Origin of the sequence: Mycobacterium sp. IEC1808, assembly GCF_002101935.1 — a bacterium.
Lineage (GTDB): Bacteria > Actinomycetota > Actinomycetes > Mycobacteriales > Mycobacteriaceae > Mycobacterium.
Genome location: NZ_LQPV01000028.1, coordinates 1 through 57,671, shown reverse-complemented (window position 1 = coordinate 57,671; position 57,671 = coordinate 1). Strand labels below are relative to the sequence as shown.

Genomic DNA, 57,671 nt, shown 5'->3' with positions numbered 1-57,671 from the left:
AACCCGAAGGGGCAGCCGAGGACCAGCCGCTGGTCCCCGTCGACCCCGAGACCGAGACCGTGGTGATCAACAAGGGCGATCAGGACAGCGATGCCGAGGCCTCGGAGAACGTTGCAGGCCAGCAGCGCGAGCGTCGTTTCACGGCCCCCGGCTTCGACGCGAAGGAGACCCAGGTCATCGCGACGTCGTCCGCGGAGCCCGCCACGGAGGTCATCGCGTCGCCGCCGCCCGGCGAGGCCGCGACGACACAGCTGGGTGTTCCCCCCAAAGCCGCTGTGCCGCAAGCGATTCCGCCGCGACTCGGGGCGAAGCTGCGCACCACCCGGCAGTTCAATTGGGGCTGGGTGCTGGCGCTGGTGGTGGTCGTGCTGGCGCTGGCGGCGATCGCGATCCTGGGCACCGTGCTGCTGACCCGCGGCAAACACTCGAAAGTGTCTGAGGAAGACCAGGTTCGGCACACCATCCAGCTGTACGACATCGCGGTGCAGCGGGGCGACCTGACCGCGTTGCGCACCGTCACATGCGGGACCGTCCGCGACGGATACGTGGATTACGACGAACACGCGTGGCAGGAGACCTATCAGCGGGTCTCGGCGGCCAAGCAGTACCCGGTGATCGCCAGCATCGACCAGGTCGTCGTCAACGGCCAGCACGCGGAGGCGAACATCACCACGTTCATGGCATACGACCCGTCGTTGCGTTCGACCCGCAGCCTCGACCTGCAGTACCGCGACGATCAGTGGAAAATCTGCCAATCCCCCAGCGGCTAACGCCCCCGGTTCGTGCCGAGTGCCCGGCCAGCCGCACGTTCGGTGCCGAGTGCCCGGCTGGCCGGGCGCTCGCGGCGGAACGGTCAGCTTGAGCTCAGCGACTTCCCCGCGCAGTGCAGGTCGTTGCAGGCCTCCACGACCCGCTCGCTCATGCCGGCCTCCGCCTTCTTGAGGTAGCTGCGCGGGTCGTAGGCCTTCTTGACGCCCACCTCGCCGTCGACCTTGAGCACGCCGTCGTAGTTGGCGAACATGTGGCCGGCGATCGGGCGGGTGAACGCGTATTGGGTATCGGTGTCGACGTTCATCTTCACGACGCCGTAGCGCAGCGCCTCCTCGATCTCCGACTTCAGCGACCCCGAACCGCCGTGGAACACGAAGTCGAACGGCTTGGCGTCGGCGGCCAGGCCGAGTTTCGCCGCGGCCACCTGCTGGCCCAGCGCCAGCACGTCGGGGCGCAGCTTGACATTGCCGGGCTTGTAGACGCCGTGCACGTTGCCGAACGTCGCGGCCAGCAGGTACTTGCCGTGCTCGCCGTGGCCCAGCGCGTCGACGGTCCGCTCGAAATCCTCCGGAGTGGAGTAGAGCTTGTCGTTGATCTCGTGGGCGACGCCGTCCTCCTCGCCGCCCACCACGCCGATCTCCACCTCGAGGATGATCTTGGCGGCCGCGGCCTCCTTGAGCAGTTCCTGCGCGATGGCGAGGTTTTCCTCGACCGGCACCGCCGACCCGTCCCACATGTGGGACTGGAACAGCGGGTCCTGGCCGGCGGCCACCCGCTCGGCCGAGATCGCCAGCAGCGGCCGCACGTAGCTGTCCAGCTTGTCCTTGGGGCAGTGGTCGGTGTGCAGCGCGACGTTGATCGGGTATCTGGCCGCGATGCTGCGGGTGAATTCGGCAAGCGCGACGGCGCCGGCCACCATGTCCTTGACCCCCAGGCCGGAGGCGAACTCCGCACCGCCCGTTGAGAACTGGATGATGCCGTCGCTGCCGGCGTCCGCGAAGCCCTTGATCGCGGCGTTGACGGTCTCCGACGAGGTGCAGTTGATGGCCGGGAAGGCGTAGGAATTTTCCTTGGCGCGTCCGAGCATCTCGGCGTACACCTCGGGCGTGGCGATGGGCATGGGCTCCTCCTGGCGGCTGGGTCCGTCCAGTATCGCAAGACCGGTATGTTGAAGCATCGTGAGCACCGTGGTGACGGCCCTGCCGAACATCCTCGACCCGATGTACTGGCTGGGCTCGGGCGGCGTCTTCGGGAAAGCGGTGCTGCCCGGGATCCTGGTCATCGTCTTCATCGAGACCGGGCTGCTGTTTCCGCTGTTGCCGGGCGAATCGCTGTTGTTCACCGGCGGGCTGCTGACCGCGCACCCGAACCCACCGACGAGCATCTGGGTGCTGGCGCCGTCCGTCGCGCTGGTCGCGATACTGGGCGACCAATGCGGATACTTCATCGGGCGCCGGATCGGGCCGGCGCTGTTCCGGAAGGAAGATTCCCGGTTCTTCAAGAAGCACTACGTGACGGAGTCGCACGCGTTCTTCGAGAAGTACGGGCCCTGGGCGGTCATCCTCGCCCGCTTCGCGCCGTTCGTGCGCACGTTCGTCCCGGTGATCGCCGGAGTGTCGTACATGCGCTACCCGGTGTACCTCGGGTTCGACATCGTGGGCGGCATCGCATGGGGCGGCGGCGTGACCCTGGCGGGCTACTTTTTGGGCACCGTGCCGTTCGTGCACCAGAACCTGGAAAAGATCATCCTCGGCATCCTGTTCGTGTCGCTGATCCCCGCGTTCATCGCCGCCTGGCGCGGCTACCGGGGCCGGCGGCGCGGGACTGCCGCGACGGACGACTCAGGACACCCGACTTCTGCGGTACGCAACGAAAGCCTCTAGCAGTTCGGGCCTGTCGATCGAGCTCTGCTGCACGGCCTGGTCCGGCGCGGTCCCGAGCAGGATCCGCTTGATCGGGATCTCCAGCCGCTTGCCGGTCAGCGTCCGCGGAATGCCCGGCACGTCCAGGATGTCGTCGGGCACGTGGCGCGGCGAGGCGTGCTGACGGATCTCCGCGACGATCTTCGAGCGCAGCCCCTCGTCGAGCTCGACGCCGTCGGCCAGGGCCACGAACAACGGCATCCAGTAGCCGCCGTCGTCCTGCTCGACGCCGACCACCAGGCAGTCCTGCACCTCGGGCATGCGCTCGACCGCCGTGTAGATCTCGGCGCTGCCCATCCGCACGCCCATCCGGTTCAGGGTGGCGTCCGAACGGCCGTGCACCACAACGGATCCGCGTTCGCTGATGGTGATCCAGTCGCCGTGGCACCAAACCCCCGGGTACTTCTCGAAGTAGGCGCCGCGGTACCGGCTGCCGTCCGCGTCGTTCCAGAAGAACACCGGCATCGAGGGCATCGGCTTGGTCACCACCAGCTCGCCCTCTTCCCCGATGACGGGATTTCCCTGGCCATTCCACGCTTCGATGGCCGCGCCCAGGCACAGCGACGACAGCTCGCCCGCCTTGACCGGCACGATCGGGCAACCGCCGATGAAGGCGGTGCAGACGTCGGTACCGCCGCTCATCGAGACCACCGGGACGGGCCGGCCGAGCCCCTCCTGCACCCAGCGGAAGCCGGACGCGGGCAACGGGGAGCCGGTGGATCCCACCGCGCGCACGGCGTCCAGCGGATGCGCCTCGCCGGGCCTCAATTCCTGCTTGGCGCAAGCCAATAGGTAGCCCGCGCCCGCGCCGAGGAACGTGACGCCGGCGTCGGCGGCGACCTTCCAGAGCCCGTCGGTGCCGGGATGCGTCGGGCTGCCGTCGTACAGCACGATCGTCGTGTCGACCAGCAGCCCGGACACCAGGAAGTTCCACATCATCCAGCTGGTCGACGAGTACCACAGGAAGCGGTCGTCCGGCCGCAGATCCAGTTGCAGGGTCAGGTATTTCAGGTGTTCGAGCACCACGCCGCCGTGGCCGTGCACGATGCCCTTCGGCTTGCCCGTCGTCCCCGACGAGAACATCACCCACAGCGGTTGGGCGAACGGAACCGGCGTGATGTCCAGGGGCGCATCCGCTTCGACCGCCTTGGCCCACGGCACGGCGTCGTCGTCGATCGACAGCCCGAGGCGCGGCACCACCACGGTGGCCCGCAGCGTCGGCATCGCGCCGCGGATCGTGGCCAGCTCGGCGCGCCGGTCGATGCGCTTGCCGCCGTACACCGACCCGTCGGTGGCCACCAGCACGGCGGGCTCGACCTGGCCCAGTCGGGCGATCACGCCGTCGACGGCCACGTCCTGGTTGCACACCGCCCAGATCGCGCCGACGCTGGCGGCGGCCAGGGCGGCGACGACGGCCTCGGGGACGTTGGGCAGGTAGCCCACGACGGCGTCGCCGGGCTGGACGCCGAGGTTGCGCAGGTATGCGGCGAACGCCGCCGTCTCCCGCTGCAGCCGCGCCCACGGCCACTCGGTCGAGCCGTCCTCGCCGACGACGATCATGGCCGGACGCGCGTCGGTGGCGTGCCGGAACACCTCGGTGGCGTAGTTGATCGTGGCGCCGGGAAACCACTCGGCGCCCGGCATGGACCGGTTGCCCAGCACGGCACTCGGTGGGCTGTCCGCCTGGATGTCGAAGAAATGCCAGACGGCGTCCCAGAACCATTCGATGTCGTCGACCGACTTGCGCAGGAGCTCGGGGTAATCGTCGTACTCGCCGCGCCCGGTCTCGGCGAGCCAGGCCATGAAGCGCGTCAGGTTGGCCTCGGCAAGCGTTGCCTCGTCCGGGTTCCAGTCGCCGTTGAGGTTGCTCATTTCGCGCTCACGGCGGTGACGTTACCTGCGGCCTCCATCAGCATCCAGCCCGATAGCTGAACCGACAGATCGCGCTCGGCGATCTCCGAGGAGTTGACGGCGCCCGCGACGAATTCCGCTTCCTGGCCGGCCTCGGACCGTTCGGGCGGCAGCTCGGCGTCGCGGTCCCAGAACGGGCCGAACAGCGGCAGCCCGTCCACGGTTTGCCGGTAGTCCCAGGCCGATTTCGCCGACGACTGCACGATGGTGCGCGCGGCGTCGCGGGCCATCGCGTCGTCGGCCGAGTCGCCGGGCAGCGTGGTGGCGACCAGCGCGAGGTAGCGGGCGGTGATGCCGGCGAACAGGCCGCCGTCGCCGCCGCCGGCGCCCCGCAGCACGCCGGAGGGCGCCATGTGCTCGCCGATCGCCGCGACCAGTCGATGCACCCGCGCCTGATGGCGGGCGCGGGCCTCCGCGCCGGTGCGTGCGGCGAGCTCCGTCTCCAGGCCCAGCACCACGCCCTGGCAGTAGGTGTACTGGGCGCGGACCAACGAACCGTCCTTGATGCCGTCGAACACCAGGTGCGTCTCGGGGTCGATCAGCGTGCGGTCGATCCAGTCGCTCATCTGGTCGGCCCGCTGCAGGTGGTCGCCATAGCGGGCGAGGAAGATGCCGGCCGGGCCGTTGGCCGGGGCGTTGAAGAACTTGTCCTGCTTGCGCCACGGGATGCCGCCGCCGTCCTGGGGCGCCCAGGCCCCGACGAACTGGCCGGCCAGCTTCGGCAGGGCGCGGCGGCGCGTGACGCCGGCGATCCGGGCGGCACGTTCCAGCGCCAAGGCCAGCCAGGCCATGTCGTCGTAGTAGCTGTTGGTCCACTTGATGTTGCGTATGTGATGCCCGCGGACCTGGCGGTTGATCAGGGTGCGCCGGTGCGGTTGCGGGTCGCGCAACTGCGCGTCGACCAGGCAGTCCAGCAGGTGCGCCTGCCACCAGTAGTGCCAGGTGCCGAACAGCAGGTCTTTGCGGGCCGCGGGCCAGGCCACCACCCCCAGCTGCGTCGCCGGCAGCGCCCACAACCGTTTCAGGTGGCGTTGCGCGACAGCCGCTTCGGAGCTGGCCGCCCGGTTGGCCCAGAGCTGATCCATAATTGTCGATCCTGCCCTAGCGCCGCGGCGGAGGATGCTGGAGTCCATGCGAAGACTGACGGTTAACGGGCGGCGCCACGAGGTCGACGCCGACGACGACACACCGCTGCTGTACGTGCTGCGCAACCACCTGGGTTTGAAGGGGACGCGGTTCGGGTGCGGGGTCGGCCTGTGCGGCGCCTGTTTTGTCCTGGCCGACGGCCGCCCCATCTACTCGTGCGACACCCCGCTGTGGTCGGTGGGCGACAAGTCGATCCGCACCGTGGAGGGGCTCGGCGACGACGGCGGGCCGCACCCGATTTCGCGCGCCTTGATCGCGCGACAGGCGGCGCAGTGCGGGTATTGCATGTCGGGCATCGTGGTGGCGGCCGCGGCGCTGCTGGCCGACAACCCCGATCCGACGGAGGCCGAGGTGCGCGCGGCGCTGGACCCCAACCTGTGTCGCTGCGGCTCGCACAACCGGGTGGTGGCGGCGGTGCTTATTGCGGCGGCCGAGATGCGGGGGTCGGTGGATGCCTGACCTGCCGGAGTCGCTGGCGGCCAATCCCGTTCTGGGCGAATGGGTTCGGATCGGGCCGGACGGCGTCGTCGAGGTGCGTTCCGGCAAGGTCGAACTGGGTCAGGGGGTGTTGACCGCGCTGGCGCAGATCGCCGCCGAGGAGCTCGACGTCGACATCGCCCGCGTGCGGATGACCGCCGCGGCGACCGATCGCAGCCCCGACGAGGGCTTCACCGCCGGCAGCCGCTCGATCCAGCAGTCGGGCGCGGCGCTGCGCCAGGCGTGCGCCGAGGCGCGGACGATCTACCTCGACGTCGCGGCGGCCAAGCTCGCCGTGGCGCCCGACGAGCTGGACGTCGACGACGGCGAGATCACCGGCCCCGAAGGGGTATTCACCAGCTACTGGGAGCTCGCCGACGATTCGCTGCTGGATCGTGCGGCCACCGGCGCGGCGACGCCCAAGCCGGAGTCGGCGTACGCCGTCGTCGGCACCGACGTCGCGCGACTCGACTTGCCCGACAAGTTGACCGGGCGCCCGCGCTACCTGCACGACCTCGTTTTGGACGGTCAGCTCTACGGCCGCGTGGTTCGGCCGCCGTCGCGCGGGGCGCGGTTGCGTGATCTCGACACCGGCCCCGCCCTGGCGCTGCCGGGCGTGATCAGCGTCGTGCGGGACCGCGAGTTCCTCGGCGTGGTGGCCGAACGCGAGGAGGTCGCGGTGCGCGCGGCCGAACGGCTGCGCGGCGATGCGGAGTGGGACGAGCGCCCGACGCTGCCCGACGAGGACGACCTGCCGTCGTTCCTGGTGTCGGCGCCGGCCGAGACATCGGTGTTAGCCTCTAAAGAGGCTGCGCCGCAAGTGAATTCGGCGCGGTCGCATTCGGCGCGCTATCACCGGCCGTACCTGGCCCACGGGTCGATCGGCCCGTCGGCCGCGGCGGCGCTGTCGCACCCGGATGGCCGCCTGGAGGTCTGGTCGCACAGCCAGGGTGTGCACGTGTTGCGGCGGGAATTGGCTGCCGCGCTTGGCCTTTCAGTGGATCGCGTGGTGGTGCGCCACGTCGAGGGGGCCGGGTGCTACGGGCACAACGGCGCCGACGACGCGGCCATGGACGCCGCGCTGCTGGCCCGAGCCGTCCCCGGACGCCCGGTGCACCTGGTGTGGTCGCGCGCCGACGAATTGGCCTGGGCGCCTTTCGGTCCCGCGGCCGTCGTGGAGATCGCCGCCGAGTGCGGCGACGACGGCGGGGTGGTCGACTGGCGCCACGAGATCTGGAGCGGCAGCTACATGGGCCGTCCGGGCACGACGCCGACGTCGGCGTTACTGGCGGCCAGCGAACGCGCCGGCGGCGAGCCGATCCGGGCCGGCGGGGAGCCGCCGGTCGGGTGGGGCGGCGGCACCGGCCGCAATTCGGTTCCGGGGTATGACTTTCCGTCCTACCGGGTGATCAACCACCTGTTGACCGAGATGCCGCTGCGCACCTCGGCGCTGCGTTCGCTGGGCGCCTTCGTCAATGTCTTTGCCGCGGAGTCGTTCATGGACGAACTGGCCGCGGCCGCGGGGCGCGATCCCGTCGAATTCCGGTTGGCGCACCTCTCGGACCCCCGTGGTCGGGCGGTGCTGCGGGCAGCGGCGGCGCGGGCCGGGTGGGACGAGTGGGAACCCCGGGAGGCGCTCGGCCGCGGCATCGGGTATGCGCGGTACAAGAACACCGCCGCGTACTGCGCGGTGGTGGCCGAGGTCGAGGCGGTTGAGGAGGTCCGGGTGCGCCGGCTGGTCATCGCGGTGGATGCCGGCCTGGTCATCAATCCCGACGGCGCGGAAAACCAGATCGAGGGCGGCGCGATCCAGGCCGCCAGCTGGACGCTGAAGGAGCGGGTGCGCTTCGACGAGTTCAACGTCACCAGCGACACCTGGGAGACCTACCCCATCCTGCGGTTCTCCGAGGTGCCATCGGTCGACGTGGAATTGATTGCCGGACGGGGCAATCCACCGTTGGGGATCGGCGAGTGCGCCCAGGGTCCGACGGCCGCCGCGATCGCCAACGCGGTGTACGACGCGCTCGGGGTCCGGGTGCGCTCGCTGCCGCTGACGCCCGAGCAACTCATCGCGGCGATCGACGAGCGTTAGGCGTGGCCTCGGCGGGGTAGCCAACGGGAATGCCCGTTTTGAATCATCACATCGTGGCCGCCCGCGACAAAGAAGCGACGGCCCGCTATTTCACCGAAGTCCTCGGACTCGGCCCGGCGGTACGACTGGGCGAGTTCGCGGTGTTGCAGGTCGGCCCGGATACGACCCTGGACTTCGTTGACAGCGAAGGGGATTTCGATCGGCTGCACTACGCGTTTCTGGTCACCGAAGCCGAATTCGACGAAATCTTTTCACGCATCAGGGAGCGCCGGATTCCCTACTGGTCCGACCCCATGCATGACGACCCCGGGGCCATCAACACCTGGGACGACGGGCGCGGGGTGTACTTCGATGACCCCGACGGACACCGCCTGGAAATACTCACCCGGCCCTACGGGAGCGGCGGGACCGAGGCCAAGCGTCCGCATCCGCTCGTGGCTCCGGTGATCGATTGAGCTAACGCGCGTTGACGGACTCGCAGTCGCGCATGTTGGCCAGTTCGTTGAGGCCGCCGGGCCGGTAATGCTCAACCTGTGGTTTTGTGCTCGCGACGCAGCTCCGGACGACATCGCCGCGAGATTGCGATCCATGCAACGCCGTCGCCGTAAGGACGACGGCAACAAGCGCAATGGCGACCGACGCCCCTAACGCCACGGCGGCGTACGATCCCGGCGCCGGACCGGAAAGCTTCGATTGCGCCGCGCGATGGTGCCTTTCGGGGCCGCCTGCAGACCCGCCGCGCAGCAGCAGCGCGGTGACCGCCGCGCCGGCCAGAAACAGCGCGCAGCTGACGCTAAAAGCGACGCCGTAGCCATGGATCGCGGCGGCAGGTCGCAGAGCCGGACCCGGCGGCCGATGGCCGGTCATGTAGCGCGTCAGGGCTGACGCGAAAATTGTTGACAGCGCGGCGGTTCCGATGGCGCCGCCGATCTGTTGGGTGGTGTTTACCATCGCCGAGGCGACGCCGGCGTCCTTGCCGGTGATGCCCGCGGTGGCGGTCGCGATCGCCGGCGCGAACGTCAGGCCCGTGCCGGCACCCAAGAGGAAAAGGGGTCCCAGCACACCGCCCGCATAGGTGGAATGAATATCCAGCTGCGCCAGCCAAAACATGCCGCCGGCGGCGATCAGCATGCCGGGCGGGATCACCCGGCGGGGGCCCAACTGCGGAATCAAGCGGGCGTTGGCCACACCGGCCGAGACCGCGATGCCGACGCTCAGCGGCAAGAACGCGACACCGGTCTTGAGCGGGCTGTAGCCCAAGTTCTGTTGCGCATAGTAGGTGAGAAACAGGAAGACGCTGAACATGCTGCAGAACGCCACCATGATGGCTAGGTACGCACCAACGCGGTTGCGGTCCATGACAATCCACGGCGGCAGCAAGGGCGCGGCGGCCCGTGCCTCGATGACCGCGAAGGCGACCAGCAGCAGGCCGCTTGCGACAAACATCCATACGGTCAACGGTGCGCCCCAGCGGTCGGTTTCCGCGTTCGACAGGCCATAAACCAGGCAGAACAGGCCTCCCGACGCGGCGATGATGCCGGGCCAGTCGAGCCGGGCCATGCTGCCGCGCTCGTCTCTGGCGGGGACGAGCGCCAACACCCCCCCGGCGGCGACGACCGCGAAGGCCAAGTTCACGTACAGGCACCAACGCCACGACAGCCATTCGGTGAGCGCGCCCCCGAGCAACAGCCCTACGACCGCGCCCCCGCCGGCGATTGCGCCGTACACGCCCAACGCCCTGCCGCGCTGTTTGGCGTCGGTGAACGTGACGTTGAGGGTGGACAGGGCCGCCGGGGCGAGCACCGCGGCGAAGACACCCTGGGCCGCCCGGGCGGCGACCAGCATGGCGAAGCCCGTCGCCGCACCTCCAATCGCCGACGAGACGGCGAATCCCGCCAGGCCGATCAGCAACGTGCGCCGGCGCCCGACCAGGTCGGACAGTCGGCCGCCCAGCAACAGCAGGCTGCCGAAGGCCAGCGAGTAGGCGGTGATGATCCATTGCCGGCTTTCAGTGCCGAAGTGCAGGGCCCCCTGCGCGGAGGGCAGCGCGATGTTGACGATCGTGGTGTCGAGCACCACCATCAGCTGCGCAATCCCGATGACTCCGAGTATCAGCCATTGGCGCTGTGCACGGGGTTCTGTGCTGGCTCCCATGAACTCTCTGGTACCCGTTACGGCGCGATTGATAGCCGCGGGCGCGTCAACGCCACGAGCAACTCGCGCAGACCGGTCAGCGAGTGCGCCGGCAGGAACAGGTCGCAGTAGGGCAGGGCCGCGGCCATCGAACCGGCCAGCGGCTGGAAATCGCCTTGCGCCGCACGGGGATTGAGCCACACCAGCATCGCGGCGCGGCGGCGCAGCCGGGCCATCGCGTGGGCGAGCACGTCGGGCGGATCGCTGTCCCAGCCGTCGGAGGCGATGATCACCACGGCGCCGCGCAGCGCGTTTCCGTGCGGTGCGGTTAGCAGGGCGGCGACGCTGCGCCCGATGAACGTGCCGCCGTAACGGTCGGTGACCTTCGCGTTGGCCTTCTGCAGCGCCACCTCGGCCGAGCGGTGCGACAGCACCGGCGTGAGCCGGGTCAGCGACGTCGAGAACGCGAACACCTCGGGGCGGGCGCGGGCCTGGCGCAGCGCGGCGGCGCGCATCAGGTGCAGATAGACCGCGGCGTACGGCTGCATCGACCGACTCACGTCGCAGGCCAGGACCACCCGCCGCGGCCGGCGGCGGGGCCGCGTTCGCGCCAGGATCACGGACTCCCAGCCGGTGGCGCGCGACGCGTTCATGGTGGCCCGCAGGTCGATCCGCTTGCCGCCCGCGCTGGGCTCGAAGCGCATGCTGCGGCGCCGCGGCCAGCGCGCGACCGTCGCCTCGAGCCAGGAGCCGAGCAGGCGAAGGTCTTGCGCGTCGAAGCGATCGAACGGTTCGTCGGCGCGCGCGGCGATGCGGCTGGGCAGCGGATCCGGAAGCACGACGCTCGTCGGGGTTGCGTCCCGATCGGCGGTGGCGCGGGTGGCCCAGGGCAGCTGGTGCGCGCCGGCCTGCGACGGACCGCCGGCGGGTCGCACCGTGCCGGCCGCGGGTGTCTTGGGGCCGGGCAGGGGCAGGACGGGCTCGGTTGCGCCCTCGGGGCGCGCGGCGCCGACCGCCCCGAAGACCGAAGTGAACACGGCGTCGAAGGCCACCAGGTCTTCCATCCGGTTCACCAGCGTCAGCCTGGCCGCCCAATAGAGCGCCGACGTGGTGTCCGGCACCAACCGCCGCATCGCCTGCACGAAGTCGGCCGGGCCGTTGGCCGACACCAGCACCCCCGCGCCGCGCAGGCGCGCCACCAGGGCGGCCGCGAACGCGGCCAGGTCGACGCCCCGCAACAGCAGTGGGGTGGGCACGACGCGCTAACGCCTCCGGCCGAGCAGCCAACCGAGCACCAGCGCGGCCAGCACGGCCAGCGCCACGGGCGCGTACTTCTTGAGCTGGTCGCCACCGGCGAGCTCGAGCAGGTCGATGGGCTCGGGCTCGGGGGCGGGGGGCTGGCGCGTCCCCGGGACCGGGTTCGCCGGCCACGCCGGAATCGGCTCCTCCTGCGCCGCGTCGGGCGCCGGGGCGCCGGTGTTCTTGGCGGCCAGTTCTGCCTCCAGCGACTCCACGAACTGGCCCAGCAGCTTCTCCGAAACCTGCTGCAGCATGCCGCTGCCGAACTGGGCCAGCTTGCCGACGATCTTCAGATCGGTGTCGACGGTGACGCTGGTGCGTTCCCCGTCCTCGTGCAACTGGGCGGTGACCGTGGCGGCGGCGTTGCCGGTGCCCCGCGCCTCCTTGCCCTTGCCGTCGATGACCGCGCGGTGCTGTTCGCGGTCCAGCTCGACGAAGCGCACCTTGCCACTGAACTCGCTGGTGACCGGGCCGACCTTGACCTTGACCTTGCCCAGGTAGTCGTCGCCCTCGTGGCCGGTGAGCTGCGCGCCAGGCATCAGCGGGATCACCTGCTCCAGGTCGCACAGCACGTCCCAGGCCTGCTCGATGGGTGCGCTGACGGTGAACTGGTTGGCGATCTTCATGCTGTGGGTCCTCTCAGGTGCGGCTGTGCTCAGCGAAGGTGTGGTACTCGTCGCGAATCAGAGTACGGTCGTCCGGGGTCTTGGCCAGCGCCCCCAGGGTGGTCACGGTTGCCTCGTCAACCAGGTCGGCGACACCGAGCGCCACCAGGGCGGAGACCCAGTCGATGGTCTCGGCCACCCCGGGCGGCTTGTCCAGGTCGAGATCGCGCGTGCGCCCGACGAATTGGGTGGCATGCTCGATCAACGGCGCCGTCGCCCCCGGTACCGTCCGCCGGACGATGGCGGCGGCCCGGGCCGGTTCCGGGTAGTCGATCCAGTGGTACAGGCAGCGGCGGCGCAGCGCGTCGTGCAGGTCGCGGCTGCGGTTGGAGGTCAGCACCGCGATCGGCGGGCGCTCGGCGACGAAGGTGCCCAGCTCGGGCACGGTGACCGCGGATTCACCGAGGAATTCCAGCAGCAGCGCCTCGAATTCGTCGTCGGCGCGGTCGATTTCGTCGATCAGCAGCACCGGCGGCGTCGGGCCGCGGTGCCGCACGCACCGCAGGATGGGCCGGTCGACGAGGTAGTTCTCGGTGTAGAGGTCGGCCTCATCGATACTCGCGCCGCGCGCCTCCGCCAGCCGGATGGACAGCAGTTGCCGTTGGTAGTTCCAGTCGTAGAGCGCCTCGCTGGCGGTGAGTCCCTCGTAGCACTGCAGCCGCACCAGCGGTGTATCTAGCACGGCCGCAAGGGTTTTCGCGGCCGTGGTTTTGCCGACGCCCGGTTCGCCCTCCAGCAGCAGCGGGCGGCCGAGCGTGACCGCCAGGTAGATCGCCGACGCCGTTCCCGTGTCGAGCAGGTAGTCGTGCGCATCGAACCGGGCGATCACGTCCTGCACGCCGTCAAACATCAGGACGTCACCAGCCGGCGGTAGTCGTCCCAGGTGTCGACGTCGAGCGGAACGGGACCGTCGACCACGAGTTCGCGCACCTGGTACCGGCCCGACTCGATGAGCTTCCACACCCCCTTGTCGCCGTGCAGTTCGCGGAGTTCGCCGAACAGCGCACGGCCGAGCCAGAACGGGTGGCCGATCCCGTCGTCGTAGCGGCACACGGCGATGTCGGCGGTCGCGCCTTCGGCGGCCACGCGCCGCGGTGTCAGCGGATCGATCCGGGGTTGATCGCCGAGCATCAGCACGATGCCGGCGGCGCGGGGGTCCACCCGCTCGAGAGCGGCGCGCAGCGAGGCCGCACATCCGGTCCCGAAGTCGTCGACCTGCACCACGTCGACCCCGGCCATCGGCACCGCATCGCGCACCGCCGCCGCGGCGCCGCCGAGGGTGACGATGAGCTGGTCGAACCCGGCGCCACGGGCCGCCTCCAGGGTGGCCCCGAGCAGGGTCGTATCCCGGTACGGCAGAAGCTGTTTGGGCGTGCCCAGCCTGCGCGAACCACCGGCCGCCAGCACGACGCCGGTGACGGGCGGCCCGGTCATGCGCCGGCTGGCCGGTCGGCGAACGCGGCGCGGCATCGCGGGCCGCAGAACCAATGGTCGGCGCCGCCCACCCGCAGGTGTTCGGTGGCGGGCCCGATCGTCACGGTCATGCCGCACACCGGATCGACCGCCTCGCGCGCGACGGCCTCCGGCGCGACGGCGCGGCGCAGGCCGGCGCGGATGCCGGCGATCAGTTCGGCCGCGATCGAGACCGCGATCTCGGCGGGGGTCTTTGCGCCGATGGCCAGGCCGACCGGGGTGTGCACCCGCGCCCGCTCCTCCGGCGAGAGGTCGAGCGAGTCCAGGATCGCGGCGCCGCGCACCTTGCTGGCGACCAGGCCGATGTAGCCGACGCCGTGATCCAGTGCCGCGCGGATGGTTTCGGCTTCCGGCCCGCCGTGGCTGGCGATGACGACGGCGGTCGCGTCGGAGAGGTCGCCGTCGCTGCGGGCGTCGTAGCCGAGGACGCCGCACACCCGGGTCAGCGCCTCGGCGATCGGCGTGGTCCCGTAGACCCGGATCAGCGGGGCCGGCAGCTGCGGGGCCAGGAAGATCTCCAGCGACCCGCCGGACAGGCACGGGTTCACGACGACGCAGGCGCCGGGAGCCTCGGGGAAGTGCACGTCGCCGTCGGGAAGCACTCGCAGGAGCACGCTTTCGCCGGCCTGCAGCGCGCCCATCGCCGCCTTGCGGACCGAGTTCTGGGCGCACTGGCCGCCGACGAAGCCCTCGATTGTGCCGTCCGCCAACAGGATTGCCTCGTCACCCGGATAGGACGAGGTGGGCGGCTGGGCGCGCACGACGGTCGCGTGGACGAACGGTGTCCGTGCCGCCAACAGCTCCTGAACGCGCTCACTGATCATCATCTAGATCGGCGGCCTCGCTCTGCCCTGCATGGCCTCCCACACCCGCGACGGCGTCAGCGGCATGTCGGCGTGCCGAACCCCGTACGGCGCCAACGCATCCACCACGGCGTTGACCACCGCCGGGGGCGATCCGACGGTGGCCGATTCGCCGATGCCCTTCGCGCCGATCGGGTGGTGCGGCGATGGCGTCACCGTGAAGCCGGTCTCCAGGTGCGGCACCTCGGCCGCGGTCGGGATCAGGTAGTCCATCAGCGATCCGCCGAGGCAGTTGCCCTCCTCGTCGAACGCGATCATCTCCATCAACGCCATCCCGATGCCGTCGACGATGCCGCCGTGCACCTGCCCCTCGATGATCATCGGATTGATGCGGGTGCCGCAGTCGTCCACGGCGAGGAAGCGGCGCACCTTGACCACCGCGGTGCCCGGGTCGACGTCCACCACACAGAAATACGCGCCGTAGGGGTACGTCAGGTTCTCCGGGTTGTAGCAGACTTCGGCGTCCAGGCCGCCCTCGATGCCGTCGGGCAGGTCGCCGGCCCCGTGCGCGCGCATCGCGATGTCCTGGATGGTCACCGACGCCGACGGATCACCCTTGACGTGGAACGAGCCCTTCTCCCACTCCAAGTCGGCGACCGAGACCTCGAGCATGCCCGACGCGATGATTCTCGCCTTGTCACGCACCTTGCGCGCGACCAACGCCGCGGCGCCGCCTGACACCGGCGTCGAGCGGCTGCCGTAGGTGCCCAGCCCGAACGGGGTCTGGTCGGTGTCGCCGTGCACCACCTCGATGTCGTCGGGCGGGATGCCGAGCTCCTCGGCGACGATCTGCGCGAACGTCGTCTCGTGCCCCTGCCCCTGGCTCTGAACCGACAGCCGCACAACGGCTTTGCCGGTCGGGTGCACGCGCAGCTCACACCCGTCAGCCATGCCCAGGCCGAGGATGTCCATGTCCTTGCGCGGGCCGGCGCCGACGGCCTCGGTGAAGAACGACATCCCGATGCCCATCAGCTCGCCGCGCGCCCGCCGCTCCTGCTGCTCGGCCCGCAGCGCGTCGTAGCCGATCATGTCCATGGCCTTGCGCATGGTGGCCTCGTAGTCGCCCGAGTCGTACGTCCAGCCGGTCTTGCTCTGGTACGGAAACTGGTCGGGCCGCAGCAGGTTTCGCAGCCGCAGCTCGGCCGGGTCCATCTTCAGCTCGAACGCCAGGCAGTCCACCAGCCGTTCGACGAAGTACACCGCCTCGGTGATGCGGAACGAGCACGCGTAGGCCACCCCGCCGGGCGCCTTGTTGGTGTACACGGCGGTCATGTGGCAGTAGGCGGCCTCGAGGTCGTAGCTGCCGGTGAACACCCCGAAGAAGCCGGCCGGATACTTCGTCGGCGCCGCCTGGCCGTTGAACGCGCCGTGATCGGCCAGCACGTTGGACCGGATCGCGAGGATTTTGCCGTCGTTGGTCGCGGCGATCTCGCCGACCATGATGTAGTCGCGGGCGAAGCTGGTGGACGTCAGGTTCTCGCTGCGGTCCTCCATCCACTTCACCGGCTTGCCCAGCAGCAGCGAGCCGACGATCGCGCACACGTAGCCGGGGTAGATCGGCACCTTGTTGCCGAAGCCGCCGCCGATGTCGGGCGAGATCACCCGGATCTTGTGTTCGGGCAGGCCCGCGACCAACGCGTACAGCGTGCGGTGTGCGTGCGGGGCCTGCGAGGTGGTCCACAGCGTCAGCTTGCCGGTCACCGGGTCCAAATCGGCCACCGCGCCGCAGGTTTCCATCGGCGCGGGGTGCACCCGCGGGTACACGATCTCCTGCTTGACGACGACGTCGGCCTTGGCGAACGCCGCGTCGGTGGCGGCGGCGTCGCCGGTCTCCCAGTCGAAGATGTGGTTGTCGTTCTTGCCGTCGAGATCGGTGCGGATCACCGGCGCGGACGAGTCGAGCGCCTTGCGCACGTCGACGACGGGATCCAGCGGGTCGTAGTCGACGTCGATCAGCTCGAGCGCGTCGCGGGCCGAGTAGCGATCCTCGGCGACGACGAAGGCCACCTCCTGGCCCTGGAAGCGCACCTTGTCGGTGGCCAGGACGGCCTGGGTGTCGTTGGACAGCGTCGGCATCCAGGCCAGGCCCTTCTCGGCCAGGTCCGCGCCCGTCACCACCGCCTTGACCTTCGGATGTGCTTGCGCCGCAGTGGTATCGATGCCGACGATGCGGGCGTGCGCGTACGGCGAGCGCAGGATTGCCAGGTGCAGCATGCCCGGCAGCGCGACGTCGTCGACGTAGGTGCCGCGCCCGCGGATGAAGCGCGGGTCCTCCTTGCGCAGCATCCGGCCGTGGCCGCACGGCTTTTGGTCGTTGTCTGCGGTGTCTTCGGGCGGGCGGGATTCGATGGTGGTCATGACTGTGCCTCCGCCTCTATTTTTGCGGCGTGCTTCGCCGAAGCCCACTGGATGGAGCGCACGATCGTCGTGTATCCGGTGCAGCGGCAGATCTGCCCGGAGATGGCCTCCCGGATGGTCTCCTCGTCGGGATTGGGATCGCGGTCCAGCAGGGCGCGGGCGGTGATCATCATGCCCGGTGTGCAGAAGCCGCATTGCAGCCCGTGGCAGCGCATGAACCCTTCCTGGATCGGGTCGAGCTGGCCGTCCACGGCCAGCCCCTCGACGGTCCGCACGCTGTGGCCGGACGCCATCACGGCCAGCATGGTGCAGGACTTCACCGGCACGCCGTCGACGTCGACGACGCACGTTCCGCAGTTGCTGGTGTCGCATCCCCAGTGGGTCCCGGTGAGCCGCAACTGATCCCGCAGGAAGTGCACCAGCAGCATCCGCGGCTCGACGTCGGCAGTGACCTGCTCGCCGTTGACGGTCATGGTGACTTGCATCGCTATTGGCTCCTTTGTTCGCCAACCCGCCGCGCCGCGGTGCGCAACGTGCGGATAGTGAGTTCCGAGGCGAGGTGGCGCTTGTAGTCGGCGGTGCCGCGGATGTCGGTCACCGGCTCGCAGGCGGCGGCGGCCAGGCGACCGGCCTCGTCGAAGGTCTCGTCGGTGGCCGGCCGGCCGACCAGCGCCGCCGAGATCTCGGCCAGCGCGCCCGGGTCGGGGTTGACGGCAGTCAGGCCTACGCGGGCGGCGGCGATCGAGTCGTCGTCGAGGGTGACGGCCGCGCCCGCTGCGGTAACGGCCCAGTCACCCACGCGCCGTTCCACTTTCGCGTATGCACTGGACGTGTTGAGCCGCACGGGGATTCGCACCTCGATCAGGATTTCGTTCGGGGCGACCGCCGTCTCGTACGGGCCGACGATGAAGTCGTCCATCGCGATCTCGCGTTCCCCCGACGGTCCACGCACCAGGCACACCGCGCCCAGCACTGTGCACACCGTTGAGAGATCCTCGGCCGGATCCGCCTGGCACAGCGAGCCGCCCAGGGTGCCGCGGTTGCGGACCACCGGGTCGGCGATCACCCGTTCGGCGTCACGGAAGATCGGGCACACGGCGGCCAGGGTGTCGGACTCCAGGATCTCGCGATGCCGGGTCATGGTGCCGACGCGCACCAGGGTGGGATCGGTGATCACGTACCCGAGCTCAGGCGCCAGGTCATTGATGTCGACGAGGTATTCGGGGTTGGCGATGCGCAGCTTCATCATCGGCAGCAGGCTGTGCCCGCCGGCGATCACGCGCGCCCCCTCCCCCAGCCGGTCCAGCAGGCCGACGGCGTGGTCGACGCTGGTCGCACGTTCGTATTCGAAGGGCCCAGGTACTTGCATGGGAGCAGTGTGGGCCGCGTCACACTGGGCGTCAACGGCGAGTTAAGTGATCGCTGAACTCGCCCGCTACCTGCGGCTCCGGTGCGTCGTGGTGGATGCGTCCGACGGTCTCACTCAGCGGGCGGCCGCCCCCGCCCCAGCGCTTGGCGATGATGTCGGCGGCGATCGACACCGCCGTCTCCTCCGGCGTGCGCGCGCCGAGGTCCAGGCCGATCGGGCTGGACAGCCGGCCCAGCTCGGCGTCCGTCAGCCCCGCCGCCCGCAGCCGGTTCATCCGGTCGTCGTGGGTGCGCCGCGACCCCATCGCGCCCACGTAGCCCACTTGGGGCAGCCGCAGCGCCACCTCGAGCACCGGGACGTCGAACTTGGGGTCGTGGGTGAGCACGCAGATCACCGTGCTCGCGTCGACGGCGCCCGCCTCCGCCTGGGCGGCGAGGTAGCGGTGCGGCCAATCGACGACGACATGGTCGGCGGTGGGGAAGCGCACCGCCGTGGCGAACAGCTCGCGGGCGTCGCACACGGTGACCCGGTAGCCGAGGAACGATCCCTGCTGCGCCAGGGCCGCGGCGAAGTCGATGGCGCCGAACACCAGCATCCGGGGACGCGGCGCGAAGCAGGAGACGAACACCTCCATGCCCTCGCCGAGGCGTTGCCCGTCGGGCCCGTACTTGAGGACGTCGCTGCGGCCCACCGCCAGGAGGCCGCGGGCGTCGTCGGCGACCGCGGCGTCGGCGCGCGCCGAACCCAGCGATCCGGCCAGCGCGTCGGGCCGGACGACGACGCGGCGCCCGACCCAGCGCGCGTCGGGATGCGCGATGACGGTCGCGACCGCCACGGGGCGGTGCTCACCGATGTCGTCGGCCACCGCGCCGAGTTCGGGGAAGGTCGATCGCGACACCGACTCGACGAAGACGTCGATGATGCCGCCGCACGTCAGCCCGACCGCGAACGCGTCGTCGTCGCTGACCCCGTAGCGCTCCAGCCGCGGGGTTCCGGTCTTGGCGACCTCGCTGGCGAGTTCGTAGACCGCGCCCTCCACGCAGCCGCCGGACACCGACCCCGTCACCGAGCCGTCCGGCGCCACCATCATCGACGCCCCCGGCGGGCGCGGCGCGGACCGGAAGGTGCGCACCACCGTGCCCAATCCCGCGGTTTCGCCGGCGCGCCAGATCGCCATCAGCTCGGCAAGGACGTCACGCACGCTTTAAACGTAAGCTCATGGCGTGACTCCGGCTCAACTTCGGGCCTATTCGGCGGTGGTGCGGTTGGGTTCGGTGCGCGCGGCCGCGGCCGAGTTGGGCGTTTCCGACGCGGGCGTGTCGATGCTGGTGGCGGCGCTGCGCAAGGAGCTCGACGACCCGTTGTTCACCCGGACGGGCGCGGGCCTGGCGTTCACGCCGGGTGGGCTGCGGTTGGCCAGCCGCGCGGTCGAAATCCTGGGGCTGCAGCAACAAACCGCGATCGAGGTGACCGAGGCCGCTCACGGGCGCCGGCTGCTGCGGATCGCCGCTTCGACCGCGTTCGCCGAGCACGCGGCTCCCGGGCTGATCGAGCTGTTCTCATCGCGGGCCGACGACCTGTCGGTGGAGCTGAGCGTGCACCCGACGAGCCGGTTCCGCGACTTGATCTGCTCGCGCGCCGTCGACATCGCGATCGGTCCCTCTGGCGAGGGTTCGCTCGGTCCGGACGACGGGATCTTCGTGCGGCCGTTCCTGAAATACCAGATCATTACCGTCGCGCCGCCGAACAGCCCACTGGCGGCGGGCATTCCGACGCCGGCGCTGCTGCGCCAACAGCAGTGGATGCTCGGCCCGGCCGCCGGTGGCGTGGACGGCGAGATCGCAAAGATGTTGGCGGACTTGGCGATTCCGGAGTCGAACCAGCGGATCTTTCAGAGCGACGCCGCCGCGCTGGAAGAGGTGCAGCGGGTCGGCGGTGTGTCGCTGACGATCGGTTTCGCCGTCGCCAAGGACCTCGCGGCCGGGCGGTTGACCCGCCTGAGCGGGCCCGGCATGGAAAGGTCGGGCGAGTGGTGCGCGGCCACGCTGGGGCCGTCGGTGCGGCAACCGGCCGTGTCTGAGCTCGTCCGCTTCATCACCACGCCGCGGTGCACCCAGGCGATGATCCGCGGCAGCGGCGTCGGCGTGACCCGCTTCCGCCCGAAAGTGCATGTGACGCTGTGGAGCTGAGTGTGCGCCCAGGGCGATGACACGCCGGCGAACTTCACACTGAAGGCGGCTACCAGGCGCGCGACAGGTCCGCGTGCTGCCGCACCCACGCGTGCATCGCGATGCCGGCGGCGACGCCGGCGTTGATGCTGCGCGTCGAGCCGAACTGGGCGATCGACACGGTGAGCGCCGCGCCGGCCCGGATGTCGTCGGTGATGCCCGGGCCTTCCTCGCCGAACACCATCAGGCACTCCCGCGGCAGCGCCGTTTCCTCCAACCGCTGTGCGCCTGGGACGTTGTCGACGGCCACCACCGTCAGCCCGGCGCCCACCGCGAACTCGAGCAGCGCGGCGGTGCTGTCGTGGTGGCACAGCCGCTGATAGCGGTCGGTCACCATGGCGCCGCGGCGATTCCAGCGCCGCCGCCCGACGATGTGCACGGTGTCGACGGCGAAGGCGTTGGCGGTGCGCACCACCGAGCCGATGTTGGCGTCGTAGCCGAAGTTCTCGATCGCCACGTGCAGCGGGTGACGGCGCAGGTCGATGTCGGCGATGATCGCCTCGCGGGTCCAGTACCGATAGGAGTCCACGACGTTGCGAGTATCGCCGTCGCGCAATAGGTTTGGGTCGTACCGGGGGTCGTCGGGCGGCTCGCCCGGCCACGGCCCGACGCCGCCGCCCGTCGTTCCCCATTCGGTGGGCCCCGGGTCGCTCATCGCTGCGTCCACACGCCGGCGTGGGTGCCGTCGACCGCCACCGTGGCGTACAGCAGCGCCTCGTTGATCTCGCCCTGGGTGCACAGCGACGCGTTGACGCGCACCGAATCCTGTGACGCGTCGGGCAGGATCAGCACCGACGACCCGTACGTCGCGCACGCCGGGTTGAGGCCCCGGCCGGGCAGGGTGGGCGACGCCAGCAGCATCAGCGGCCCGCCGCGCTTGGCGGAGTCGTCGCGGTAGCGGTCCGCGAGGGCGGTGGCTTCCAGACCCAGCAGCATGTAGCCGTTGCCGACAAACGCGGCGGGGTCGCCGAGCTGGGCCTTGGTCATCGGGGCGCCGTCGGCGCGCCAGGCCGACAGGCTGACGGTCTTGACGCTCAGGCCGGTGTCGTTCGCGTTGGTCGGCGGCAGCCCCACCGGAAACGCCGCCGGGTAGGCCGCCGAGGTGTTCGGGATCCGGTCGCGCGGCGAGTAGGCGTACACCCCGCGCACCTGGCTCCGATCCTTAAGCGGCCCAAGGCAAATGCTGCCCGTGAGCCGGCCGGGCGGCGCCGACAGCGGGTGTTGGATGTCGTGCACGGTCGTCGCCGCATCGTCGCAGCTGCCCAGCGCGGCCGACTCCATCGGGTGGGCCAGCGCGCCGTACAGCCCGAAGCGAAGGTCCTCGGGCTTGGCGTGCGGCGCCTTCGGGTCGGCCGGCGACGCGTCGAGGTCGACCAGCACGTAGTCGCCGTCCCAGCGCAGGTTCGACACCGACATGTTCCAGCCCAGCAGCGCCAGCGATTCGCCGATCCGGGCCCCCTGCGCGCCGTACGGCCGCACCGGGCCGTTGGAGCCCGAACAGCCCAGGGCACTCGCCGCCGTGAAGACGACAACGCACGCGACGCCGGCCAGGCGCTCGAATCTAGTTGACATCATTCACGTTTGCCACAGGAGCCGGTCGGGGAACGGATCGACGACTTGCCCGCCTCAGAGCGACAACTGGGCGGCGGCTGGGCGACTTGTTCTGTCGCTGTGAGGCGGGCACAACGAGAGTCGCCCGGACGAGAGGCTGCTGTGGCACATGTGACAGCGCATGCATGAAACGTGGCCTAGCCCAGCCCCAGATCGGCCAGGCCCAGCACGCTGCGGTAGGGAATTCCTTCTGCTTCGATGGCCTCGGCGGCGCCGGTGGCGCGGTCCACCACGGTGGCCACCCCGATCACCTGGCCGCCCGCGTCCTGCACGGCATGCACCGCGGTGAGCGCCGAGTTGCCGGTGGTGCTGGTGTCCTCGACCACCAGGGCCCGCCGGCCGGAGACCTCGGATCCCTCGATAAGGCGTTGCAGCCCATGGGTTTTCGCCGACTTGCGCACGACAAACGCGTCGATGGGCCGCCCGGGCGCGTGCATGATGGCGGTCGCGACGGGGTCGGCGCCGAGCGTCAGTCCACCGACGACGGCGTAGTCCCAGTCGGCGGTGAGCTCGCGCATCAGCGTGCCGATCAGCGCGGAGGCGCGGTGGTGCAGGGTGGCCCTGCGCAGGTCGACGTAGTAGTCGGCCTCCTTGCCCGACGACAGGGTCACCCGCCCGTGCACCACCGACAGCCGGCGCACCAAATCGGAAAGCTCCTCGCGGGCGTCAGCTGCGGTCACGACCGCCCACTCGTTTCGCGGCGCTGCGCACCAGGCCGCGGGGCAGCAGCCGCCCGGCGGTGACGATCGCCTTGTACTGCAGGCCCGGCACGCTGACCACCTTGCCGGCGGCGACGTCGGCCAGGCTTGCGGCGACCACGTCGTCGACCTCGAGCCACAGGAACGGCGGCAGCTTGGCCATGTCCATCCCGGCCCGAGCGTGAAATTCGGTGTGCACGAAGCCCGGGCACACGGCGTGCACGCCGACGCCCGTCCCGTCCAGCGCGCCGGCCAGGCCCTCGCTGAACGAGATCACCCACGCCTTGGACGCCGAATAGGTCGACGACCGGCCGTTCACCATTCCGGCGACGCTGGCGACGTTGATGACGGTCCCGGCGCCGGCCGCGACCATGGCGGGCACCGCGGCCCGGGTCAGCTGCAGCACCGCGGTCACGTTGACGTCGAGCTGCGCCTGCAGCAGCGCGGGATCCGTCGTCCAGAATTCGCCGGACGTGCCGAAGCCGGCGTTGTTGACCAGGACCCGCACCCCCGCGGCAAGCCGCTCGGCCACCTTGTCGCGGCCGGCCGCGTCGGCCAAGTCCGCAGGCAGGATCTCGATGTTGCCGCCCTGGCCCTCGAGCTCGGCCGCCAGTTTGGTCAGCCGGTCGACGTCGCGGGCGACCAGGACCAGGTCGTAGCCGTCGCGCGCGTAGCGCCGTGCGTAGCCCCCGCCGATCCCGGACGTCGGCCCGGTGATCAGGGCTACGGGGCGAGGCATGAGCGACAGTGTAATGACGCGGGCCCGGCCGGCCTCAGCGCTGGTAGTTACTGGCCCCGTGGCCGTTGCGCCCGGTCGGCGGCTGGCGGCCCTGGTCCCGGCGCAGCGGCTCGGTGGCGCGTCGGCCGGCCTGAACGTCCGAGCCCAGCAACCCCGACACGTCCTGCTGCGGCCGCCGCGACGGCAACTCCAGGCGACCGGCGGGCGCCAGGGGACGGCTCGGTGCGGCGTTGCGCGGCAACGCGGGCGCCCCCGCCTCCTGCGGGGTCTCCTGCGGCACCGGCGGCAACACGCGCAGCAGGTCGTTGAACTGGCGCACGGTGCGCAGGCCCTCGTCCCATTGCGCGCGCGTGCTGGAGATCGGCATGGCGACCAACGTCCAGTTCTGCTCGTTCCACATGATCTCGGCGCAGTCGGGGGCGGTGTGCGCGAAGGTGACCATGCGCCGGTCGCAGGCCCGCCGGGCGGCGTCCAGATTGGTCGAGTACACCATCCGCGGCCCGATCGCGCCCAGCAGCCAAATGTCGCTCTCCCGAGGCTCTTTCAGACCCTTGAGGCGCAGATCGACGACGACGTTGGTGCCGACCTTGCGGTGCAGCGCGATCACCGTGGCGACTTCCTCGACGTCGAAGATGTAGACGGCCTCACCGCGGATCTGACCGAGCACGACGTTGTGGGCGGGGACGTCGCCCACCGTGGAGATCACCCCGCGCTTCCAGCGCTTGAGGATGTCGGTCGATTCGCGCTCGTAGTCGAAGCCATGCGACCGCGCCCACGATTTGCGGCGCCTGCTACGCCCCCGCTGCCGATCGATGTCGACGTACACCAGCACGCCCGCGCCGACAAAGCACAGCGCGGACAGCGTGAACCAAAGGGGGACCATCCCACACAGGGTATCCGCTGTCGGCCCGGAATAGACAATGCGACCTGGTCACAAGCAAATTAAGGTTTGCCAGGGCGCGCCGACTGGGTCGGCATCGCGGCATTGAGTGTGAGCCGACGGCTTTGGGTGTGAGCTGGCGGCGGGATTCTGGGGATTTTCCCGCCGCCCATGCCCACGCAAAGCCGACGATTCACACTCGAGCCGACTAGCCCAGGACCAGCGAGTCGCCGTCCGGGCTGACGTTGACCGGCACCACGTCGCCGTCGTGCACGTCGCCCGCCAGCAGCATCTTGGCCAGCTGGTCGCCGATCGCCTGCTGGACCAGCCGGCGCAACGGCCGCGCCCCGTAGACCGGGTCGAACCCGCGCTGCGCCAGCCAGCGCTTGGCCGGCAGCGACACCTCCAGCTGCAGCCGCCGTTGCGCCAACCGCTTACCCAGCTGCTGAAGCTGGATGTCGACGATCTGCACCAGCTCCTCGGGGTTGAGCCCGTCGAAGATCAGCACGTCGTCGAGCCGGTTGATGAACTCCGGCTTGAACGCCGAGCGCACCGCGGCCATCACCTGCTCCTCGCTGCCGCCCGACCCAAGGTTGGACGTCAGGATGAGGATGGTGTTGCGGAAGTCGACCGTGCGGCCCTGCCCGTCGGTGAGCCGGCCCTCGTCGAGGACCTGCAGCAGCACGTCGAACACGTCCGGGTGCGCCTTTTCGATCTCGTCGAACAGCACCACGGTGTACGGGCGCCGGCGCACCGCCTCGGTCAGCTGACCGCCCTGGTCGTAACCGATGTAGCCGGGGGGCGCACCCACCAGCCGGGCGACGGAATGCTTCTCGCCGTACTCGCTCATGTCGATGCGGACCATGGCCCGGTCGTCGTCGAACAGGAAGTCGGCCAGCGCCTTGGCCAGCTCGGTCTTGCCGACACCGGTGGGGCCCAGGAACATGAACGAACCCGTCGGCCGGTTGGGGTCGGCGACCCCGGCGCGGCTGCGCCGCACCGCGTCGGACACGGCCTGCACGGCCTTGCGCTGCCCGACGACCCGCTTGCCCAGCTCGTCTTCCATCCGCAGCAACTTGGCGGTCTCGCCCTCGAGCATCCGCCCGGCGGGAATGCCGGTCCACGCCGACACCACGTCGGCGATGTCGTCGGGCCCGACCTCCTCCTTGAGCATCACGTTCTCGCGGGCCTCGGCCTGCGGCAACGCGGCGTCGAGCTTCTTCTCCACCTCGGGGATGCGCCCGTAGCGCAGCTCGGCGGCCTTGGCCAGGTCGCCGTCGCGCTCGGCACGCTCCGACTCCCCACGCAACGCCTCCAGCTGTTCTTTCAGCTCGCGGACGGCGTCGATCGCGTTCTTCTCGTTCTGCCACCGGGTGGTCAGCTCGGCCAGCTTCTCCTTCTGGTCGGCCAGCTCGGCGCGCAGCTTCTCCAGCCGCTCCTTGGAGGCCTCGTCTTCCTCTTTCTCCAGCGCCATCTCCTCGATCTCGAGGCGGCGCACCAGGCGCTCGACCTCGTCGATCTCGACGGGCCGCGAGTCGATCTCCATCTTCAGCCGGCTGGCGGCCTCGTCGACGAGGTCGATGGCCTTGTCCGGCAGGAACCGCGCGGTGATGTAGCGGTCACTCAACGTGGCCGCGGCCACCAGCGCGGAGTCGGTGATGCGCACCCCGTGGTGCACCTCGTAGCGGTCCTTCAGGCCGCGCAGGATGCCCACGGTGTCCTCCACCGACGGCTCACCGACGAACACCTGCTGGAAGCGGCGCTCCAGCGCGGCGTCCTTCTCGATGTACTTGCGGTACTCGTCGAGCGTGGTGGCGCCGACCAGGCGCAGCTCGCCGCGGGCCAGCATCGGCTTGATCATGTTGCCGGCGTCCATCGCGCCCTCGCCGGTCGCGCCGGCACCCACGATGGTGTGGAGCTCGTCGATGAACGTGATGATCTGCCCGGCGGAGTTCTTGATGTCGTCGAGCACGGCCTTGAGCCGCTCCTCGAACTCGCCGCGGTACTTGGCGCCGGCCACCATCGACCCGAGGTCCAGGGCGATGACGGTCTTGTCGCGCAGGCTCTCCGGCACGTCGCCGGCCACGATGCGCTGGGCCAGGCCCTCGACGATCGCGGTCTTGCCGACGCCGGGCTCGCCGATGAGCACCGGGTTGTTCTTGGTGCGACGGCTCAAAACTTGGACGACGCGGCGGATCTCGTTGTCGCGCCCGATGACCGGGTCGAGCTTGCCCTCACGGGCCCGGGCGGTCAGGTCGGTCGAGTACTTCTCCAGCGCCTGGTAGGTGGCCTCGGGATCGGCGCTGGTGACCCGCGCGCTGCCACGGACCTTGACGAACGCCTCCCGCAACGCCTGCGGGGACGCGCCGTGGCCGGTCAGCAGCTTGGCGACGTCGGAGTCGCCGGTGGCCAGCCCCACCATCAGGTGCTCGGTCGAGACGAACTCGTCGTCCATCTCGGTGGCGAGCTGCTGCGCGGTGGTGATGGCGGCCAGCGATTCGCGCGACAGCTGCGGCTGCGAGCTGGCGCCGCTGGCCTGGGGCAGCTGGTCTAAGAGCCGCTGCGCCTCGGCGCGGATGGTGGCGGGCTCGACGCCGACGGCCTCCAGCAGGGGCGCGGCGATCCCGTCGTTCTGCGTCAGCAGCGCCAACAGCAGGTGGGCGGGCCGGATCTCCGGGTTGCCGGCGGCCGAGGCCGCCTGCAGGGCCGAGGTCAGGGCCGCCTGCGTCTTGGTGGTCGGGTTAAAAGAGTCCACGACTATCTCCGTTTGAGGTCAGAAAGGGCTGCATGAAAATGCTTGTCGTGATGTTCAACGCCGTCAAGGTTGAGTGTGTTCCGCTCAAGTCTACAAAATTTCCTTGACGCCTAGAATCGGGGCCCGTGAGCCTGGAGGACCGCGACGCGTTGCGGGTGCTGCGCGACGCCTTCGAGGATGAGCTCGTCCGCAGGTTCTATACCCACTGGTTCGCCCTCGACGTCTCGGTGCGCGACCTTTTCCCGCCCGAGATGGACGTCCAGCGGGCCGCGTTTGCCCACGCCATGCACTGGGTGTACGGGGAGCTGGTGGAGCAGCGCGCGACCGAGCCGGTGGCCTTCCTCGCCCAGCTCGGCCGGGATCACCGCAAATTCGGCGTGCTGCCGGCGCATTACGACACGCTGCGTCGCGCGCTGCACGCGACGCTTCGCGACCACCTCGGCGACGCGTGGACCGACTCCGTCGCGGCGACCGCCGATCAGTCGCTCAACCTGATCACCGGGGTGATGAGCGGTGCCGCCGACGCCGACGAGGCACCCGCCTGGATGGACGGCACGGTCATCGAGCACATCCGGGTCTCGCGCGACCTGGCCGTCGTGCGCCTGCAACTCGACCGCCCGTTGGACTACTTCGCGGGGCAATACGTCGACGTTCAGGTCCCGCAGTGCCCGCGCCGGTGGCGCTACCTGAGCCCCGCGATCCCGGCCGACCCGGGTGGCGGCATCGAGTTCCACGTCCGACAGGTCCCCGGCGGCCTAGTCAGCACCGCGGTGGTCAACGAAACGCGGCCCGGCGACCGGTGGCGGCTGTCCAGTCCGCACGGCGGCCTGCGGGTCGACCGGGACGGCGAAGACGTGCTGATGGTGGCCGGCAGCACCGGGCTGGCGCCGCTGCGCGCGCTGATCATGGACCTGTCCCGCTACGCGGTGAACCCGCGGGTGCACCTCTTCTTCGGCGCCCGCTACCGCTGCGAGCTCTACGACCTGCCCACGCTGTGGCAGGTCGCCCAGCACAATCCGTGGCTGTCCGTCTCGCCGGTCTCGGAGTACAGCCGCGACCCGTCGTGGGCGGCCGACTACCCCGACGTCACGCCGCCGCGCGGGCTGCACGTGCACCAGACCGGTCGCCTGCCCGACGTGGTGACCAAATACGGCGGCTGGGGCGACCGGCAGATCCTGATCTGCGGCGGACCGGATATGGTTCGTGCGACCAAGGCCGCCCTGATCGCCAAAGGCGCGCCGCCCGAACACATTCAGCACGACCCACTGTCCCGGTGAACCGAGGTAAGCCATGCGCATCGTGACCCTGACCGACCCGTCATCGCCGGTGGCGGCGCAGTTCGTGCCGGAGGCCGGCATGATCGGCACGTCGCTGACCGACGCGGGCACCGAGCTGCTCGGCCAACGGCGCGGCCTGCAGGCCTACGTCGAGGCGGGCAAGACGATGGGCATCCCGATCCTGTATCCGTGGGCAAATCGCTTGGGTGCCAACACCTACACGGCCGAGGACGTGACGGTGGCGCTGACGCCCGGGGAGAACGGGGTTCGCGCCGATCCCAACGGGCTGCCCATCCACGGCACGCTGGCCGCCTACCCGGGCTGGCGCGTGACGGCGGAGTCGGACAACGAACTGGCCGCGGAGGTCGATTTCGGCGCCGACCCGCGGTTGCTGGCCAGCTTCCCGTATCCGCACGTGCTCTCGGTGGCGGTGCGGCTGGCCGACCGGGCGCTGACGGTGCGCACCACTGTCACCGCGAGCTGCGACACGGCGGTTCCGCTGTGCTTCGGCTTCCATCCCTACCTGCGCCTGCCGGACGTTGCGCGCGGCGAGTGGATCATCGAGACGCCACCGCTGCGGCACCTGGGGCTCGATGAGCAGGGGCTGCCCACCGGCGAGTCCGAACCCGAGCCGGCCCGCGAAGAACCCCTGGGCGACAAGGCTTTTGACGACGCCTACGACCAGGTCGGCGAGGGCGCGCTGTTCGCGGTCTCCGGCGGCGGCCGCCGCCTGGAGGTGCACTTCGAGCGGGGGTATCCGGCGGCGCAGATCTTCGCCCCGCTTGCCGAAGAGGTCGTGTGCTTCGAGCCGATGACCGCGCCGACGGACGCGTTGCGCCGTGGCGGTTACTCGACCGCGCGCCCGGGCGCCCCGGCGGTTACGCAGTTCTCGATTCGGTTGTGAGCTTTCACCACCGCATCATGGGGAAGGGCCGACGCGGGTGCCCGGCGGCGTAGCGGCTCAGACCCTTCGCGAGGAACGCGTGGAAGCCGCAATACGGCAGCTCGGCAACGACGGAGCGAATCTCGGAGCGCCCGACCCCGTTACGTAGCAGACCGCGGCTCACATCGATACGGTCGGCGATCCGAAAGGCCTCGGCCATACGATCGTGCGACGGCCGTAGCCGGTGGTGTTCGACGATCAGCGTGCGCACGTCGTCGACGTTGTCGATGCCGAATTCTTCGGCGTGCGCGGCGGCCAGCCCGGCCGAGGGCCCGAGGTAGTCGAACGTGCCCGCGGTCCAGATACCGAGATCGTGTGCGGCCCAGGCCAGAACGGCAAAGTCGGGGACCGGGCCGGCGAGCAGCTGTTGGTGATAATTCATTCCGCGGTAGACGTGATTGCGGTAGGTCGGCAGCTGCGCGCCCAGCTCGCGTTGGTATCGCTGTAGCAGGGTTTCGACGATCGGGTGAACGGTGATCACTTCCATGCCGTGATCAGTCATTTCGTCGCCTAGCGAGGCTTTCGCGGCTGCCACACCACCAGCGCGGTGCTCTTCGGCACCACCGCGATGTCGCGGCGCTGGCCGGCGCGCACCTGCGCCAGCTCCTCGGTCAGCTCCTTCACGCGTGACTGCAGCGCCTCCACCTGGTTGGTCAGCTCGATGATGCGCTTGATGCCGGCCAGGTTGACGCCCTCGTCCTGCGACAGCCGCTGCACCTCGCGCAGCAGGTCCACGTCGTGCTCCGAATAGCGGCGTCCCCCACCGGAAGTGCGCCTCGGGCTGACCAGCCCGAGGCGGTCATAGGTGCGCAGGGTCTGGGCATGCATGCCGGCCAGTTCGGCGGCCACCGAGATCAGGAAGGTCCGAGCCTCCTCCTTGGGAGTCCGTGAGCCCCTGGCCATCAGCGATTACCTGCCCATCCCGCACGCGGGTTGAAACCACTGGATTGCTCGGCGGCCGCGTAGGCCTCCAGCGCCTCCTGGGCGGCGCCCTCCAAGTTCGGCGGCACGGACACCTTCACGGTGACCAGCAGGTCGCCGTTGCCGCCGCCGCGCTTGGGCACACCGCGTCCGCGCACCCGCAGGATCCGGCCGTCGGCGGTGCCCTTGGGCACCCGCACGCCGACCTTGCCGTCCAGCGTGGGAACCGAAAGCGTTGAGCCCAAAGCCAACTCGCTGAAGCTGACCGGCACGGTCACGGTGAGGTCGTCGCCGTCACGGCCGAACACCTTGTCCGGCCGCACATGCACGGTCACGTACAGGTCGCCCGACGGCGCGCCGCGCAGCCCGGCCTCGCCCTGCCCGGGCAGCCGAATCCGTTGTCCGTCCTCGACACCGGGCGGGATCCGCACGTTGATGGTGCGCGTGCGGGTCGTCACGCCGGTGCCTTTGCACTCGTCACACGGGTGCTCGATGATCGAGCCGCTGCCCCGGCAATCGGTGCAGGGCTCGGAGAAGCCGAACGCGCCCTGGTTGCGGTTGATCACGCCCGAGCCGTTGCAGCTGGGGCACACCTTCGGGCTGGTGCCCGGGCGCGCGCCGCTGCCATGGCAATTCGTGCACGGCGCCGGGCTGGTCAGCCGCAGCGGCATCGCGACGCCCTTGGCCGCCTCGACGAAATCGAGCTCGGTCTCGGTCTCCAGGTCGTTGCCGCGCCGCGGCCGGCTGGGCCGGGGACTGGCGCCGCGTCCGAACAGGCCGCCGAACAGGTCGCCGATGTTTGCACCGCCGCTTCGGCCGGCGGCGTCGAACAGGTCGCTGAGGTTGAACTCCGCGCCGTCACCGCCGACGTTGAAGCTGAAGCCGCTGCCACCGTCGAACCTGCGGCCGCCGAAACCGCCGCCCGCGAACAGGCGGCGGGTCTCGTCGTACTCCTTGCGCTTGGCCGGATCCGACAACACGTTGTGCGCCTCCGACACCGCTTTGAACCGTTCGCCGGCGGCCGGGTTGTCGGGGTTCGCATCCGGGTGCAGGTCGCGCGCCAGCTTGCGGTAGGCGCGCTTGATCTCTTCCGGGCTGGCGTCAGAGGAGACGCCCAGCTCCTTGTAGAAGTCCTTTTCGACCCATTCACGCTGGGCCATGCCGCGTCACCCCCTCACCTTTCTCTATCTACTTGTTGTCTGTGATTGTCGTGCTTAGTCACCGGAGCCGTCGGCGTTATCGACCGTGTCGGACGGTTGCGTTTCGGCCGGGACCGGTTCTTCGCCCAGGACGGTGTCGACCACGCCGACGAGGGCGTGCCGCAGCACCTGGTCACCGAGCTTGTAGCCCTGCCGCATGACCGTGCCGATCACCGGCTTGGAGCCCTCGGCGCCGTCGCCCTCGTGCTGCACGGCCTCGTGCAGCACCGGGTCGAAGTCCTCGCCCTCCTCGCCGAACGCCGTGAGGCCGAGGCCGGTCAAGGCGCTGTCGAGCTTGTCGGCGACCGACTTCAGCGGGCCGGTTTCCAGGTCGCCGTGCTTGCGGGCCCGATCGAGATCGTCCAGCACGGGCAGCAACTGGCTGACGACGGCGGCCTTGGCCCGGTCCGCGGCGGCCTGCTGATCGCGCAACGCCCGCTTGCGGTAGTTGGCAAAGTCGGCCTGTACCCGCTGCAGATCGCCGAGTAATTCGGCCGCCTTACCGGCCTCCTCCGGACTTTCGCCGGCGAACGCCTCCGGCGCCGACCCGCTAGGGGCCGGGCCGGAAGCGCCATGCCGCACTTGACCGGTCTCGGGATCGATCCGCCGCTTGTCGGTGACCGTCACCTGTTCCTGGGGGTTAGCGTCGGTCACTTGGCCTCCCGGTCGTCGTCGACCACCTCCGCGTCCACGACGTCATCGGCCGAGCCGGACGTGCCGCCGGCCTCGCCGCCGGGTGCGCCTGCCTGGCCGGCCTCGGCCTGGGTGGCCTCGTAGATGGCCTGGCCGAGCGCCTGGGACTCCTGGCCCAGCTTCTCCATCGCCGACTTGATCGCGGAGATGTCGGTGCCGGCCAGCGCCGACTTGGCCTCGGCCACTGCAGCGTCCACCTTGTTCAGCGTGTCCTCGGGAACCTTCGAGCCGCCGGACTCGGACGCTGTGCCCCTCTGTTCAGCGACGAACTTCTCCGTCTGGTAGACCAGCGTCTCGGCCTGGTTGCGGATGTCGGCCTCCTCGCGGCGCTGACGGTCCTCCTCGGCGTGCGCCTCGGCGTCCTTGATCATCCGGTCGATCTCCTCCTTGGACAGGCCGGACCCCTCCTGGATCTTGATCGTGTTCTCCTTGCCGGTGCCCTTGTCCTTGGCCGTGACGTGCACGATGCCGTTGGCGTCGATGTCGAAGGTGACCTCGATCTGCGGGACGCCGCGCGGGGCCGGCGGGATGCCGGTCAGCTCGAAGGAGCCGAGCAGCTTGTTGTGCGAGGCGATTTCGCGCTCACCCTGATAGACCTGGATCTGCACGGACGGCTGGTTGTCGTCGGCCGTGGTGAAGGTCTCGGAGCGCTTCGTCGGGATGGTGGTGTTGCGCTCGATGAGCTTGGTCATCACGCCACCCTTGGTCTCGATGCCGAGGCTCAGCGGCGTAACGTCAAGCAGCAGAACGTCTTTCACCTCACCCTTGAGCACACCGGCCTGCAGCGCGGCGCCCACGGCAACCACCTCGTCGGGGTTGACGCCCTTGTTGGGCTCCTTGCCACCGGTGAGCTCCTTGACCAGCTCGGTCACCGCGGGCATGCGGGTGGAACCGCCAACCAGCACGACGTGGTCGATGTCGGACACCGAGATGCCGGCGTCGGAGATCACCGACTTGAACGGCTGACGGGTGCGGTCCAGCAGGTCCTGGGTGATGCGCTGGAACTCGGCGCGGGTCAGCTGCTCGTCGAGGAACAGCGGGTTCTTGTCCGCGTCGACGGTGATGTAGGGCAGGTTGATCGAGGTGCTCTGCGAGCTCGAGAGCTCGATCTTGGCCTTCTCGGCCGCCTCACGCAGCCGCTGCATCGCCATCTTGTCCTTGGTCAGGTCGATGCCGCTGGTGCCCTTGAACTTGTCGACGAGCCATTCGACGACGCGGTCGTCCCAGTCGTCGCCACCGAGGTGGTTGTCACCGCTGGTGGCGCGAACCTCGACCACGCCCTCACCGATCTCGAGCAGCGAGACGTCGAAGGTGCCGCCACCGAGGTCGAAAACCAGGATGGTCTGTTCCTTCTCGCCCTTGTCCAGGCCGTAAGCCAGCGCCGCGGCGGTGGGCTCGTTGACGATGCGCAGCACGTTCAGGCCGGCGATCTGGCCGGCCTCCTTGGTCGCCTGACGCTGGGCGTCGTTGAAGTAGGCGGGCACGGTGATGACCGCGTCGGTGATGTCCTCACCGAGGTAGGCCTCCGCGTCGCGCTTCAGCTTCATCAGCACGCGGGCGCTGATCTCCTGCGCCGTGTACTTCTTGCCGTCGATCTCGACGGACCAGTCGGTGCCCATGTGCCGCTTGACCGACCTGATGGTGCGGTCGACGTTGGTCACCGCCTGGTTCTTGGCGGGCTGGCCGACCAGCACTTCGCCGTTGCGCGCGAACGCGACGATCGACGGTGTGGTCCGCGAACCCTCGGAGTTCGCGACGACGACGGGGTCGCCGCCCTCGAGGACCGAGACGACTGAGTTGGTGGTCCCGAGGTCGATACCGACCGCACGAGCCATAGTGATTCCTCCTGATTACGTAGAGCTTTATTGGTGCCACTATGCTGAGTGAACCCCGCTCAAGCCTGCCCTCGCGGGCGTCGTGGTGTCAACCCAGCCTTGAGTCTGCTTCGCTCAACTTGTTGACCATGCTAACGGCGGGCGCGCACGTCTTGTTCCCGGGGGTGGTCGTCGGGTGTGAATGCAGGGCGCCCTGGACGCACAACCTGCGCCATCAGCTCACAACTGAAAGCCGTCAGCTCACACTCGACGTGCGCTGACTTTCGCACTTGAGTGGACCGCCGACACCCAGGACAACCCCCGGGGATTTTCACGGGTTCGCCCGCGTTCGGGCGTTGGGAGACTCGCTTCCAGCGATGGAAGGCGGGGAATGACACAGGTACCGACGGTGATCGGCTACGTGCTGGCGCGGCTGCACCAGATCGGCGTCTCCGACATCTTCGGGGTGCCCGGCGATTACGCGTTCCCCGTCCACGACGCCGTCGTCGCGCACCCCGATATCAATTGGATCGGCTGCTGCAACGAGCTCAACGCCGGCTACGCCGCCGATGGATATGCGCGCCTGCGCGGGGTCGGCGCCCTGACCACCACCTACGGGGTCGGCGAACTCGGCGCGATCAGCGCGGTGGCCGGCGCCTACGCCGAGCGACTGCCGGTGTTCCACCTGACCGGGATGCCCAACCGCAGCGCGCAGGCCGACCGGGCGCTGGTTCACCACACGCTCGGGAACGGTGAGTTCGGCTTGTTCAAGAGCATGGCCGACGCGGTCACGGCGGCAACCGCGATCATCACGCCTGCCAACGCGGTGGCCGAGACCGAACGATTGATCGCCACGGCGCTCTACGATCGCCGACCCGTCTATCTGGTGTTCCCTTCCGATGTCGTCGACCAACCGGTCACGGCATCCTCCGACCCGCTGCCCCGCCCGGCAAGCGATCAGGCGGCGCTGGCGGCAGCGGCAGACGCGGTGGCGGGGGCCTTGAACACCGCCGCGACTGCGTGCGCCTTGCCCGGTCTGTTGATCGACCGCCTTGGCATCGCCGAGGCGGCGACCCAGCTGATCGAGGCGGCGGCCCTGCCGTTCGCGACCATGTTCGCCGACAAATCGGTCATCGACGAAGATCACCCCAACTACATCGGCATGTACGACGGCCGGCTGATGGACGAGCACGTGCGGGCATTCGTCGAGTCCGCCGATATGGTCATGCTGATCGGCACGTTGCAGACCGACTTCAACACGGGAGCTTTTACCGCAAGGCTCGACCCTGCCCGCACCATCGACATCGGGCTGCACTCCACCCGGGTCGGTCCGACGGTCTACCAGGATGTCGAGATGGCCGACCTCTTATTGGAGGTCGTCGATCGTCGTCTGCAAAAGCACGCGCCTACGAGTATTCCGCTTGGAACACCGACAAGCCCTGATCATGTCACCGACCGGGCGATCACCGCCGACCAGCTCTATCCGCGATGGATCGATTTCATCGCGCGCGACGACATCGTGATCGCGGAAACCGGCACGTGTTCAATGGGATTGGCGTTTGGAAGGCTTCCTCACGGCGCACGGTTCTACAACCAGACTCTGTGGGGCGCCATCGGCTGGGCCACCCCGGCCGCCCTCGGCGCCGCCGTCGCTGAACCTGACCGACGGCTGCTCCTGATCACGGGAGACGGTTCCCACCAATTGACGGCCCAGGAGATCTGCCAGTTCCACCGGCTGGGCCTGAAACCAATCATCTTCGTACTCAACAACTCCGGATACCTCATCGAACGTCTGCTGTGCAAGGACCCGGAAATCGCCTACAACGACATCGCCCCCTGGAACTACGCCGAACTGCCGCATGCGCTCGGTTGCAAGGACTGGTTCACAGCACGCGTCACCACCCTGGACGAATTGGACGCCGCTCTGCACACCGCCGCGCGCGGTGACCGCGCCGCGTACATCGAAGTCGTCACCGGCGGGTACGAATCACCGCCGCTGGCACGCAAGCTGCACGACAGCGTCAAGACGCTTTACCACCTGCCCTGACGGATCGGAGCCCTATGACGACACGCTCGAGGGGACAGGGTTGGTCGCTCGACATCGCCTTGGCGCAAGGCGGATTCAATGCCTTGCATCCCGGCGGCAAGGGCACCTTGGAGCTGTTGGGCCACGACCCCACCGACTTCGACAAGGTGTTCGCACTCGTCCAGAGCGGCGCGATGCTGCCCAAGGCATGGGCACAGATCGCCGCCCAAGCTGAAACACGGGCTCGTCACCACGACCAGCATGGCTACCGGCGCACCGCGTCAGATCTGTATCTCCGCGCGGCGGTGATGTACGGGCGTGCCCAGTACTCCATCTTCGACAGCGCGGATGCCCGCAAAGCGCGACTGCGGGAGCGGTGCGACCGCTGCGTCGACCGACTGGCCGAGTTGCGTGAAAACCGGGTGCGCCGTGTCCAACTCGACTTTGAGGGCAAGACACTGTTCGCGCTGCTGCATCTGCCCGCCGGGGAGGTGCGCGACGCACCCGCGGTCATCCTCGGCCCAGGGATGGACATGATCAAGGAGGATTACATCCTGACCGCCGAACGGTTCTACACCAGCCGCGGGGTGATGGCGCTGTCGATAGAAGGCCCCGGCCAAGGCCAAACGCGCTCGCTGGGGCTCACCGTCGGATTGGACAACTACGAACGAGCCATCGAAACCTACGCCGCCTACCTGGCCGGACTGCCGCACGTCGACCCCGCGCGGATCGGGATGTTCGGCATCAGCATGAGCGGCTACTGGGCACTGCGGGCAATCGCGTCCCGCGACACCCGACTGCGGGCCGCCGCGACGTTCGAGGCGGTGTCCGGCGATTTCGAGACGATCTTCGAGGCCGCCCAGCCCAGCTTCAAGAACAACTACATGTACATGGCCGGTTACACCGATGAGGACGAGTTCGATCACGACCTCAAGGAACGAATGCCGTTGGGCGACTTGGTCACTCGCATCACCAAGCCCGTACTGCTCGGCATCGGCGAGTTCGACGAACTGACGCCGGTGGAGAACGCGCTGGCCACCTACGAACGCATCACCGCCCCCAAGGAGATGCGAGTGTATGAGGGACAGTTTCACCCGCTGGGTGGCGTGGCCGCCGAGGTGTTCGCGTTCGGTGCCGACTGGGTGCTGCGCGCCCTCGACGGCGAGTTCGACCAGCCTGGTCGCGACGAACGCTATTTCATGAGCGCCGACGGCGCGGCGGTCGAAGGCTGTGCCGATCCGCAGTGGTGGCTGGGCGCGACGCCGCCGGTGCTGCAGCACGTCAGACAAACAAGTACACAAAACCACGCGTCCGGAGGAACTTCATGACGAGCACAGAGCACGACAATGCCGCCCCGACAATCCGGGTGAGGTAGGCGCCACTGTTCTCGGTCCGGACAACGTGCCAATCGGGGCGCAGAATCCCGGCTCTCCGGACACCGATGCCGGTAGCCTGCCCAACCTCAAATGGTCCTTCGCCGCATCCCACAACCGGCTGTTGGACGGAGGCTGGGCGCGTGAGACGACGGTGCGCGAACTGCCCGTCGCCACCACCCTGGCCGGAGTCAACATGCGGTTGAAGGCGGGCGCCTACCGCGAGTTGCATTGGCACCGCGAGGCCGAGTGGGCCTTCATGCTGGCCGGCAGCGCTCGGATCGCCGCGATCGACCCACAGGGTCGCAACTTCATCGACGACATCGGCCGCGGGGATCTGTGGAATTTCCGCGCCGGCTTCCCGCACTCCATCCAGGCGCTGGAAGATTGCGAATTCCTGCTGGTCTTCGATGACGGGAACTTCTCCGAGAACGAAACTTTTCTCGTCACAGACTGGTTCGCGCACACGCCCAAGCACGTCCTCGCGAAGAACTTCGCGGTGCCCGAGTCGTCGTTCGACAACATCCCGAAGGCCGGCGACATCGACCACACCCGCTACATCTTTCCCGGCGAGGTGCCCGGCGCGCTGGTCGACGACATCGCGGCCGTGCAGTCCCCACACGGCACCGCCGAGCCAATGAGCTACCGCTTGCTGTCCCAGGATCCCATCGAGGTGCCCGGTGGCAGCGTCCGTATCGCCGACAGCAAGAACTTTCCGGCGGCCTCGACGATCGCCGCCGCCTGGGTCGAGCTGGCTCCGGGCGCCGTGCGCGAAATGCATTGGCACCCTGACAACGATGAGTGGCAGTACTGGGTGTCCGGACATGCCCGCATGACGGTGTTCGGCTCGAGCGGAAAGGCCAGAACGTTCGACTACTACGCCGGCGACGTCGGTTACGTCCCCAGCGCGATGGGCCATTACTTCGAAAACGTCGGCGACGAGCCGGTGCAGATGCTCGAACTGTTCCGCAGCGACCACTTCGCCGACGTGTCGGCCAACCAATGGCTCGCGCTGACACCACCCGAAGTCGTCGGCGCCACCCTCAATCTCGACCGAGCCACGGTCGAGGCGCTGCGCCGGGACAAGCCGCTCATCATGCCTGGCGGCGGTGACGGCGGTAACTTCTAGGGCGTGTCGAGCGGCTCGCTGATCGGTAGGCGCGGGGAGCAAGCGGCGCTTGCGAAGTTAGTGACGGACGCGCGGGCCGGCCATGGTGGCGCCCTTGTCGTCAGCGGTGAGGCCGGCATCGGCAAGACCGCCCTGCTGGACGATGTCGTGGGCTCGCCCGGCGATATTCGCGTCATCCGAATCAGCGGTGCCGAGTCCGAACTCGAACTCGCATTCGGAAGCCTTCAACAGCTGTGCGCTCCGCTGCATCAGTTCATCGAACGATTACCCGAACCACAGCAGAACGCCTTACAAGTGGTGTTGGGACTTCGACTAGGTGACCCGCCCGACGCACTGCTGGTCGGGCTGGCGCTGTTGGCCCTGCTCGGTGAGGCCGCTGGGGACCAGACGACCGTGTGCATCATCGATGACGCACAGTGGTTGGATACCGCCTCGCTGCACATGCTCACCATCGCCGCCCGCCGAATCGTGGCCGACCCGTTGGCGATGATCTTCGCTACCCGAGACCCCAGCACCGTCCGTGAACTCGCGGGGCTGCCCGAGCTGACGCTGCGCGGACTCAGTGCCGCCGATGCGCGCGCGCTCTTGGCGGCCACTCTGCCCGGCCGGCTCGACGAGCGGGTGCTTGCGAACGTCATTTCCGAAGCTCGCGGGAATCCGTTGGCGCTACTCGAGATTCCGAAAGCGTTGAGTCCGAATGAATTGGCCGGCGGTTACGGAATCGCTCAAGCCGCACCTCCTGCCAGCGCAGTCGAGCGGAGCTTCTTGCGTCAGATTCGCGGGATCCCTGCGCCGACCAGGACACTGCTCGTGCTGGCCGCGTGTGAGCCGACCGGCAGATCCGACTGGCTCTGGGCAGCGGCCGCCAAACTTGGCGTCCAACCCGATGCCGTGACTCCGGCCGAAGCGGCGGAACTGGTAAATGACCACAACGGCATACGCTTTCGGCACCCGCTGATCCGGACGGCCATCTATCGCAGCGCGTCGTTGGCCGAACGGCGGCGGGCACACGGCGCGCTCGCAGAGGTCATCACCGAAGAGTCCTCGGCCGACCATCGAGCCTGGCATCACGCCCATGCCGCGGCCGGGCCCGACGCGGACGTCGCCAACGCGCTGGAGCTTTCCGCCGAACGGGCACGTGCCCGCGGGGGCATTGCGGCCTCAGCAGCGTTCATCGAACAGGCCGCTAAGCTCTCGGTCGACGTCGATCTTCGGGCGCGGCGGGCATTATCTGCCGCGCAGGCGAAACTCGAGGCGGGGTCGATAGAATCCGCAGACCACCTGCTGGCCGTGGCGACCGACTCCAGCGACGACGAAACCATCGGTGCCACAGCCGAATTGCTGCGCGCACGCCTAACCTTCGCGACGAGGCGTGGCAACGATGCTCCGCCATTGTTGTTGGCCGCGGCGCGGCGGCTGGCCAAGACGAACGCGTCCCTGTCCCGCGAGACTTTTCTCGAGGCATTAACGGCCGCCGCCCTGGTCGGGCGGTTCGCCTCCGACCCGCACAACACCGCGTCGCGCATCGCCGAAGTCGTGCGCCGCGACGCGCCACCCGAACCAGATTCACCCCATGCGATCGACGATCTGCTGAGCGGATTGATCATCCGATTGCGCGACGGACACGCTGCGGCCGCCCCGCGCTTGCAAAGCGCCGTGACGAAGTTTCTGCAGGAGGACGCGGCGGGCACGGCGGAACCACGCTGGCACGAGATCGCCTACATGGTCTGTTTGGATCTCTTCGATCAGGACAGCTACAACCATCTGGTCGGCCGGCAATTGCGCGCGTTGCGCGCCACCGGTGCGCTCTCCGTGATGCCGCCGGCCCTGGTCACTGAGGCCGGTCTGTCCGTCACCGGCGGAAAGTTCGCGCGCGCCGAGCTGCTGCTGAGCGAGGCTGCCACCATCGTCACTGCCACCACCGGCGGCGCGATGCCGGACACGCCGATCCACTGTTACCTCGCTGCCTACCGTGGACAAGAGGACCGATGCCGCGAGCATGTCGAACACAAAATGAGCGAGGCGCAAGAAGTCGGCCAAGGTTTCGAGTCAGCCACAGCCCTGTATGCCCTGGCCATCCTGCGCATTGGGCTGAGCCAGTTTGAGGACGCCCTAACCGCCGCGTCCAGGGCAGTGGCATACGACGAGCTGGGGATCTGCGGCTACCTGCTGGTGGAGTTGGTCGAAGCCGCCGCCCGTTGCGGGGACGTCACGGCGGCCGGCGACGCGCTGGCACGGCTGACGGTCCGTACCGACGTGTGCCCGACCGAAACCGCAGCGGGCGTCGCGGCGCGCTCTGCTGCCTTGGTGTGCACCGACGACGGCGCGGACGCGCTCTACCGGCAAGCCCTCACCCACCTCGAAAACAGTCCAGCCGTCGTGTATCTCGCGCGAACCCACCTCGTCTACGGCGAGTGGCTGCGGCGGGTGAGGCGCCGCGCCGAGGCCCGCACACAGTTGCGCACCGCCTACGACATGTTCACCCAGATGGGTGCCGACGGGTTCGCCCGCCGAGCCCGGCGTGAGCTCACGGCCACCGGCGAGAAGGTGATCAGCCGCGTTCCTCGTTCCGCTACCGGATTGACGACCCAAGAGACTCAGATCGCCGCCCTGGTGCGCGATGGCTACACGAACACCGAGATCGCCGGCCAACTGTTCCTAAGTCCGCGCACCGTCGAATGGCACTTGGGTCACATCTTCACCAAGCTGGGTGTCTCCTCCCGCAGAAGCCTCCGCGGCTTGACGTTCGACTGATTCCGGGGGCCGAACCCGGTGGTTTCCCGGGTTCGAATCGCATCCCTGAACGGTTGAGTGGGCGACATGAGGGCGCGATCACCCCTGGACCGGAGCGGGTCTACCGGCGTAACGGTCCCGGAACGGTTTGCTGGCCGCAGGCCCTGCGGTGAACACGAAGTCGTCGCCGTCGACTCGTCGTCCCGAAATGCGGTCGACGAGAACCGGTTCGGCCTCCACTCCGGTGCCCGCGTCGACAAGCACCATGCTGCGCTCACCCGGGTCCAGACGCGCGTTACCCCAGGCGGCCAGCGCGACGATGACGGGGCGCAGCGAGCGACCAAGATCGGTCAAAACGTATTCGTGCCGAACGGGTTTCGTTTGATACGGACGACGTTCGAAAATCCCCGCCTCGACCAGTCGTTTCAACCGACTCGCCAGCAGGCTCGACGACACCCCCAGGTTCTCCTGGAACTCGTCGAAGCGGGTATAGCCGTCGAAGGCGTCGTGCAGGATCAGCAACGTCCACCACTCCCCGACCAACCCCAGCGTCGCCGACAGTGGGCACTCCCGGTCCTCGAGCCGGATCTTCTCGGCCATTCCGCCACCTTGACTTCTAAATCAGAAGTTACTAACTTCAGTTTCAGAAGTGAGTCTACTCGTTGGAGAAGCATATGAGTCAAGCGCCGTTGCCCCAAGCCATTTCGGACTACCTGGCCGCATCCGAACAACATGACGTCGACGCGGTGGTGGCGTGTTTCAGCGACGACGCCAGCGTCCTCGACGAGGGCAAACACCGGACCGGCCGCGCCGAGATACGACGATGGCGCGAAGACGTCGACACCGCATTCGAATACACATCGACGGTCACGGGTGCGACGGCCCTCGGCGGAGCCGATGGCGCGCAGCGCTACGACGTGTACCTGCATCTCGAGGGCAACTTCCCGGGCGGCCAGGTCGACCTAATCAACAGCTTCACCATTCGCGACGACCGCATCGTGGACCTGCGCATCGTGCCGGCGGGCTCATGACCGCGTCGTTACGCACCCGGCTCGGCGCGTTCGGCGCCTGGTTACATCCCGGATACGGCGATACCGCTCGCACCGAATTTGCCGTTGAAGCAGAGCAATTGGGCTATCCGGTGGTTTGGCTCGGCCTGGGTACCGCATCGATCGAAGACCTCACCCCCGTCGAACAGATCCTGGAAGCGACCACCTCCGTCGTCGTCGCGACGGCGATCGTGAACATGTGGACCAACGATGCCGCAGCCATCGCGAAGGCTTACCGCAGGCTGAACTCAACCTATGGTGACCGGTTCCTGCTCGGCGTTGGCATCGGCCATCCCGAAGCCGTCGCCACATACCGCACGCCCTACGCCGCGATGGTCGACTACCTCGATCGACTGGATGCCGGCGGAGTCCCCGTCGACGGCCGGATCCTGGCCGCGCTGGGCCCACGCGCCTTGCGGTTGGCCGCGAACCGCACGCTCGGCACGCACCCGTATCTGGTGGTGCCCGACCACACCCGGGAAGCGCGCGGGATGCTCGGGCCCGGCGTCGTAATCGCACCCGAACAGACCGTCGTGCTGGATCCCGACCCGCTCGCCGCCCGAAAGATCGCCCGCGCCTTCGTATCCGAGCCCTATCTGAAGCTGAGCAACTACACCAACAACCTTCGCCGGTACGGCTACACCGACGCCGACCTCGACGACGAGGGCAGCGACCGCCTCATCGATGCGCTGGTGCCGCACGGCAGCACCGAAGCTGTGGCATCGAGGCTGCGCGACCACCTCGTCGCCGGCGCCGACCATGTCGGAATTCAGATCCTGACGGCCGACGGGGAGAGCCCCATGCCCGGTTACCGGGCGCTGGCGTCGACCCTGTTCGGCTCCTGAGCCGGCCGAACCGTTCGGTCAGGTATTGATGAACGCCAGCACGTCGGTGTCCTGCAAACCGTAATTAACCCTGGTGCTCGGGTGGTGTGCAACCTCGTCGGCCTACACGGCATTGTGTGCACTCACGGCTTTGCCTGGTGCGCCAGGGTTGAAAATCGCCCGAAATCGCGCCCTCCCCTCACACTGAAAGCCCTCAGCTCACACTCGGCGCGCCGGGCTCCGGGATCATCTCCTCGATCAGCGAGAACACCGCGCGGGTGGCGGCGCTGGGCGGGCGCAGCGCCGACATCGCGACGTACAGGCGCCAGCACAGGTCGTAGTCGGAGATCCGCAGCGTCGCCAGGCCGTCGTCGCCGATCTCGTCGAGGATGAACCGGCTCAAGAACCCGATGCCCAAGCCGTTTCGGACGTGGGTCGCGGTGGTGGCGATGTCGGCGACCTCGAGGGCGATCGTGCGCTGCACCCCGGCCGTCGCGAAGGCCCGGTCGGCCACCGCCCGGTTGCCGTAGCCCGGCGGGCCGTCGATGAACGACATCCCGCCCAGCTCGGCCAGCGACACCGACTCGCGGCTCGCGAGTGGGTGATCCGCCGGGACGATCAGGAGGAGCGGATAGGCCGCGACCAGCCGGGTATGCAGGTCGGTGGGCGGCCCGTCGGGGAAAACAAGCAGGGCGACGTCGAGGCTGTCGTCGCGCAGCTGCTGCGCCAGGCCCGCCGAACCGGCACGGGCGAAACGAATTTGGACCAGCACGCCGGGATGCCGGGCACGCAGCTCGGCCAGCAGCCTCGGCATGTCGATGTTGTTGACCGACATCAGCGTTCCCAGCCTGACGGTCCCCCCGACGGATCCGCCGGCGGCGGCGACGGCGTCCTTGGCCGCCCGGGCCGCGTCGATGGTGGCGCGGGCGTGTGGCGCCAGCTCGCGTCCCGCCGGCGTGAGCGTCACGCCCGCCGGCCCCCGGACGAACAGCTCCGCGCCGAGTTCACGCTCGAGGGCCTTGATGGTCGCGGACACCCCGGATTGGACGACGTGCAATCTCTTGGCGGCCCGGGTGAAGCTGAGGTTGTCCGCGACAGCGAGGAAGTACTCCAACTGGCGAAGCTCCACGGAGCCATTATCACCGTCGGTGATGGCTCCCATCAGGAATTTTCGTTGGCGTCGGACGGTTCGGCAGATTTACGGTTCGCAATTGGGTCGCGTCGATCCCAACCCCCCTCAATTTGGACGGTGCGCGTTATGAGTTTGCAGGGCCCCACCCTGACCAGAACCCGGACCCGGTGGTCCTCGGCGTCCACCGACGACCAGTTCGTCGTGCAGAACCCGGCGACGGGCCAGACGGTCACGGTCGTCCAGGGCGCCGGGCCGGACGAGGTGGACCAAGCCGTCCGCCGGGCGCACGCCGCGCACCTGCGCTGGAAGCAACGCCCCGCGCGTGAGCGCGGCCGATACCTGCGCCAGGTCGCCGAGGTGATCCGCGCCCACGCCGACGAGATCGCCGCGCTCGAGACGCTGGAGATGGGCAAGCCGATCACGCAGGCCCGCAACTTCGACGTGGAAGCCGCGATCGCCATCTTCGAGTACTTCGGCGCCATGGTGGAGGCGCTGCCCAGCCAGGCCCGCGACTACGGCCCCGTCCTGGACGTCACCACCCTGGAGCCGTACGGCGTGATCGCGTGCATCGTCCCGTTCAACTGGCCGCCGATCCACACTGCGGGGAAGGTCGCGCCGGCGCTGGCGGTCGGCAACGCCGTGGTGCTCAAACCGCCGGAGCAGACGCCCTCGGTGGTGTTGCGGATGGTCGAGCTGATCCAGTCGGTGCTGCCGGACGGTGTGGTGCAGGCCGTGCCCGGCAGGGGTGAGGTGGGCGCCGCGCTGGCCGGGCATCGGCTGGTCGGCAAGGTCTCCTTCACCGGATCGCCGCGGACGGGCGCGGCGGTGCTGCGCACCGCGGCCGGCAACCTCACCCCGACGCTGATGGAACTCGGCGGAAAGAACCCACTGGTCGTGTTCGACGACGCCGATCTGCACGACGCGCTGCTGGCCGCGGTCGACGGCGGCTTCTTCAACCAGGGCGAGGCCTGCACCGCGGCGTCGCGAATCCTGGTGCAGGACAGCGTCTATGCGGAGTTCGAGGCGAAGTTGTGCGCCGCGGTGGGCCGGCTGCGGGTGGGCGACGGCGCCGACCCGGCGACCGACGTCGGGCCGTTGGTCACCCGCAAGCAGCAGAATCAGGTCCTCGATTACCTGCGGATCGGCGTGGCCGAAGGCGCCCACATCGCCGCCCAGGCACCGCTGCCCGACGATCCCCGGTTGGCCGACGGCTTCTACGTCGCGCCGACGGTCCTGACCGGCGTGACCCCCGCCATGCGAGTGGCTCGCGATGAGATCTTCGGTCCCGTCGTCACCCTCATGCCGTTCACCGACGAGGACGAGGCGGTGCGCATCGCCAACGCCACGCCGTTCGGACTGGTCGCGGCGGTGTTCACCCAGGACAGCGATCGCGCGCTGCGGGTGAGCCGGCGGATCCGGGCCGGGGCCGTCTTCGTCAACAACTATCAGCGGATTTCCATTGGCACCGGATTCGGCGGCGTCGGCCACAGCGGGTTCGGCCGCGAGCACGCCCAGGAAACGCTGGCGGAGTACGGCTACAGCAAGACGATCCGGCTGGCCTCCGATCGCGACCAGCTGACGTACTGGAGCGCCGCCGCCCGGGTGCTGGCCGGCTGATGCGGACGATAGCCCTCGAAGAGCATTACGCCACAACGGAATTCCTGAACGGCCCGGGCCGCTGGCTGGCGTCGCGCACCGGCATCGTCGAACCGATCAGCGATCTGGGTGACGGCCGGATCGCGGCGATGGACGACGCCGGCGTCGACGTGGCGGTGCTGTCGCTGGCCGCGCCGGGCGTCGAACAGTTGGACGGGCCGGAAGCCGTTCGGCTGGCCCGTGAATGCAACGACGAGCTCGCGAAGGCGGTCGGGCGATACCCGGGGCGGCTGGCCGGCTTCGCCGCCCTGCCGATCAGCGCACCCGCAGAGGCCGCCGGCGAACTTGAGCGCACGGTGCGCGATCACGGCTTCGTCGGCACGGTGATTAACGGACACAGCCAGGGTCGCTACCTCGACGATCCGTTCTTCGACCCCGTCCTGTCGCGGGCGGCCGCGCTGCGGGTGCCGATCTACCTGCACCCGACCATCCCGCCGGCCGGCGTCATCAAGTCCAGCTACGCGGGATTTTCCGACCAGGTCACGTTCACGCTGGCCACCGTCGGATGGGGCTGGCACATCAACACCGGCACCCACGTGCTGCGCCTGATCCTCGGCGGCGTGTTCGACCGGTACCCCGAGCTGCAGGTCATCATCGGGCACATGGGCGAGGCGATCCCATTCATGCTGCCGCGGTTCGACGCGACGCTGAAGCCCGACCTCACCGGCCTGCAGCATCCCGTCAGCACCTACCTGAGGCGCAACCTGAACTACACCTTCGCCAACTTCAACGACGAGGCCACCTACGCGAACCTGGTCGCGCAGGTCGGCATCGGGCGGGTGTGTTTTTCGGCCGACTACCCGTTCGGGTCGATGCGCGCCGCCCGGGACTTTTTCGACCGCCTGCCGCTGGGCGACGACGACCGGGCGCTGATCGGCCACCGCAACGCCGAGCGGTTGCTGGGCCTGTAAAAACTTCGCCGATTGTTGGTGGGCACGCGGCGCGCTCATGGGTTAGCCTGAGCGTTCCCCGGAGCCACCACGGCAGGAGCTCGATGCCACCAGACAGTGCCGCCGAGCGGCTCGCCCGCGAGGACGAGGGCTATCACAAGAGCCTCAAAAACCGCCAGATTCAGATGATCGCCCTCGGTGGCGCCATCGGCACCGGGCTTTTCCTCGGCGCCGGCGGCCGGCTGGCCTCGGCGGGGCCCGGGCTGTTCCTGGTGTACGGGGTCTGCGGCATCTTCGTCTTCCTGATCCTGCGCGCGCTCGGCGAGCTGGTGCTGCACCGCCCGTCGTCGGGATCGTTCGTGTCGTACTCCCGCGAATTCTTCGGGGAGAAGCTGGCTTACGTCGCCGGCTGGATGTACGTCCTCAACTGGTCGATGACGGGCATCGTGGACACCACCGCGATCGCGCACTACTGCCACTACTGGGGGATTTTCCACGCCATCCCGCAGTGGACGATCGCACTGTTCGCGCTGCTGGTGGTGCTGTCGATGAACCTGATCTCGGTCAAGGCCTTCGGCGAGCTGGAGTTCTGGGCGTCGTTGATCAAGGTGCTGGCGCTGGTCACGTTCCTTGTCGTGGGCACCATCTTCCTGGTGGGGCGCTTCAAGATCGACGGCCACGACACCGGCACCGGCCTCTGGGACACCCATGGCGGGCTGGTACCTAAGGGTCTGCTGCCCCTGGTGCTCGTCACCTCGGGCGTGGTGTTCGCCTATGCCGCAATCGAACTCGTCGGCATCGCGGCCGGGGAAACGGCCAACCCGGAGAAGGTCATGCCGCGCGCGATCAACTCGGTGGTATTCCGCATCGCGGTGTTCTACATCGGCTCGACCGTGCTGCTGGGCCTGCTGCTGCCCTACACCGCCTACAAGGCCAACGTCAGCCCGTTCGTGACGTTCTTCTCCAAGGCCGGCGTCCACGGGGCCGGCAGCGTGATGAACGTGGTGGTGTTGACCGCCGCGCTGTCGAGCTTGAACGCGGGCCTGTATTCCACCGGTCGCATCCTGCGGTCGATGGCGATCAACGGCAGCGGCCCGAAGTTCACCGCGCCGATGTCGAAGCGGGGCGTGCCGTACCGCGGCATCCTGCTCACCAGCGCCGTGGGTCTGTTGGGCATCGTGCTCAACGCCGTCAAACCCAGCCAGGCGTTCGAGATCGTGCTGCACATCGCGGCCATCGGCATCGTGTTCGCCTGGGGGACGATCGTGGCGAGCCAGCTGCAGTTCTACCGGCTGGCGAAGGCCGGCAGGGTGGAACGCCCGAAGTTCCGGATGCCGCTGTCGCCGTACAGCGGCTACCTCACGCTGGCGTTCCTGGTCGGCGTGGTGGTCCTGATGTTCTTCGACAAGGTGCAGGGCCCCTACCTGATCGGCGCGACCGTCGTCGGCGTCCCCGCGCTCATCGGCGGCTGGTTCCTGGTGCGCCATCGGGTGACCGCCGCGCAGGACACCGTCACCCCGGCCACCCCCGCTCAGGGTTCGTCGATGTCCTGACCGACGGCGAGGTCGCCGCAGTCGACGGCCTCGACGTCGGACCGGTCGCGCAGGTACTCCCCCGCGCCCCGATCCCCGTTTAGCTGCTTGAGTACGTCGGGCCAGTGCCGGCGCGCGATGACCACCGGATGGCCCGGCCGCTGGCCGAAGTACGCGCGGGCCAGGCCACTGTCCGACGCCCATGCGCGGTCGAGGACCCGCGCCACCACGGCGGGACCGATGTCGGGAGTGTCGATGACGTGCAGCACCGCGTACTCCGCGCCCATGCGGCCGGCCTCGGCCAGCCCGACGCGCACCGAGGCGCTCAGCCCGTTGCGCCAGTCCGGCACGAAGACCGGGGTGACGCTCGGCGGGGCCGCCGCACCCCACGCCGGCGACGCGGCGCCCAGGACCAGCACGACGTCGTCGCAGCCGCCATCGCGCAGCGCCCCGATCGCGGCGTCCAGCCAGCCCTCCACCAGGACCTTCGGCCGCCCGTAGCGGCTTCCCTCACCCGCGGCGAGCAGGACGCCGACGGGCCTCGACTGTGATAACGCCACTCTCCTATGATGGCATCGAGGTTCTCGTAACGCGACAACCGGATGGAGCGCAATGACTCGAGACGCGCACGGGGCGACGGCCACGACCCCGCGATACGCGGGCACCCGCGTGCAGCGGGTGGAGGATCTTCGGCTGCTGACCGGCCGCGGCGGGTTCGTCGACGACATCTCGCGCCCCGGCATGCTGCACGCCTGCTTCGTGCGCAGCCCGTTCGCGCGCGCCAGGATCAACGGCATCGACGCGGCGGCGGCGCTGGCACTGCCTGGCGTGCGCGCGGTGTTCACCGCCGCCGACCTCAATCCCGAGGTCAGGGAAGCGTGGCACGCGGTGGCCGGCAAGGACGTGCCGGACACGCCTCGCCCGCCGCTGGCCGAGGGCGAGGCGAAGTTCGTCGGCGACCCGGTCGCGCTGATCGTCGCCGAGAGCCGCTACATCGCCGAGGACGCGCTGGAGCTGGTCGACGTCGACTACGAGCCGCTGCCCGCGATCACCGACCTCGCCCGCGCGCAGTCCTCGGACGTGCTGGTGCACGACGCCTACGCGAACAACGTCGCGGGCGGGATGGGCGGCGCGCCGCCGGACGAAGAGGTGTTCGCCTCCGCGGCATGCGTGGTGAAAGAGAACATCTACCAACAGATTTACGCGCCCGTGCCGATCGAGACCCGCGGGCTGGTGGTCGAGTGGGAGGCCGCGTCCGAGGAGCTCACCCTGTGGGCGTCCACGCAGACCCCGCACGAGCTACGCGCGTTCTGCGCGCGCCTGTTAGGGATTGCGGCGCAACGGGTTCGGGTCATCATGCGCGACACCGGCGGCGGTTTCGGCCAGAAGGTGGTCCCGATGCGCGAGGACATGTGCATCATGCTGGCCGCCCGCAAGGTGCCGGCGGCGCTGAAGTGGATCGAAGACCGCCGCGAGAACCTGATGTCGGCTGGGCAGGCCCGGCACGTCGATGGCACGGGCCGGATGGCGTTCGACGAAGACGGCAACATCCAGGCCGCAGACATCGACTTCGTCCAGGACGTCGGCGCCTACCCGACGCCCTACCCGGTGCTGACCACGGCCGCCATCGGCATGTTCTTCCCCGGGCCCTACCGAGTGCCCAAGGCCAGCTTCAACTACAAGACGGTGTTCACGAACACCAGCGGGCTGGCCGCCTACCGCGGCCCGTGGCAGTACGAGACGCTGGCGCGCGAGATCCTGCTGGACATCGCCGCCCGCAAGATGGGCATGGACCCCATCGAGCTGCGCCGGCGCAACCTGCTGCGCCGCGACGAGATGCCCTACTTCAACCCCAACGGCATGCCGTACGACCACGTGGCGCCCAGCGAGACGTTCGAGCAGGCCGTGAAAATCCTTGACCACGAAGGCTTTCGCAAGGAACAGCGCGAGGCGCTGGCGCAGGGCCGCTATCTGGGTCTGGGGTTCTCGGCCTACATCGAGCCGACCGGCGCGGCGACGGGCCACCTGGCCACCGAGGGTTGCACCATCCGGATGGAGCCGACGGGCAAGATCAACGTCTACGTGAACGGCGGCTCCAGCGGAAACAGCTTGGAGACCACCGTCATTCAGCTGACCGCCGACGCGCTGGGCGCCGACATCGACGACGTCGCCACCATCCAGGGCGACACCGCGATCACACCGTACGGGGCCGGGACGCAGGGCAGCCGCAGCGGCCCGATGACCGCCGGGGCCGTCGCGGAGGCGGGCGCCATCCTGCGCGAGAAGATCGTGGCGCTGGCGGCGCACCAACTGAAAGTGCCCGAATCCGAAGTGGAACTGGCGAATTCGACCGCCGCCGTGCGGGGCGACCCGTCGAAGCAGGTGACGTTCGGCGAGCTGGCCTACCTGTCGTACTACTCGCCGCAGGCGCTGCCGCCGGGCATGTCGCCCGAGCTGGAGGCCACCGCGCGCTACGTCGCGAAGGCCCCCATCCTGTGGTCGAACGCGACCCACGCCTGCACCTGCGAGGTGGACGTCGCCACCGGCAAGGTGACGCTGCTGCGCTACATCGTCAGCGAGGACGTCGGCCCGATGATCAACCCGACCATCGTGGAAGGCCAGATCGCCGGCGGGACGGTGCAGGGGATTGGCGGCGCGCTGATGGAGGACCTCGCCTACGACGACGACGGCAACCCGCTTGCAACGACATTCGTCGACTACCTGCTGCCGACAGCCACCGAGGTCCCGCCCATCGAGTTCGGCCACGTGGAGATCCCCGGCCCGGGGCCAGGCGGTTACAAGGGCGCCGGAGAGGGCGGGGCGATCGGCTCGGTGCCGGCGGTGATCAACGCGATCAACGACGCGCTCGCACCCCTGGGCGTGACGGTCACCCGGCTGCCCGCCAGCCCCGCGTCGATCGCGTCGCTGCTGAGCGAGGCGAACCGGTGAAGCCCGCCTCGTTCGACTACCACCGCCCCGACACCGTCGAGGACGCCGTCGCGCTGCTCGCCGAACTGGGCGATGACGCGAAGATCATCGCGGGTGGCCAGAGCCTGGTCCCGATGCTGGCGATGCGGCTGGCCTACTTCGACCATCTCATCGACATTTCCCGGCTTTCCGAGCTGCGGGGCATCGAGCGCCGGGGCGACGAACTGTGGATCGGCGCCGGAACCACCGAGTCCACCGTCGGCGCGGATGCCCAAGTGCGCCAAGCGGTTCCGCTGCTGACCCGGGCGACCCCGTTCGTCGGGCACTTCCAGATCCGCAACCGCGGCACCCTCGGCGGGTCGATCGCCCATGCGGACGCCGCGGGCGAGTACCCGGCGGCCGCGCTGGCGCTGGACGCGGTGATGGAGGTCCTCTCCCCGCGCGGGCGGCGCGAGATCGCCGCCGCGGACTTCTTCGCCGGCCTGTGGGAGACCACCATGGAATCCGACGAGGTGCTGACCGGGGTCCGGTTCCCGGTGCGGGACGGCAGGTCCGGGTTTTCCGTGCAGGAATTCGCCCGCCGCCACGGCGATTTCGCGATCGCCGGCGCGCTGGTCGCCGTCCAGCTCGACGAAGGCGACCGGGTGTCCCGCTGCGGCATCGGTCTGCTGGGCCTGGGCCCCACGGTCGGGCGCGCCACGGCGGCCGAGGCGGCGGTCATCGGCAAGCCGGTCGGCGAGCTGGTCCCCGAGGAGATCGGCCGGGCCGCGATGACCGGCCTCGACGACGTTCCGACCGACCTGCAGGGGTCGGCGGCCTACCGCAGCCAGGTGGGCGCCACCATGGTCGCGCGCGCCTGGACGCAAGCCATCGAGGAAGCACTCGGGGAGACAAGCCATGCATGAACAGCCGGTCCAGTTGTCGGTCAACGAGACTCCGATCGCGGCCAGCATCGAACCGCGCATGACGCTGGCCGACTTCCTGCGGGAGCGGTGCGGGCTCACCGGCACCCATCTCGGCTGCGAACACGGCGCGTGCGGCGCCTGCACTGTGCTGGTGGACGGCGACGCCGTGCGGTCCTGCCTGATGTTCGCGGTCCAGGCGGACGGCACGGAGGTGACGACGGTCGAGGGCATCGCGTCGCCCGACGGCACCCTGTCGCCGGTGCAGGCCGCGCTGCGGGAGTGCCACGGGCTGCAATGCGGCTTCTGCACGCCGGGTTTCGTGACCACGCTGACCGCGTTGCTGCGCGACAACCCCAACCCCACCGACGACGAGATACGCGAGGGCCTGTCCGGGAACTTCTGCCGCTGCACGGGTTACCAGGGCATCGTCGCCGCGGCCCGCCGGGCGGCCGAACTGGGGTCGGTCACGCAGCGGTAAACCTGCGCCATCGGCTCTGCATCGATAACGGCGTAGTTACAGTGCATTTCGCCGCTCCTTGCGTACTCTAAGCGCTGAAATCGAAGACTTTCGGGGAGCGGCGCGTGCAGTTATCGCAAAAGGCGCGGCGAAGGCTGGCCGGCGGCTCGCTGCTGCTCTCGGCCGTCCTCGCCGGCCCCGCACTGGTTTCGGGCTGCAGCTCGCTGATCGACGGCAAGCCGGTCGCCACCCCCGGGACCGGGCCGACCGAGCCCACCTTCCCCACGCCGCGGCCGACCACGACGACGCCGGCGCCGACCAGCACGAGCCCGGCCCCGTCGACGAGCCCGACCGGCCCGGCCAGCCCGACAACACCCCCGGCCGGGGTGATCCCGCTGCCGCCGGACCACAACGGCTATGTCTTCATCGAGACCAAGTCCGGCGTGACGCGCTGCCAGATCAACAAGGAGACCGTCGGCTGCGAGGCGCCGTTCACCAATTCCCCACTGCAGGACGGTGAGCACGCCAACGGCGTCAGCATCAGTTCCGCCGGCAACGTGCAGTGGGTGCTGGGCAATTTGGGCGCCATCCCGACGGTCACCATCGACTACAAGACCTACGCGGCGCAGGGCTGGACCATCGTCGCCACCGAACAGGGCACCCGCTTCACCAACGACCGCACTCACCACGGCATGTTCGTCAGCGTGGAGAAGGTCAACACGTTCTGAGTCCGGAACCGTCTAGGATGCCGTGTGTCCGCGCCGTTCGGCAGGCTCGATCAATGTTGGGGGACCACATGGCTCACGAGCTGGCACCTGAGTAGCGCCAACCACCATGACCGTCCAGCGGCTCGATATCCCGGCAAGTCAGTGGCGCCAGGCAGACATCACTGCGGTACGGAATGTACTCACCAATGTCGGCGATGATCCGGCACGGGTACTGGCCTGGCGCGGATCAGTCGTCCTGAGCTTCGCCGACGTACCGGACGGTTATCCGTACCTGAATCCCGCCATCGCTGCCTTCCTGCAAAAGCTGTATTCAGAGGTCCCACACGTCTTGTACTTCCTGAATCCAGATCGGGCGAGCGGTGCGCTTGACAGCTTCTACGCGTCAATCGGCGCCCTGTCTGAAACCGAACACGGAGTATGGGTCATGTGGTCGGACGACGTCGCGGCGGCGTTCTACCAAGCGCTGGCCGCGGCTGCTGAGTTCGCGATCCATCGAGGAGATGACTGGGTCGCGGTTGTCGAGGGCTACGAGTACGACGAAATCCAAACGAGGAATTCGGAAATACGCGCGATTCTCACCGCGCGCGGAGTTATACCGGCGTAACGGCGGGAGCCGCCGTCATGGCATCGCCTCAGCCCTGGCGATATGCCCCTCGTAGCCAAGCGTTTTCGCCATGTCGCGGTAACGGTCCCGGCGGTCGCGATAGGCGGCCTCGTCACCGCGAGTGCGCGCCAACAGCGCTCGCAGACGCAGCAGCCAGATGTCGCGCATCACCAGGCCCTCATCGGCGGACGCGGCCGCCAACCGCTCGATCGCGGCGTCGGCTTCTGCCACGTCACCGTCGGCCCCGCGGTCGAGCAGCGTTTCCACCAGAACACCGGTCACGGGAATGCCCCACAGCAGCAGTCGTCCGTCGCGGAACACATGGTCGCCCGTGGCGCGCAGGAGCGGGATGGCCTCATCGCGGTCTGCACGCGTCGCCTGTTCACGCGCCAAGTAGGCCTCGATGACCGGCAAGTCGCAGACGTTGTGCCCCTGGCTGAGGAACACCTCGCGGACCCCGACGGCGAGCTGCTGCCCGCGGTCACGCTCGGCAGCCTCTTGGCGATGCATCAGCGCAAGACTCAACGCCGCCCGGATGAAACCCACCACGACGTCGTCGCTGGAGCGCTCGGCAATCCGTAGGGCACCCTCGATCTCGTCCAGCGCACGATCATCCGGCCTCAGGACGCCGAACGGGATCCCGAGCAAATAGGCGTAGCCGACGACCCCCGCGTAGGACGCCGGGTCGATCTGTCGGGCCATCGGCATGCCGCGCCGCAGGTCTTCAGGCCATCCGGGAAGGCCCAGGAAATAACGGGCCATGCCCCGCGACGCGAACGCGAGCGCCAGCGGAGACCCGACCAGGAAGTTGCCTTTCGTCGGGTCGCCGTCGGCCAGGTCGATCACGGTCTGCGAACATCGCAGCACGTCACACCACCGGCCGCATTCGATCTGCCCGTAGATCACCGGAAACGAAAGCCCCACCGTCAAATTCTCATCTTCGAGCGCCTCGGCGAGGGCCCAGGCTTCCGACGCCAGCTGCGACGCCTCGCGCAGCCGGTCCTGATGGGCATGGCCGACCACCGAACCCGCCGTCGCGATGCCCAATGACGCCTTGTCCCCGGCGGCGTTGCACAAGTCCCGCAATTCATCGAAGCGGTCACCGGCAATATCGGCGTGGACGCGCCAGCCCGTCCCGCACAACATGGTGCGCGGGGCGATGCGCATGGCCGCCCGGTGCGGGGGGTCGGCTTGTAGCGCATCGGCGATATCTGCCGCCCGCTGCCAGCTCAGCCGCGCCGCCTTTATGTCCCGGTTGGTCGCCCAGGTCGCGGCGCGCATGTGCCAGCCGTATGCGGCTTGCAAATCGCCGGCGGCCTCAAGGTGTTCGGCGATCAGTGCGGCCTTTTCGTCCGAGCCTTGGTCGCCAGCCTCGATCGCGGCGGCCAGGCGGCGGTGTAGATCCGAGCGATCCGATTTGAGCTGTGCTTCGTAGGCCACCGCACGAATGAGCGGATGGTGAAAGACGAATTCCGGTTCAGGACTGACCCGGACCTGGTCGATGAGCTGTGCTGCCACCAATGCGGGAAGCACCGGGTCGACACCGAGCACCGTTAGCAGGTCCAGGCCGAATCGCGAGCCGACGACGGCCGCGGCGCTCAGCGTGCGCTTGGCTTTCCGGTCGAGCCGGTCGATGCGCGCGGCAATCGTCGCCTGCAGTGTGGCGGGCACCGTCACCTCGCCAACCTCCGCCGCCGTGATGTAGGCACCGGGCTCGCCGTCCAGCACGCCGCGCTCGGCCAGTTCGCGGACCAATTCCTCGGCGAAAAACGGATTACCGGCGGCCCTCTCGGCGACTCGTTGGCTCAGCGCACCAACCGAGGGGTGTGGGCCGAGGAGCTGCGCGACGAGGGTCGCGGTTTCTGAATCACTCAGTGGCGCAAGGGCTACGGTGTGTGCATTGGCCACTCGAGTCAACGCGCCGCGATACTCGGGTCGATACGTGATCAGCACTAACGAAGCGGTCTGCGGGATCACCGTCAGGAAATCGGTCAGCATCGACTCGCTGGCCTCATCGATCCAGTGGGCGTCCTCGATGACGTAGACCGCAGGGCGTGGGCGGGACAACCTGGCGGCGGTCACCAGTGCGGCCAAGCGCCGCCTGCGCGCATCGGGATCGATCGCCGGAACGGCTGTGCCCGGGTCGGCGATGCCGAGCAGGTCGTCGAGCAGCAGTGCGTCCTCGCGATCTGCGTCCGGCATCTGCTCTCGCACTCGGGCGCGGGCAGCCTGGGCGTCAAGGCCTTCGACCCCGGTGGCCGCCCGCAACAGACGCGCCACGGCATGAAATGGGACCTGGCTCGTGTGCGACTCGCAGAAGGTGTTGAACACCTCCACATCCCGGGCCGACGCCATTGCCGCGATCTCGCGTACCAACCGGCTCTTGCCGATACCGGGTTCACCCACTACGTGGACAACAGCGCCATGTCCAGCGAGTGCGCGGTCCAACAAGCCCTCGACGGTGGAGATTTCCCACCGGCGACCGACCAGGTTCGACTCAGCGCGCTCAGTGGCGCGACGACGATCCCGCGTGTCCAGCAGGCGGTACGCGGTGACCGGTTCGGTAACGCCCTTGACGCGGACCAGCTCCGGTTGACCGAGCGCCGCCGCGCCGTCCACCAGTCGCGCGGTGGAGACGCTGAGCATCACCCCACCCGGCGGGGCGACCGATTCCATTCGTTGGGCCAGCCCGACCTGTTTACCCAGCGCGGTGTATCCGAAAGCGCCCGAACCGATTTCACCGGCGATCACCTGACCGGAATTCAGCCCCACCCGGAGGAGCAGTTCCGTGCCGTCTCGCCGCGCGACCTCGGCTGCCAGCGCCTTCGCTTCGGCCTGAATGCTCAACGCCGAAAGGCATGCACGAAAGGCGTGGTCCTCCATTGCCACCGGCGCACCGAAGACCGCCATGATCCCGTCGCCGGTGAACTTGTCCACCGTGCCGCCGTAGCGCTGGACGACGGCCGCGCAGCGGTTGGCCAGGTCGACCATGATCTCGCGCAGCCGCTCCGTCCCGAGAGTCGCGGCGATGCCCATCGAGTCGACTACGTCGGCGAAGAGCACCGTGACCTGCTTGTACTCGGCCGATCGGCTGACCTCGGTAACCGGTGCGCCGCAGTGATAACAGAACTTGGACGTCGGCGGCAGCTGTGTGCCGCACGAAGCACAGGACAGTCCCGTTGCGCTCAGCGCACCATGCGCGTCGTCCACGCCAATATGGTGTCACTGCGGGTCAACGATGTCGTCCTATCGCCGTGCCGGCGCGGTGGTCTCGGCGCAGTCCCGGTTGCGGCCCGGTCTGGCCGCTGTCGAGATCCGAGGCGAAACCCTTACGCCTCAGCCTGTTTTCAGCCTCGACACGGTGCCGGTAACCCACCTAGTTGTTTGTCGGTGGGGGTTGGGGTTCGAATGGGGTGTACCACCACCAGTCGGCGCGTTCGCCGAGGGGTCCGTGGCAGGGTGGGACGG

General features: G+C 68.9%; 50 protein-coding genes (1 of these 50 running past the window's edge). 22 read left to right on the top strand and 28 right to left on the bottom strand.

Annotation, left to right across the window (positions count from 1 at the left end; all coding sequences use genetic code 11):
- Positions 1-770: the 3' portion of a hypothetical protein gene (locus tag AWB92_RS16730; protein ID WP_085187429.1), read on the top strand. It extends 16 nt beyond the left edge of the window; 770 of the gene's 786 nt are visible here — the last part of the coding sequence; its start codon lies off the left edge, out of view; the stop codon is at positions 768-770.
- Between the two features lie 83 nt (positions 771-853).
- Here the strand turns inward: AWB92_RS16730 and fbaA are convergent, their stop codons facing one another.
- A complete protein-coding gene (gene fbaA / locus AWB92_RS16725) occupies positions 854-1,891 on the bottom strand; it encodes a class II fructose-bisphosphate aldolase (protein WP_085187745.1) in 1,038 nt (345 codons plus the stop codon).
- Between the two features lie 58 nt (positions 1,892-1,949).
- Here fbaA and AWB92_RS16720 point away from each other — a divergent pair, with 58 nt between their 5' ends.
- Positions 1,950-2,654, top strand: a complete 705-nt coding sequence (locus AWB92_RS16720) for a DedA family protein (protein WP_085187427.1) — start codon at positions 1,950-1,952, stop codon at positions 2,652-2,654.
- Here AWB92_RS16720 and AWB92_RS16715 read toward each other — a convergent pair.
- Positions 2,613-4,565 carry an acetoacetate--CoA ligase gene (locus tag AWB92_RS16715; RefSeq protein WP_085187424.1) on the bottom strand — a complete coding sequence of 651 codons (1,953 nt, stop codon included), beginning with the start codon at positions 4,563-4,565 and terminating at the stop codon, positions 2,613-2,615. The two genes, AWB92_RS16720 and AWB92_RS16715, sit on opposite strands and share 42 nt — an antisense overlap.
- Complete coding sequence (locus AWB92_RS16710) at positions 4,562-5,689, bottom strand: glycoside hydrolase family 76 protein (RefSeq protein ID WP_085187421.1); 1,128 nt, start codon at positions 5,687-5,689, stop codon at positions 4,562-4,564. The genes AWB92_RS16715 and AWB92_RS16710 overlap by 4 nt, the downstream gene beginning before the upstream one ends.
- 46 nt (positions 5,690-5,735) lie before the next feature.
- Between AWB92_RS16710 and AWB92_RS16705 the strand changes: the two genes are divergently transcribed.
- Genes AWB92_RS16705 through AWB92_RS16695 form a run of 3 tightly spaced genes read left to right on the top strand, consistent with a single transcriptional unit; the run spans position 5,736 to position 8,774 of the window.
- The gene (locus AWB92_RS16705; RefSeq protein WP_085187742.1) at positions 5,736-6,209 is read left to right on the top strand and encodes a (2Fe-2S)-binding protein; all 474 of its coding nucleotides are present in this window, start codon (positions 5,736-5,738) and stop codon (positions 6,207-6,209) included.
- Positions 6,202-8,319, top strand: coding sequence for a molybdopterin cofactor-binding domain-containing protein (locus AWB92_RS16700; RefSeq protein WP_085187418.1), 2,118 nt, complete (start codon positions 6,202-6,204; stop codon positions 8,317-8,319). The genes AWB92_RS16705 and AWB92_RS16700 overlap by 8 nt, the downstream gene beginning before the upstream one ends.
- Positions 8,320-8,348: 29 nt before the next feature.
- A complete protein-coding gene (locus tag AWB92_RS16695) occupies positions 8,349-8,774 on the top strand; it encodes a VOC family protein (RefSeq protein WP_085187415.1) in 426 nt (141 codons plus the stop codon).
- 1 nt (position 8,775) lies between these two features.
- Here the strand turns inward: AWB92_RS16695 and AWB92_RS16690 are convergent, their stop codons facing one another.
- Genes AWB92_RS16690 through AWB92_RS16645 form a run of 10 tightly spaced genes read right to left on the bottom strand, consistent with a single transcriptional unit; the run spans position 8,776 to position 19,680 of the window.
- Positions 8,776-10,473: an MFS transporter gene (locus tag AWB92_RS16690; protein ID WP_173817434.1), complete on the bottom strand. Its 1,698-nt coding sequence runs from the start codon at positions 10,471-10,473 to the stop codon at positions 8,776-8,778.
- A gap of 17 nt (positions 10,474-10,490) precedes the next feature.
- Positions 10,491-11,708: a VWA domain-containing protein gene (locus AWB92_RS16685; protein ID WP_085187409.1), complete on the bottom strand. Its 1,218-nt coding sequence runs from the start codon at positions 11,706-11,708 to the stop codon at positions 10,491-10,493.
- A 6-nt stretch (positions 11,709-11,714) separates the two neighbouring features.
- Positions 11,715-12,377 carry an SRPBCC domain-containing protein gene (locus AWB92_RS16680; RefSeq protein WP_085187406.1) on the bottom strand — a complete coding sequence of 221 codons (663 nt, stop codon included), beginning with the start codon at positions 12,375-12,377 and terminating at the stop codon, positions 11,715-11,717.
- A 13-nt stretch (positions 12,378-12,390) separates the two neighbouring features.
- Positions 12,391-13,266, bottom strand: a complete 876-nt coding sequence (locus AWB92_RS16675; RefSeq protein ID WP_085187404.1) for a MoxR family ATPase — start codon at positions 13,264-13,266, stop codon at positions 12,391-12,393.
- Positions 13,266-13,850, bottom strand: a complete 585-nt coding sequence (locus tag AWB92_RS16670; RefSeq protein ID WP_085187739.1) for a nucleotidyltransferase family protein — start codon at positions 13,848-13,850, stop codon at positions 13,266-13,268. Before AWB92_RS16670 ends, AWB92_RS16675 begins: the two co-directional genes overlap by 1 nt.
- On the bottom strand, positions 13,847-14,716 hold the full coding sequence (locus AWB92_RS16665; protein WP_085187402.1) for an XdhC family protein: 870 nt from the start codon (positions 14,714-14,716) through the stop codon (positions 13,847-13,849). The genes AWB92_RS16670 and AWB92_RS16665 overlap by 4 nt, the downstream gene beginning before the upstream one ends.
- Entirely contained in the window at positions 14,717-17,110 is a 2,394-nt protein-coding gene (locus AWB92_RS16660; protein ID WP_085187400.1) for an aerobic carbon-monoxide dehydrogenase large subunit, read from the bottom strand.
- Positions 17,107-17,595 (bottom strand): (2Fe-2S)-binding protein, encoded by a 489-nt coding sequence (locus AWB92_RS16655; RefSeq protein WP_085187397.1) that lies wholly within the window; start codon positions 17,593-17,595, stop codon positions 17,107-17,109. Before AWB92_RS16655 ends, AWB92_RS16660 begins: the two co-directional genes overlap by 4 nt.
- Positions 17,596-17,597: 2 nt before the next feature.
- On the bottom strand, positions 17,598-18,479 hold the full coding sequence (locus AWB92_RS16650; protein WP_085187394.1) for a xanthine dehydrogenase family protein subunit M: 882 nt from the start codon (positions 18,477-18,479) through the stop codon (positions 17,598-17,600).
- 31 nt (positions 18,480-18,510) lie between these two features.
- The gene (locus tag AWB92_RS16645; RefSeq protein WP_085187391.1) at positions 18,511-19,680 is read right to left on the bottom strand and encodes an XdhC family protein; all 1,170 of its coding nucleotides are present in this window, start codon (positions 19,678-19,680) and stop codon (positions 18,511-18,513) included.
- Between the two features lie 22 nt (positions 19,681-19,702).
- Here AWB92_RS16645 and AWB92_RS16640 point away from each other — a divergent pair, with 22 nt between their 5' ends.
- Positions 19,703-20,668: a LysR family transcriptional regulator gene (locus tag AWB92_RS16640; protein ID WP_085187389.1), complete on the top strand. Its 966-nt coding sequence runs from the start codon at positions 19,703-19,705 to the stop codon at positions 20,666-20,668.
- Positions 20,669-20,717: 49 nt separating this feature from the next.
- Here the strand turns inward: AWB92_RS16640 and AWB92_RS16635 are convergent, their stop codons facing one another.
- The 6 genes from AWB92_RS16635 to clpB all read right to left on the bottom strand — a co-directional run bounded on the left by AWB92_RS16635 (position 20,718) and on the right by clpB (position 27,390).
- Entirely contained in the window at positions 20,718-21,362 is a 645-nt protein-coding gene (locus AWB92_RS16635; protein ID WP_085187386.1) for an RNA methyltransferase, read from the bottom strand.
- On the bottom strand, positions 21,359-22,279 hold the full coding sequence (locus AWB92_RS16630; protein ID WP_241523487.1) for a hypothetical protein: 921 nt from the start codon (positions 22,277-22,279) through the stop codon (positions 21,359-21,361). The genes AWB92_RS16635 and AWB92_RS16630 overlap by 4 nt, the downstream gene beginning before the upstream one ends.
- Before the next feature lie 176 nt (positions 22,280-22,455).
- A complete protein-coding gene (gene pyrE / locus AWB92_RS16625) occupies positions 22,456-22,998 on the bottom strand; it encodes an orotate phosphoribosyltransferase (protein ID WP_068135746.1) in 543 nt (180 codons plus the stop codon).
- Entirely contained in the window at positions 22,985-23,755 is a 771-nt protein-coding gene (locus tag AWB92_RS16620; protein ID WP_068177270.1) for an SDR family oxidoreductase, read from the bottom strand. The genes pyrE and AWB92_RS16620 overlap by 14 nt, the downstream gene beginning before the upstream one ends.
- 34 nt (positions 23,756-23,789) lie before the next feature.
- Complete coding sequence (gene ttfA, locus AWB92_RS16615; RefSeq protein ID WP_085187383.1) at positions 23,790-24,638, bottom strand: trehalose monomycolate transport factor TtfA; 849 nt, start codon at positions 24,636-24,638, stop codon at positions 23,790-23,792.
- A 205-nt stretch (positions 24,639-24,843) separates the two neighbouring features.
- Positions 24,844-27,390: an ATP-dependent chaperone ClpB gene (gene clpB, locus AWB92_RS16610; protein ID WP_085187380.1), complete on the bottom strand. Its 2,547-nt coding sequence runs from the start codon at positions 27,388-27,390 to the stop codon at positions 24,844-24,846.
- Between the two features lie 125 nt (positions 27,391-27,515).
- Between clpB and AWB92_RS16605 the strand changes: the two genes are divergently transcribed.
- A complete protein-coding gene (locus AWB92_RS16605; RefSeq protein WP_085187378.1) occupies positions 27,516-28,667 on the top strand; it encodes an FAD-binding oxidoreductase in 1,152 nt (383 codons plus the stop codon).
- Positions 28,668-28,680: 13 nt separating this feature from the next.
- Entirely contained in the window at positions 28,681-29,571 is an 891-nt protein-coding gene (locus AWB92_RS16600) for an aldose 1-epimerase (RefSeq protein ID WP_085187375.1), read from the top strand.
- Between the two features lie 4 nt (positions 29,572-29,575).
- On the opposite strand, the gene AWB92_RS16595 is transcribed toward AWB92_RS16600, so the two are convergent.
- The 5 genes from AWB92_RS16595 to dnaK are packed head-to-tail and all read right to left on the bottom strand — an operon-like array spanning position 29,576 to position 34,258.
- Positions 29,576-30,112 (bottom strand): hypothetical protein, encoded by a 537-nt coding sequence (locus AWB92_RS16595; protein ID WP_241523486.1) that lies wholly within the window; start codon positions 30,110-30,112, stop codon positions 29,576-29,578.
- A gap of 8 nt (positions 30,113-30,120) precedes the next feature.
- Positions 30,121-30,513, bottom strand: coding sequence for a helix-turn-helix domain-containing protein (locus AWB92_RS16590; RefSeq protein WP_085187370.1), 393 nt, complete (start codon positions 30,511-30,513; stop codon positions 30,121-30,123).
- Positions 30,513-31,691, bottom strand: coding sequence for a molecular chaperone DnaJ (dnaJ, locus tag AWB92_RS16585; protein WP_068102680.1), 1,179 nt, complete (start codon positions 31,689-31,691; stop codon positions 30,513-30,515). The genes AWB92_RS16590 and dnaJ overlap by 1 nt, the downstream gene beginning before the upstream one ends.
- Before the next feature lie 54 nt (positions 31,692-31,745).
- Complete coding sequence (gene grpE / locus AWB92_RS16580) at positions 31,746-32,384, bottom strand: nucleotide exchange factor GrpE (RefSeq protein WP_085187367.1); 639 nt, start codon at positions 32,382-32,384, stop codon at positions 31,746-31,748.
- On the bottom strand, positions 32,381-34,258 hold the full coding sequence (gene dnaK / locus AWB92_RS16575; RefSeq protein WP_085187364.1) for a molecular chaperone DnaK: 1,878 nt from the start codon (positions 34,256-34,258) through the stop codon (positions 32,381-32,383). Before dnaK ends, grpE begins: the two co-directional genes overlap by 4 nt.
- A 370-nt stretch (positions 34,259-34,628) precedes the next feature.
- Between dnaK and AWB92_RS16570 the strand changes: the two genes are divergently transcribed.
- Genes AWB92_RS16570 through AWB92_RS16555 form a run of 4 tightly spaced genes read left to right on the top strand, consistent with a single transcriptional unit; the run spans position 34,629 to position 41,519 of the window.
- Positions 34,629-36,284, top strand: coding sequence for a thiamine pyrophosphate-binding protein (locus tag AWB92_RS16570; protein ID WP_085187361.1), 1,656 nt, complete (start codon positions 34,629-34,631; stop codon positions 36,282-36,284).
- A gap of 14 nt (positions 36,285-36,298) precedes the next feature.
- A complete protein-coding gene (locus AWB92_RS16565) occupies positions 36,299-37,591 on the top strand; it encodes an alpha/beta hydrolase (RefSeq protein ID WP_085187358.1) in 1,293 nt (430 codons plus the stop codon).
- Entirely contained in the window at positions 37,494-38,765 is a 1,272-nt protein-coding gene (locus AWB92_RS16560) for a cupin domain-containing protein (protein WP_277622304.1), read from the top strand. The genes AWB92_RS16565 and AWB92_RS16560 overlap by 98 nt, the downstream gene beginning before the upstream one ends.
- Positions 38,766-38,768: 3 nt before the next feature.
- Positions 38,769-41,519 carry a LuxR family transcriptional regulator gene (locus AWB92_RS16555; RefSeq protein WP_085187355.1) on the top strand — a complete coding sequence of 917 codons (2,751 nt, stop codon included), beginning with the start codon at positions 38,769-38,771 and terminating at the stop codon, positions 41,517-41,519.
- Between the two features lie 78 nt (positions 41,520-41,597).
- On the opposite strand, the gene AWB92_RS16550 is transcribed toward AWB92_RS16555, so the two are convergent.
- Positions 41,598-42,098, bottom strand: a complete 501-nt coding sequence (locus tag AWB92_RS16550) for a helix-turn-helix domain-containing protein (RefSeq protein WP_085187352.1) — start codon at positions 42,096-42,098, stop codon at positions 41,598-41,600.
- Positions 42,099-42,172: 74 nt separating this feature from the next.
- On the opposite strand from AWB92_RS16550, the gene AWB92_RS16545 reads away from it, so the two are divergent.
- The gene (locus AWB92_RS16545; RefSeq protein WP_085187349.1) at positions 42,173-42,529 is read left to right on the top strand and encodes a nuclear transport factor 2 family protein; all 357 of its coding nucleotides are present in this window, start codon (positions 42,173-42,175) and stop codon (positions 42,527-42,529) included.
- Entirely contained in the window at positions 42,526-43,392 is an 867-nt protein-coding gene (locus AWB92_RS16540; RefSeq protein WP_085187346.1) for an LLM class F420-dependent oxidoreductase, read from the top strand. The genes AWB92_RS16545 and AWB92_RS16540 overlap by 4 nt, the downstream gene beginning before the upstream one ends.
- A gap of 193 nt (positions 43,393-43,585) precedes the next feature.
- Here the strand turns inward: AWB92_RS16540 and AWB92_RS16535 are convergent, their stop codons facing one another.
- Positions 43,586-44,500 (bottom strand): LysR family transcriptional regulator, encoded by a 915-nt coding sequence (locus AWB92_RS16535; RefSeq protein ID WP_085187730.1) that lies wholly within the window; start codon positions 44,498-44,500, stop codon positions 43,586-43,588.
- A gap of 129 nt (positions 44,501-44,629) precedes the next feature.
- Here AWB92_RS16535 and AWB92_RS16530 point away from each other — a divergent pair, with 129 nt between their 5' ends.
- The 3 genes from AWB92_RS16530 to AWB92_RS16520 all read left to right on the top strand — a co-directional run bounded on the left by AWB92_RS16530 (position 44,630) and on the right by AWB92_RS16520 (position 48,602).
- Positions 44,630-46,120 (top strand): aldehyde dehydrogenase family protein, encoded by a 1,491-nt coding sequence (locus AWB92_RS16530; protein WP_085187343.1) that lies wholly within the window; start codon positions 44,630-44,632, stop codon positions 46,118-46,120.
- Positions 46,120-47,070 (top strand): amidohydrolase family protein, encoded by a 951-nt coding sequence (locus AWB92_RS16525; RefSeq protein ID WP_085187340.1) that lies wholly within the window; start codon positions 46,120-46,122, stop codon positions 47,068-47,070. Before AWB92_RS16530 ends, AWB92_RS16525 begins: the two co-directional genes overlap by 1 nt.
- Before the next feature lie 83 nt (positions 47,071-47,153).
- Positions 47,154-48,602, top strand: coding sequence for an amino acid permease (locus AWB92_RS16520; RefSeq protein WP_085187337.1), 1,449 nt, complete (start codon positions 47,154-47,156; stop codon positions 48,600-48,602).
- On the opposite strand, the gene AWB92_RS16515 is transcribed toward AWB92_RS16520, so the two are convergent.
- Positions 48,581-49,141: an NTP transferase domain-containing protein gene (locus AWB92_RS16515; RefSeq protein WP_085187334.1), complete on the bottom strand. Its 561-nt coding sequence runs from the start codon at positions 49,139-49,141 to the stop codon at positions 48,581-48,583. The genes AWB92_RS16520 and AWB92_RS16515 overlap by 22 nt on opposite strands.
- Before the next feature lie 52 nt (positions 49,142-49,193).
- Here AWB92_RS16515 and AWB92_RS16510 point away from each other — a divergent pair, with 52 nt between their 5' ends.
- From AWB92_RS16510 to AWB92_RS16490, 5 genes are all read left to right on the top strand, one after another.
- Positions 49,194-51,530, top strand: coding sequence for a xanthine dehydrogenase family protein molybdopterin-binding subunit (locus AWB92_RS16510; protein WP_085187331.1), 2,337 nt, complete (start codon positions 49,194-49,196; stop codon positions 51,528-51,530).
- On the top strand, positions 51,527-52,414 hold the full coding sequence (locus AWB92_RS16505; RefSeq protein ID WP_085187329.1) for a xanthine dehydrogenase family protein subunit M: 888 nt from the start codon (positions 51,527-51,529) through the stop codon (positions 52,412-52,414). The genes AWB92_RS16510 and AWB92_RS16505 overlap by 4 nt, the downstream gene beginning before the upstream one ends.
- The gene (locus AWB92_RS16500) at positions 52,407-52,892 is read left to right on the top strand and encodes a (2Fe-2S)-binding protein (RefSeq protein WP_085187326.1); all 486 of its coding nucleotides are present in this window, start codon (positions 52,407-52,409) and stop codon (positions 52,890-52,892) included. The genes AWB92_RS16505 and AWB92_RS16500 overlap by 8 nt, the downstream gene beginning before the upstream one ends.
- A gap of 104 nt (positions 52,893-52,996) precedes the next feature.
- On the top strand, positions 52,997-53,599 hold the full coding sequence (locus tag AWB92_RS16495) for a hypothetical protein (RefSeq protein WP_085187323.1): 603 nt from the start codon (positions 52,997-52,999) through the stop codon (positions 53,597-53,599).
- Between the two features lie 106 nt (positions 53,600-53,705).
- Positions 53,706-54,203, top strand: coding sequence for a hypothetical protein (locus AWB92_RS16490; RefSeq protein WP_085187320.1), 498 nt, complete (start codon positions 53,706-53,708; stop codon positions 54,201-54,203).
- 15 nt (positions 54,204-54,218) lie between these two features.
- Here AWB92_RS16490 and AWB92_RS16485 read toward each other — a convergent pair whose 3' ends face one another.
- A complete protein-coding gene (locus AWB92_RS16485; RefSeq protein ID WP_241523485.1) occupies positions 54,219-57,413 on the bottom strand; it encodes an adenylate/guanylate cyclase domain-containing protein in 3,195 nt (1,064 codons plus the stop codon).
- Between the last annotated feature and the right edge of the window lie 258 nt (positions 57,414-57,671).

Coding starts and splice junctions, on each gene's coding strand:
- fbaA (WP_085187745.1), bottom strand. CDS start 1,891: ATGCCCATCGCCACGCCCGAGGTGTACGCCGAGATGCTCGGACGCGCC.
- AWB92_RS16715 (WP_085187424.1), bottom strand. CDS start 4,565: ATGAGCAACCTCAACGGCGACTGGAACCCGGACGAGGCAACGCTTGCC.
- AWB92_RS16710 (WP_085187421.1), bottom strand. CDS start 5,689: ATGGATCAGCTCTGGGCCAACCGGGCGGCCAGCTCCGAAGCGGCTGTC.
- AWB92_RS16705 (WP_085187742.1), top strand. CDS start 5,736: ATGCGAAGACTGACGGTTAACGGGCGGCGCCACGAGGTCGACGCCGAC.
- AWB92_RS16700 (WP_085187418.1), top strand. CDS start 6,202: ATGCCTGACCTGCCGGAGTCGCTGGCGGCCAATCCCGTTCTGGGCGAA.
- AWB92_RS16695 (WP_085187415.1), top strand. CDS start 8,349: ATGCCCGTTTTGAATCATCACATCGTGGCCGCCCGCGACAAAGAAGCG.
- AWB92_RS16690 (WP_173817434.1), bottom strand. CDS start 10,473: ATGGGAGCCAGCACAGAACCCCGTGCACAGCGCCAATGGCTGATACTC.
- AWB92_RS16680 (WP_085187406.1), bottom strand. CDS start 12,377: ATGAAGATCGCCAACCAGTTCACCGTCAGCGCACCCATCGAGCAGGCC.
- AWB92_RS16675 (WP_085187404.1), bottom strand. CDS start 13,266: ATGTTTGACGGCGTGCAGGACGTGATCGCCCGGTTCGATGCGCACGAC.
- AWB92_RS16670 (WP_085187739.1), bottom strand. CDS start 13,850: ATGACCGGGCCGCCCGTCACCGGCGTCGTGCTGGCGGCCGGTGGTTCG.
- AWB92_RS16665 (WP_085187402.1), bottom strand. CDS start 14,716: ATGATGATCAGTGAGCGCGTTCAGGAGCTGTTGGCGGCACGGACACCG.
- AWB92_RS16660 (WP_085187400.1), bottom strand. CDS start 17,110: ATGACCACCATCGAATCCCGCCCGCCCGAAGACACCGCAGACAACGAC.
- AWB92_RS16655 (WP_085187397.1), bottom strand. CDS start 17,595: ATGCAAGTCACCATGACCGTCAACGGCGAGCAGGTCACTGCCGACGTC.
- AWB92_RS16650 (WP_085187394.1), bottom strand. CDS start 18,479: ATGCAAGTACCTGGGCCCTTCGAATACGAACGTGCGACCAGCGTCGAC.
- AWB92_RS16635 (WP_085187386.1), bottom strand. CDS start 21,362: ATGAGCGACCCGGGGCCCACCGAATGGGGAACGACGGGCGGCGGCGTC.
- AWB92_RS16630 (WP_241523487.1), bottom strand. CDS start 22,279: ATGTCAACTAGATTCGAGCGCCTGGCCGGCGTCGCGTGCGTTGTCGTC.
- AWB92_RS16620 (WP_068177270.1), bottom strand. CDS start 23,755: ATGCCTCGCCCCGTAGCCCTGATCACCGGGCCGACGTCCGGGATCGGC.
- ttfA (WP_085187383.1), bottom strand. CDS start 24,638: ATGGTCCCCCTTTGGTTCACGCTGTCCGCGCTGTGCTTTGTCGGCGCG.
- AWB92_RS16600 (WP_085187375.1), top strand. CDS start 28,681: ATGCGCATCGTGACCCTGACCGACCCGTCATCGCCGGTGGCGGCGCAG.
- AWB92_RS16595 (WP_241523486.1), bottom strand. CDS start 30,112: ATGACTGATCACGGCATGGAAGTGATCACCGTTCACCCGATCGTCGAA.
- AWB92_RS16590 (WP_085187370.1), bottom strand. CDS start 30,513: ATGGCCAGGGGCTCACGGACTCCCAAGGAGGAGGCTCGGACCTTCCTG.
- dnaJ (WP_068102680.1), bottom strand. CDS start 31,691: ATGGCCCAGCGTGAATGGGTCGAAAAGGACTTCTACAAGGAGCTGGGC.
- dnaK (WP_085187364.1), bottom strand. CDS start 34,258: ATGGCTCGTGCGGTCGGTATCGACCTCGGGACCACCAACTCAGTCGTC.
- AWB92_RS16570 (WP_085187361.1), top strand. CDS start 34,629: ATGACACAGGTACCGACGGTGATCGGCTACGTGCTGGCGCGGCTGCAC.
- AWB92_RS16565 (WP_085187358.1), top strand. CDS start 36,299: ATGACGACACGCTCGAGGGGACAGGGTTGGTCGCTCGACATCGCCTTG.
- AWB92_RS16550 (WP_085187352.1), bottom strand. CDS start 42,098: ATGGCCGAGAAGATCCGGCTCGAGGACCGGGAGTGCCCACTGTCGGCG.
- AWB92_RS16545 (WP_085187349.1), top strand. CDS start 42,173: ATGAGTCAAGCGCCGTTGCCCCAAGCCATTTCGGACTACCTGGCCGCA.
- AWB92_RS16540 (WP_085187346.1), top strand. CDS start 42,526: ATGACCGCGTCGTTACGCACCCGGCTCGGCGCGTTCGGCGCCTGGTTA.
- AWB92_RS16530 (WP_085187343.1), top strand. CDS start 44,630: ATGAGTTTGCAGGGCCCCACCCTGACCAGAACCCGGACCCGGTGGTCC.
- AWB92_RS16525 (WP_085187340.1), top strand. CDS start 46,120: ATGCGGACGATAGCCCTCGAAGAGCATTACGCCACAACGGAATTCCTG.
- AWB92_RS16520 (WP_085187337.1), top strand. CDS start 47,154: ATGCCACCAGACAGTGCCGCCGAGCGGCTCGCCCGCGAGGACGAGGGC.
- AWB92_RS16510 (WP_085187331.1), top strand. CDS start 49,194: ATGACTCGAGACGCGCACGGGGCGACGGCCACGACCCCGCGATACGCG.
- AWB92_RS16500 (WP_085187326.1), top strand. CDS start 52,407: ATGCATGAACAGCCGGTCCAGTTGTCGGTCAACGAGACTCCGATCGCG.
- AWB92_RS16490 (WP_085187320.1), top strand. CDS start 53,706: ATGACCGTCCAGCGGCTCGATATCCCGGCAAGTCAGTGGCGCCAGGCA.